At 64.1% G+C, this 57671-nt stretch carries 43 protein-coding genes (2 of these 43 only partly in view); 24 read left to right on the top strand and 19 right to left on the bottom strand.

What is annotated here, in order from left to right:
- From AC1RBA_RS05360 to AC1RBA_RS05320, 9 genes are all read left to right on the top strand, one after another.
- Positions 1-2310, top strand: partial view of a nitrate reductase subunit alpha gene (locus tag AC1RBA_RS05360; protein ID WP_492417041.1) — the 3' portion only. 1389 nt of this gene lie to the left of the window's left edge; only the last 2310 of its 3699 coding nucleotides appear in the window; its start codon lies beyond the left edge, outside the window; its stop codon occupies positions 2308-2310.
- 1 nt (position 2311) lies between these two features.
- Complete coding sequence (narH, locus tag AC1RBA_RS05355) at positions 2312-3862, top strand: nitrate reductase subunit beta (protein ID WP_121669280.1); 1551 nt, start codon at positions 2312-2314, stop codon at positions 3860-3862.
- Between the two features lie 21 nt (positions 3863-3883).
- The gene (gene narJ / locus AC1RBA_RS05350; RefSeq protein ID WP_083287560.1) at positions 3884-4528 is read left to right on the top strand and encodes a nitrate reductase molybdenum cofactor assembly chaperone; all 645 of its coding nucleotides are present in this window, start codon (positions 3884-3886) and stop codon (positions 4526-4528) included.
- Positions 4529-4555: 27 nt separating this feature from the next.
- Entirely contained in the window at positions 4556-5242 is a 687-nt protein-coding gene (gene narI / locus AC1RBA_RS05345; protein WP_121669281.1) for a respiratory nitrate reductase subunit gamma, read from the top strand.
- Positions 5243-5267: 25 nt separating this feature from the next.
- Positions 5268-6014 carry a peptidylprolyl isomerase gene (locus AC1RBA_RS05340; RefSeq protein WP_492417040.1) on the top strand — a complete coding sequence of 249 codons (747 nt, stop codon included), beginning with the start codon at positions 5268-5270 and terminating at the stop codon, positions 6012-6014.
- Between the two features lie 102 nt (positions 6015-6116).
- Complete coding sequence (gene moaA, locus AC1RBA_RS05335) at positions 6117-7103, top strand: GTP 3',8-cyclase MoaA (RefSeq protein ID WP_070313637.1); 987 nt, start codon at positions 6117-6119, stop codon at positions 7101-7103.
- Positions 7104-7147: 44 nt separating this feature from the next.
- Positions 7148-9034, top strand: coding sequence for a type IV pili methyl-accepting chemotaxis transducer N-terminal domain-containing protein (locus AC1RBA_RS05330; protein ID WP_492417038.1), 1887 nt, complete (start codon positions 7148-7150; stop codon positions 9032-9034).
- Positions 9035-9058: 24 nt separating this feature from the next.
- The gene (locus tag AC1RBA_RS05325) at positions 9059-9721 is read left to right on the top strand and encodes a response regulator (RefSeq protein WP_034781594.1); all 663 of its coding nucleotides are present in this window, start codon (positions 9059-9061) and stop codon (positions 9719-9721) included.
- 133 nt (positions 9722-9854) lie between these two features.
- Positions 9855-11066 carry an NnrS family protein gene (locus AC1RBA_RS05320; protein ID WP_492417036.1) on the top strand — a complete coding sequence of 404 codons (1212 nt, stop codon included), beginning with the start codon at positions 9855-9857 and terminating at the stop codon, positions 11064-11066.
- A gap of 7 nt (positions 11067-11073) precedes the next feature.
- Here the strand turns inward: AC1RBA_RS05320 and AC1RBA_RS05315 are convergent, their stop codons facing one another.
- The 9 genes from AC1RBA_RS05315 to AC1RBA_RS05275 all read right to left on the bottom strand — a co-directional run bounded on the left by AC1RBA_RS05315 (position 11074) and on the right by AC1RBA_RS05275 (position 23333).
- Positions 11074-11199 (bottom strand): hypothetical protein, encoded by a 126-nt coding sequence (locus tag AC1RBA_RS05315; protein ID WP_268994148.1) that lies wholly within the window; start codon positions 11197-11199, stop codon positions 11074-11076.
- A gap of 33 nt (positions 11200-11232) precedes the next feature.
- Positions 11233-14670 (bottom strand): response regulator, encoded by a 3438-nt coding sequence (locus tag AC1RBA_RS05310; protein WP_492417033.1) that lies wholly within the window; start codon positions 14668-14670, stop codon positions 11233-11235.
- A gap of 48 nt (positions 14671-14718) precedes the next feature.
- Positions 14719-16416, bottom strand: a complete 1698-nt coding sequence (locus AC1RBA_RS05305) for a sensor histidine kinase (RefSeq protein ID WP_492417032.1) — start codon at positions 16414-16416, stop codon at positions 14719-14721.
- Between the two features lie 288 nt (positions 16417-16704).
- Entirely contained in the window at positions 16705-18954 is a 2250-nt protein-coding gene (locus AC1RBA_RS05300; RefSeq protein ID WP_492417031.1) for a hybrid sensor histidine kinase/response regulator, read from the bottom strand.
- The gene (locus AC1RBA_RS05295; RefSeq protein ID WP_070223602.1) at positions 18951-19313 is read right to left on the bottom strand and encodes an Hpt domain-containing protein; all 363 of its coding nucleotides are present in this window, start codon (positions 19311-19313) and stop codon (positions 18951-18953) included. Before AC1RBA_RS05295 ends, AC1RBA_RS05300 begins: the two co-directional genes overlap by 4 nt.
- Positions 19314-19358: 45 nt before the next feature.
- Entirely contained in the window at positions 19359-19985 is a 627-nt protein-coding gene (locus tag AC1RBA_RS05290) for a response regulator (RefSeq protein WP_070288176.1), read from the bottom strand.
- 74 nt (positions 19986-20059) lie between these two features.
- The gene (locus AC1RBA_RS05285) at positions 20060-20974 is read right to left on the bottom strand and encodes an HDOD domain-containing protein (RefSeq protein WP_492417029.1); all 915 of its coding nucleotides are present in this window, start codon (positions 20972-20974) and stop codon (positions 20060-20062) included.
- Positions 20971-21600, bottom strand: coding sequence for a hypothetical protein (locus AC1RBA_RS05280; protein WP_492417028.1), 630 nt, complete (start codon positions 21598-21600; stop codon positions 20971-20973). Before AC1RBA_RS05280 ends, AC1RBA_RS05285 begins: the two co-directional genes overlap by 4 nt.
- 53 nt (positions 21601-21653) lie before the next feature.
- Positions 21654-23333, bottom strand: coding sequence for a methyl-accepting chemotaxis protein (locus AC1RBA_RS05275; RefSeq protein ID WP_492417027.1), 1680 nt, complete (start codon positions 23331-23333; stop codon positions 21654-21656).
- Positions 23334-23644: 311 nt separating this feature from the next.
- Between AC1RBA_RS05275 and AC1RBA_RS05270 the strand changes: the two genes are divergently transcribed.
- On the top strand, positions 23645-26095 hold the full coding sequence (locus tag AC1RBA_RS05270) for a membrane-bound PQQ-dependent dehydrogenase, glucose/quinate/shikimate family (RefSeq protein ID WP_492417025.1): 2451 nt from the start codon (positions 23645-23647) through the stop codon (positions 26093-26095).
- 81 nt (positions 26096-26176) lie between these two features.
- Here the strand turns inward: AC1RBA_RS05270 and AC1RBA_RS05265 are convergent, their stop codons facing one another.
- On the bottom strand, positions 26177-27268 hold the full coding sequence (locus tag AC1RBA_RS05265; RefSeq protein WP_492417024.1) for a hypothetical protein: 1092 nt from the start codon (positions 27266-27268) through the stop codon (positions 26177-26179).
- 21 nt (positions 27269-27289) lie between these two features.
- Positions 27290-30748, bottom strand: a complete 3459-nt coding sequence (locus AC1RBA_RS05260) for a DUF748 domain-containing protein (protein ID WP_492417023.1) — start codon at positions 30746-30748, stop codon at positions 27290-27292.
- Positions 30749-30994: 246 nt separating this feature from the next.
- Between AC1RBA_RS05260 and AC1RBA_RS05255 the strand changes: the two genes are divergently transcribed.
- The 4 genes from AC1RBA_RS05255 to AC1RBA_RS05240 all read left to right on the top strand — a co-directional run bounded on the left by AC1RBA_RS05255 (position 30995) and on the right by AC1RBA_RS05240 (position 36343).
- Positions 30995-33130, top strand: coding sequence for a TonB-dependent siderophore receptor (locus AC1RBA_RS05255; RefSeq protein ID WP_492417021.1), 2136 nt, complete (start codon positions 30995-30997; stop codon positions 33128-33130).
- A 180-nt stretch (positions 33131-33310) separates the two neighbouring features.
- Positions 33311-33709: a DUF2946 domain-containing protein gene (locus AC1RBA_RS05250; RefSeq protein WP_492417019.1), complete on the top strand. Its 399-nt coding sequence runs from the start codon at positions 33311-33313 to the stop codon at positions 33707-33709.
- A gap of 98 nt (positions 33710-33807) precedes the next feature.
- On the top strand, positions 33808-35895 hold the full coding sequence (locus tag AC1RBA_RS05245; protein WP_492417018.1) for a TonB-dependent receptor: 2088 nt from the start codon (positions 33808-33810) through the stop codon (positions 35893-35895).
- 226 nt (positions 35896-36121) lie between these two features.
- Positions 36122-36343: a hypothetical protein gene (locus tag AC1RBA_RS05240; RefSeq protein WP_139142896.1), complete on the top strand. Its 222-nt coding sequence runs from the start codon at positions 36122-36124 to the stop codon at positions 36341-36343.
- A 43-nt stretch (positions 36344-36386) separates the two neighbouring features.
- Here AC1RBA_RS05240 and AC1RBA_RS05235 read toward each other — a convergent pair whose 3' ends face one another.
- Positions 36387-36575 (bottom strand): hypothetical protein, encoded by a 189-nt coding sequence (locus AC1RBA_RS05235; RefSeq protein WP_139142897.1) that lies wholly within the window; start codon positions 36573-36575, stop codon positions 36387-36389.
- A 288-nt stretch (positions 36576-36863) separates the two neighbouring features.
- On the opposite strand from AC1RBA_RS05235, the gene dsdA reads away from it, so the two are divergent.
- Genes dsdA through AC1RBA_RS05220 form a run of 3 tightly spaced genes read left to right on the top strand, consistent with a single transcriptional unit; the run spans position 36864 to position 39966 of the window.
- Positions 36864-38183 carry a D-serine ammonia-lyase gene (gene dsdA, locus AC1RBA_RS05230; RefSeq protein WP_492417016.1) on the top strand — a complete coding sequence of 440 codons (1320 nt, stop codon included), beginning with the start codon at positions 36864-36866 and terminating at the stop codon, positions 38181-38183.
- A gap of 20 nt (positions 38184-38203) precedes the next feature.
- Positions 38204-39103, top strand: a complete 900-nt coding sequence (gene dsdC / locus AC1RBA_RS05225; protein ID WP_492417014.1) for a DNA-binding transcriptional regulator DsdC — start codon at positions 38204-38206, stop codon at positions 39101-39103.
- A 41-nt stretch (positions 39104-39144) separates the two neighbouring features.
- Complete coding sequence (locus AC1RBA_RS05220) at positions 39145-39966, top strand: ferritin-like domain-containing protein (RefSeq protein ID WP_492417012.1); 822 nt, start codon at positions 39145-39147, stop codon at positions 39964-39966.
- Positions 39967-39972: 6 nt separating this feature from the next.
- Here AC1RBA_RS05220 and AC1RBA_RS05215 read toward each other — a convergent pair whose 3' ends face one another.
- Positions 39973-43347: a hypothetical protein gene (locus AC1RBA_RS05215; RefSeq protein WP_492417011.1), complete on the bottom strand. Its 3375-nt coding sequence runs from the start codon at positions 43345-43347 to the stop codon at positions 39973-39975.
- 228 nt (positions 43348-43575) lie between these two features.
- Here AC1RBA_RS05215 and AC1RBA_RS05210 point away from each other — a divergent pair, with 228 nt between their 5' ends.
- A complete protein-coding gene (locus tag AC1RBA_RS05210) occupies positions 43576-43842 on the top strand; it encodes a hypothetical protein (protein ID WP_492401596.1) in 267 nt (88 codons plus the stop codon).
- Here the strand turns inward: AC1RBA_RS05210 and AC1RBA_RS05205 are convergent.
- Positions 43796-44893, bottom strand: a complete 1098-nt coding sequence (locus tag AC1RBA_RS05205; RefSeq protein WP_492417009.1) for a DNA topoisomerase IB — start codon at positions 44891-44893, stop codon at positions 43796-43798. The two genes, AC1RBA_RS05210 and AC1RBA_RS05205, sit on opposite strands and share 47 nt — an antisense overlap.
- Positions 44894-44985: 92 nt before the next feature.
- On the opposite strand from AC1RBA_RS05205, the gene AC1RBA_RS05200 reads away from it, so the two are divergent.
- Positions 44986-45369 carry a YkvA family protein gene (locus AC1RBA_RS05200; protein ID WP_046685558.1) on the top strand — a complete coding sequence of 128 codons (384 nt, stop codon included), beginning with the start codon at positions 44986-44988 and terminating at the stop codon, positions 45367-45369.
- Here AC1RBA_RS05200 and AC1RBA_RS05195 read toward each other — a convergent pair.
- From AC1RBA_RS05195 to AC1RBA_RS05180, 4 genes are all read right to left on the bottom strand, one after another.
- Positions 45366-45536: a hypothetical protein gene (locus AC1RBA_RS05195; RefSeq protein WP_230506023.1), complete on the bottom strand. Its 171-nt coding sequence runs from the start codon at positions 45534-45536 to the stop codon at positions 45366-45368. The genes AC1RBA_RS05200 and AC1RBA_RS05195 overlap by 4 nt on opposite strands.
- 91 nt (positions 45537-45627) lie before the next feature.
- Positions 45628-46809, bottom strand: coding sequence for a serine hydrolase domain-containing protein (locus AC1RBA_RS05190; protein WP_492417006.1), 1182 nt, complete (start codon positions 46807-46809; stop codon positions 45628-45630).
- A 120-nt stretch (positions 46810-46929) separates the two neighbouring features.
- Positions 46930-48225: a cation:proton antiporter domain-containing protein gene (locus AC1RBA_RS05185; RefSeq protein WP_492417004.1), complete on the bottom strand. Its 1296-nt coding sequence runs from the start codon at positions 48223-48225 to the stop codon at positions 46930-46932.
- A gap of 49 nt (positions 48226-48274) precedes the next feature.
- Positions 48275-49390 carry a mechanosensitive ion channel family protein gene (locus AC1RBA_RS05180; protein ID WP_492417002.1) on the bottom strand — a complete coding sequence of 372 codons (1116 nt, stop codon included), beginning with the start codon at positions 49388-49390 and terminating at the stop codon, positions 48275-48277.
- Between the two features lie 260 nt (positions 49391-49650).
- On the opposite strand from AC1RBA_RS05180, the gene AC1RBA_RS05175 reads away from it, so the two are divergent.
- The 5 genes from AC1RBA_RS05175 (at position 49651) to AC1RBA_RS05155 (ending at position 57090) form a co-directional block, all read left to right on the top strand.
- A complete protein-coding gene (locus AC1RBA_RS05175) occupies positions 49651-51927 on the top strand; it encodes an alpha,alpha-trehalose-phosphate synthase (UDP-forming) (RefSeq protein WP_492417001.1) in 2277 nt (758 codons plus the stop codon).
- Positions 51927-52691 carry a trehalose-phosphatase gene (gene otsB / locus AC1RBA_RS05170; protein ID WP_492416999.1) on the top strand — a complete coding sequence of 255 codons (765 nt, stop codon included), beginning with the start codon at positions 51927-51929 and terminating at the stop codon, positions 52689-52691. The genes AC1RBA_RS05175 and otsB overlap by 1 nt, the downstream gene beginning before the upstream one ends.
- Before the next feature lie 3 nt (positions 52692-52694).
- Positions 52695-54536, top strand: a complete 1842-nt coding sequence (locus AC1RBA_RS05165; RefSeq protein ID WP_492416997.1) for a glycoside hydrolase family 15 protein — start codon at positions 52695-52697, stop codon at positions 54534-54536.
- A gap of 552 nt (positions 54537-55088) precedes the next feature.
- Complete coding sequence (locus tag AC1RBA_RS05160) at positions 55089-56345, top strand: P-loop NTPase family protein (RefSeq protein ID WP_139142901.1); 1257 nt, start codon at positions 55089-55091, stop codon at positions 56343-56345.
- 22 nt (positions 56346-56367) lie between these two features.
- Positions 56368-57090 (top strand): HNH endonuclease, encoded by a 723-nt coding sequence (locus AC1RBA_RS05155; protein ID WP_492416996.1) that lies wholly within the window; start codon positions 56368-56370, stop codon positions 57088-57090.
- 366 nt (positions 57091-57456) lie between these two features.
- On the opposite strand, the gene AC1RBA_RS05150 is transcribed toward AC1RBA_RS05155, so the two are convergent.
- Positions 57457-57671 carry the end of a LysR family transcriptional regulator gene (locus AC1RBA_RS05150; protein ID WP_070288192.1) on the bottom strand. 703 nt of this gene lie beyond the right edge of the window, so 215 of the gene's 918 nt are visible here — the last part of the coding sequence; its start codon lies off the right edge, out of view — the gene reads right to left on this strand; its stop codon occupies positions 57457-57459.

Raw genomic sequence — 57671 nt, 5'->3', positions numbered from 1 at the left:
ACCACCGTATTCGACCTGACCCTGGCCAACTACGGCATCGACCGTGGCTTGGGCGGCGAGAACGTGGCCGAGAGCTATGACGACGACGTGCCGTACACCCCCGCGTGGCAAGAGAAGCACACGGGCGTGAAACGCGCCGACGTCATCACCGTGGCGCGCCAGTTCGCGGAAAACGCGGACCAGACGCGCGGCAAGAGCATGGTCATCGTGGGCGCTGGCCTGAATCACTGGTACCACATGGACATGACCTACCGCGGCATCATCAATATGCTGATGATGTGCGGCTGTATCGGCCAGTCGGGCGGCGGCTGGGCCCATTACGTGGGCCAGGAAAAACTGCGTCCGCAAACGGGCTGGACGCCTTTGGCCTTCGCCCAGGACTGGGTGCGCCCGATGCGCCAGATGAACGGCACCTCGTTCTTCTATGCCCACACGAGCCAGTGGCGCCATGAAAAGCTGGAAACGGGCGACATCGCCTCGCCATCGGCGGCCGGCGGCACGGGCGACCTGACCCTGCTCGATTACAACGCCAAGGCCGAGCGCATGGGCTGGCTGCCATCGGCGCCGCAGCTGCAGACCAATCCGCTGGAGGTGGCCAAGGCCGCCAAGGCGGCAGGGCAGGCGCCGGCCGCGTATGCGCTCGACCAGATCAAGGCGGGCCAGCTGCAGTTCTCGTGCGACGATCCGGACAATCCGGCCAACTTCCCGCGCAATATGTTTGTCTGGCGCTCGAACATCCTCGGCAGCTCGGGCAAGGGCCACGAGTACTTCCTGAAATACCTGCTGGGCACGCAGAACGGCTTGCTCAGCGACGAAGACGACTGCATCACGCCGAAACAGGTGAAGGTGCGCCCGGCCGCCGAAGGCAAGCTCGATCTGCTGGTGGTGCTCGATTTCCGCATGTCGACCACGTGTTTGTATGGCGATGTGGTGCTGCCGACGGCCACCTGGTATGAAAAAGACGATCTGAATACGTCGGACATGCATCCGTTCATCCATCCGCTGTCCGAAGCCGTGCAGCCGCTGTGGCAATCGAAGTCGGACTGGGAAATCTACAAGGGCATCGCCGAGAAGTTCTCGGAAATCGGCGGCGAACTGCTGGGCACCCAGCAAGACATCATCCTCACCCCGCTGATGCACGATACTCCGGGCGAACTGGGCCAGCCTTTCGATCCCAAGGACTGGCGCGCCGGCGAATGCGATGCGATTCCCGGCAAGACCATGCCGAACATGACGGTGGTCGAGCGCAATTACCGCGACGTCTACAAGAAGTTCACCTCGATCGGACCGCTGCTGGAAACCATCGGCAATGGCGGCAAGGGCATTTCCTGGAAGACGGGCCATGAAGTCGAGGTCCTGCGCGGCATCAACCGCACGGTGCTCGATGAAGGCGTGTCGAAGGGCCAGCCGCGCCTCGATACGGCCATCGATGCGGCCGAAATGATTCTGTCGCTGGCGCCGGAAACGAATGGCCACGTGGCCGTCAAGGCCTGGGCTGCGCTGTCCGCCATCACGGGACGCGAGCACACGCATCTGGCGCTGCCGCGCGAGCATGACAGCATCCGCTTCCGCGACGTGCAGGCGCAGCCGCGCAAGATCATTTCCTCGCCCACCTGGTCGGGCCTGGAAAGCGAGGAAGTCAGCTACACGGCCGGCTATACCAACGTGCATGAACTGATCCCATGGCGCACCCTGACGGGCCGCCAGCAGTTCTACCAGGATCACCTGTGGATGCGCGACTTCGGCGAGGGGCTGTGCGTGTACAAGCCGGCCATCAACACGAAGACGACGGAAGCGCTGCTGGGCACCAAGCCGAACGGCAACAAGGAACTGGCGCTGAACTTTTTGACGCCGCACCAGAAGTGGGGCATCCACTCCACGTATTCGGACAACCTGCGCATGCTGACCCTGTCGCGCGGCGGACCGCACGTGTGGCTGTCGGAGACCGACGCGCAAGCTGCCGGCATCGTCGACAACGACTGGATCGAGGTCTTCAACGTGAACGGCAGCCTGACGGCGCGCGCCATCGTCAGCCAGCGCATCCCGGCCGGCATGACGATGATGTACCACGCCCAGGAAAAGATCATCAACGTGCCCGGCGCGGAGATGACGGGCAAGCGGGGCGGCATCCATAACTCGGTCACGCGCGCCGTGCCCAAGCCGACGCACATGATCGGCGGCTACGCCCAGCTGGCGTACGGCTTCAATTACTACGGCACGGTGGGCTCCAACCGCGATGAATTCGTATTGGTGCGCAAGATGAACAAGGTCGACTGGCTCGAAGGCCCGTTGCAGGAAGAAGGAGCATAGTATGAAAATCAGAGCGCAAATCGGCATGGTGCTGAACCTGGACAAGTGCATCGGCTGCCACACCTGTTCCGTCACCTGCAAGAACGTGTGGACCAGCCGCGACGGCGTCGAGTACGCATGGTTCAACAACGTGGAAACCAAACCCGGCATCGGCTATCCGAAGCAGTGGGAAAACCAGGACAAGTGGAATGGCGGCTGGCGCCGCACGGACTCTGGCAAGATCGAGCCGCGCCAGGGCAGCCGTCTGAAGATCCTGGCCAATATCTTCGCCAATCCGAACCTGCCCGCCATCGACGAGTACTACGAGCCGTTCACCTACGACTACGAGCACCTGCAAAGCGCGCCGCTGTCGCAGACGCCGCCGACGGCCCGTCCGATCTCCGTGCTGACGGGGAAAAAGATGGAAAAAATCGAGTGGGGCCCGAACTGGGAAGATGACCTGGGCGGCGAGTTTGCCCAGCGCAGCAAGGACAAGCTGTTCGACAACATGCAGAAGGAGATGTACGGCACGTTCGAAAACACCTTCATGATGTATCTGCCGCGTCTGTGCGAGCATTGCCTCAACCCGACGTGCGTGGCGTCCTGCCCGTCCGGCTCCGTGTACAAGCGCGAAGACGACGGCATCGTGCTGATCGACCAGGACAAGTGCCGCGGCTGGCGCATGTGCATCTCCGGTTGCCCGTACAAGAAGATTTACTACAATTGGTCGTCCGGCAAGGCGGAGAAGTGCACGTTCTGCTTCCCCCGCATCGAGGCCGGCCAGCCTACCGTGTGCTCGGAAACGTGCGTGGGCCGCATCCGCTACCTGGGCGTGCTGCTGTACGACGCCGACAAGATCGAGGCTGCCGCCTCCGTGCCGCAGGAGCAGGACCTGTACCAGGCGCAATTGGGCCTGTTCCTCGATCCGCACGACCCGGCCATCATCGCCGAGGCGCGCCGCCAGGGCATCCCGGACCTTTGGCTCGATGCTGCCGTCAAGTCGCCCGTCTACAAGATGGCCGTCGAGTGGAAAGTGGCGTTCCCGCTGCATCCCGAATACCGCACCTTGCCGATGGTGTGGTACGTGCCGCCGCTGTCGCCGATCCAGGCAGCCGCCGAATCTGGCAAGCTGGGCGTGAACGGCATGCTGCCCGACACCCAAAGCCTGCGCATTCCCGTGCAGTACCTGGCCAATTTGCTGACGGCCGGCGACCAGCCGCCCATCGTCACGGCGCTGGACCGCATGCTGGCCATGCGTGCCTACATGCGCAGCAAGACGGTCGAGAAGGTGGAGAACCTCACGGTGCTCAAGCAAGTGGGATTGACCCAGGCGCAGGTGGAGGACATGTACCACATCATGGCCATCGCCAATTACGAAGACCGCTTCGTTATCCCCAGCAGCCACAAGGAAATGGCCGAGGACAGCTTCAACGAGAAGGGTTCGTGCGGCTTCAGCTTCGGCAACGGCTGCTCGGACGGCAGCAGCGAACCGACCTTGTTCGGCAAGAAAAAACACGGTTCGGCCATCTTCATGCAGATGCCGAAGTCGCGCAAAACGGCGCCTGGCGCTTAAGGAGACGATATGACACACGCTATGCATCACTATCAAGTCCTCTCGCGCCTGCTGCTGTACCCGGAGCCCGAGCTGATCGCGCACCTGCCGCAACTGGAGGCCGCGCTGGCGGCCGTGCCGGAGCAGCAGGCGCTGTTGCGGCCCTTGCTGGCGCACCTGGAAAGCAGCAGCCTGATCGACCTGCAGCAGCAGTACGTGGCCACCTTCGACCGCAATCCCTCGCACTCGCTGCACCTGTTCGAGCATATTCACGGCGAATCGCGTGACCGGGGCCAGGCCATGGTCGACCTGATGGAGGAATACAAGCGCCACGGCCTGCAGATGGTGGGCGACGACTTGCCCGACTTCGTGCCCCTGTTCCTGGAGTTTTTGGCGCAGCTCGACGAGGCAGTCTCGGCGCCGCTGCTGGGCGACGCCGTCCACGTGCTGGCCCACATCGGCCGCAAGCTGACGGCCAACGGCAGCCCGTATGCGCCCGTCTTCACCGTGCTCGAACGCCTGAGTCCCGTGGCGGCCGAAATGCTGGCCGAACCGCCGGTGCGCGACATGGATGAAGCGCTGGAAACCTTCGGTCCCGGTGCGGATGGCGTCGAGCCCTTGCTGCGTCAAGCCCCGGGCGGCGTCCATCCCGTGCATTTTCACCCGCAGCCGCGCCGCGCCGCTTGAAGCGCGCCCGCATGAGGAGAGTACATCATGAGTAATTATTTGCATCAATTTGTGTATGGCATTTATCCATACATCGCGCTGGCCATCTTTTTTCTCGGCAGCCTGATCCGTTTCGACCGCGAGCAATACACGTGGAAGTCCGATTCCAGCCAGCTGCTGCACCGCGGCAGCCTGCGTTTGGGCAATATCCTGTTCCACATCGGCATCATCGGCCTGCTGTTCGGCCATGCGGCCGGCTTGCTGACCCCGGTCTGGGTGTGGGATACCTTGGGCGTGTCGCATAGCCTGAAGCAGGGCGTGGCCATGGCGGCCGGCGGCGTGATGGGCGGCCTGTGCCTGGCCGGCATCCTGATCCTGCTGGCGCGCCGCTTCGGCAATGCACGGCTGCGCGCCGTCACCACGGCCGGCGACAAGCTGGTGATGGTGTGGATTTTGCTGACCTTGCTGCTGGGCCTGTCCTCGATCTTCGTCTCGGCGTCGCACATGGATGGCCACATGATGGTCTTGCTGATGAACTGGGCGCAGCACATCGTCACCTTGCGCGGCGACGCCGCCAGCTTCATCGTCGATGCGCCGCTGGTGTTCAAGCTGCACCTGTTCATGGGCATGTCGCTGTTCGTCATCTTCCCGTTCACCCGTCTGGTGCACGTGTGGAGCGGCTTTGGCGCCATCGGCTATCTTGGTCGCGCCTATCAGTTAGTTCGCCGCCGCTAAGGTGGTCATTGAAAGGAGAATCATTATGGGAATTTCCGTCAATGGCATCGATATCGACGATGCCGACATCGCGCAGGAATTGCCGCATCACGACGGTGCCGGCAATCCGCTGAAACAGGCCGTGCATGAACTGGTGCTGCGCCGGCTGCTGCACGCCGAGGCGCAGCGCCTCGGCGTGCAGGGCGGCAGTATTGATGACCGCATCGAGGCGCTGTTCGCGCAGGAAGTGCGCGTGCCGCCCGCCGACGATGCGGCTTGCCGCACCTTTTATGCACAGCGCCCGCAGCTGTTTCGCAGCGGGGCGCTGGTCGAGGCGCGCCACATCCTGTTTCAGGTGACGCCGGAGGCGCCTTTGGAGCTGCTGCGCACGACGGCGCAAGCCGTGCTCGATGCCCTGAAACTGGCGCCCGAGCGCTTCGCCGAACTGGCGGCGCAGTATTCGAACTGTCCGTCCGGCGCCCTGGGCGGTAGCCTGGGCCAGCTGTCGCCGGGCCAGAGCGTGCCGGAATTCGACGCCCTCGTGTTCCGCCTGGAGGCAGGCGCGCTGGCCGGCCATTTGCTGGAAACGCGCTTCGGCTACCACATCGTGCAGGTGCAGCGCCGGGTCGAAGGCAAGGCCATCCCGTACGAAGCGGTGCAGGCGCAGATCGCCGACCGCCTGGCGCGGGCGGCGTGGCAGCGCGCCGTGCACCAGTACCTGCACCTGCTCGTGGGGCGGGCGGACATTGCCGGTATCGAGCTCGAAGGCACAGCCAGCCCGCTGGTTCAGTAAGTAGAAATGCGTAGCTAAAAAGGCGTAGGCCGCTAGGCCTTCTGGGGCACAGCCAGATCGTGCCCCAGCCTTTACAATCACGGAAGAATCAGGAGTAGCGTCATGGGTAGCGTCAAGTTGCAGGACCGTTTTGGCCGTTCGATCGATTATGTGCGGCTGTCCGTCACCGACCGCTGCGATTTGCGCTGCGGTTATTGCATGCCCAAGGGTTTTCGCGGCTTCGAGGAGCCGAAGGACTGGCTGACGTTCGACGAAATCGAGCGCCTGCTGGGCATTTTCGTGCGCCTCGGCACGCGCCGCGTGCGGCTGACGGGCGGCGAACCGCTGTTGCGGCGCAATCTGCCGCAGCTGGCGCAAAGGCTGTCCGCGCTGCCCGGTCTGGACGACCTGTCGCTGTCGACCAACGCCACCCAACTGGGCAAGCATGCCGTGGCCTTGCGCGCGGCCGGCGTGGACCGCATCAACGTCAGCCTCGATTCGCTCGACCGCGCCTGCATGCAGCAGATCACGGGGCGCGACAGCCTGCAGCCCATTCTGGATGGCCTGATGGCGGGCAAGGCGGCCGGTTTCGACCCGATCAAGATCAATATGGTGGCCATGCGCGGCGTCAATGACGGCCAGATCGAGGCCATGGCGGCCTTCTGCATCGAGCAGCAGTTCATCCTGCGCCTGATCGAAGCCATGCCGATGGGCAGCACGGGCCGCAATGCCAGCTACATGCCGCTGGGTCCCGTTCGCGAACGCCTGGCGGCCCGCTTCGGCCTGGTGCCGCAGGCGATGGAACTGGGGGGAGGGCCGGCGCGCTACATGGCGACCCCCGACGGACGCTCGAGCATCGGCTTCATTACGCCCATGTCGCAGCATTTTTGCGCCACCTGCAACCGGGTGCGCCTGTCCGTCGATGGTACCCTGTACCTGTGCCTGGGACAGGAAGAGAAATTCGCGTTTGGCCCCATGCTGCGCGGCGGGGCCACGGATGCGCAGATCGAGGCGGCGATCCGCGCCGCCATCGAACTGAAGCCGCAGCAGCACGATTTCAATACGCAGCCCGATAAAATCATCCGGTTCATGGCACAGACGGGCGGCTGAGGCAGTTTGCATTCACATTCAAGGGCGGTATGAAATTCAAGGCGATGTTTTCCTCCTGGCAGAAGCTGTCGACCAAGATCGTCGGCGCGCTGCTGCTCATGCTGGTGCTGGCCTTGAGTGCCATAGGCTGCACCCTGTTTTTGTCGTGGCAGCTCGAAGGCAGTTCGGCCGCCATCAACGAGACGGGCCGGCTGCGCATGCAGACCTACCGCCTGACCCTGCTGCTTGCCAGCGACGCCCGCGAGCAGGCGCGCCAGCAAGTGCTGCTGATCGATGAGACCCTGGCCAAGATCGGCCACGGCGACCCGCAGCGTCCCCTGTTCCTGCCCCCCAGCACGGCCATCAAGTCCGAATTCGACCGCATCGGCGTCGCCTGGCGCAGTGCCTTGCGTCCGGCCGCCCTGGCCGCCGATTCCATTGTGCGCGCGCGCCAGTTCGAGCATGACGCCGACACCTTCGTGGGACAGGTGGACCAGCTGGTGCGCCTGATCGAGCACGACAGCGAACAGCGCACCTTCTGGCTGCGCGCCTCGCAGCTGATCCTCGTCGGCATGGCCGTCATCGGCACGGTCAGCATGATTTACCTGATGTTCATGCTCATCATCGAACCGGTGACGCGGCTGCGCCTGGGCATGCAGCGCATGAAGGAGCGCGACTTCAGCGTGCGCCTGGCCGTCGAGAGCAATGACGAATTCGGCCAGCTGGCCAGCGGCTTCAACCAGATGGCCGACCGCCTGCAGGCGCTGTACGGCAACCTGGAAGAGGGCGTGCGCAGCAAGACGGCCACGCTCGAATACCGCAACCGCGAGCTGGCGCTGCTGTACGAAAGCGCGGCCTTTTTGCAACGCCCTCAGCCGCTGGAAGACATCTGCGGCGGCTTCATGCAGCGCATCGTCGATTATTTCGAGGCCGACGGCTCCACCGTGCGCGTGCTCGACGCCGAGCGGGGCAACCTGCACATGGTGGTGCATACGGGCCTGTCCGAAGAACTGGTGGCGTCCGAGCATTGCCTGAAGGTGGGCGACTGCCTGTGCGGCACGGCCGTCGAGATGAAGGTGGCGAAGGTGCACGACATGCGGCGCATCGACAAGGCGCACGAGCTGCGCTGCCACCGCGAGGGCTTTGCCACCGTCTCCGTTTTCCATATCCACGCGCACGAACAGCACCTGGGCTTTTTCAACCTGCATTTCCGCCATGCGCGCGTGTTTTCCGCGCGCGAACTGGCCTTGCTGGAAACCCTGGGCCAGCTACTGGGCATCGCGCTGGAAAACCTGCGCCTGGCCGCGCGCGAACGCGAGATGGCCATTTCCGAAGAGCGCAACCTGGTGGCGCAGGGTCTGCACGACAGCATCGCGCAAAGCCTCAACTTCCTCAACCTGCAGGTGCAGATGCTCGACGACTCCGTGCGCAATGCGCGTTTCGACGAGGTGGCGGGCATCGTGCCGGCTCTGCACGCGGGCGTGAAGGAAAGCTACGAGGACGTGCGCGAACTGCTGGCCAATTTCCGCAGCCGCCTGATGGAGGATGACCTGATTGGCTCCCTGCGCGCGGCGCTCGACAAATTCCGCCGCCAGACGGGCATCGACGCCGAGCTGCTGGCCGACGTCGACGGCGCGCCATTCCCCCGCGAGCAGCAATTGCAGTTATTATTCATCGTGCAGGAAGCGCTGTCGAACATCCGCAAGCACGCGCAGGCCAGCCACGTCGAGGTGCGTCTCGCCGATCACCAGGATTTTACGCTGACGATCAGCGACAATGGCGTCGGCTTCGACGCTGCCGCCGTGCTGGAAAAGGGCGACAGCCATGTCGGCATCCATATCATGCGCGAGCGCGCGCAGCGCATCGACGCCACGTTCGACGTGCATGCCTGCCCCGGTGGCGGCACGACCGTCGAACTGCATTTGTCGCGCGAGCAGCGCCGCGCCGCCTAAGCCACTATCTGAAAGTATAAAAAAATGGAGACTCCCGATAAACCGATCACCGTCATGCTGGTGGACGACCACGCGCTGTTCCGCAGCGGCATACGCTCGCTGCTGCAGCGCCATACGGACTTTTCCGTCGTGGGCGAGGCGGCCGATGGCGTGGAAGGCATCAAGCGCGCCATCCAGCTGCAGCCCGACGTGGTGCTGCTGGACCTGAACATGGCCGGCATGTCCGGCGTGGAAGCGCTGCAGCTGATGCAGCACGACTGCCCCGATACGGCCATCGTCATGCTGACCGTGTCGGAAGACGCCGAAGACCTGGCCACGGCCCTGCGCGCGGGCGCCTGTGGCTATTTGATCAAGAATATCGACGCCGACTACCTGGTGCGCGCCATCCGCCGCGCGGCGGCCGGCGAAGTCGTCATCGCCGAAGCGATGACGGGCAAGCTGGTGGCGCAGCTGCAGGCGGGCACGCGGCGCGAGGAGCCCGTGTCGGAACTCGACAAGCTCACGCCGCGCGAAAAGGAAATCATCGACTGCCTGTCGCGCGGCGAGAGCAACAAGGGCATCGCCCGCACCCTCGACCTGGCCGAAAGCACGGTCAAGATCCACGTGCAGAACGTGCTGAAAAAACTCAACCTCACGAGCCGCGTGCAGGCGGCCGTGTACGCGGTCGAGCACCGCCAGGGCAAGTAGCCCGAGTCGGGGTCGGACCCGCCGGGTCAGACCCCATGGTGACTTCTCGCTATCTCTCTAGTCCTTTATGCCGATGGCGGCATCTGCGCTTTTAAAGTAGTATATTGAATATATCTTTAAAGGCGACTCCATCATGGCCATCACCCCGATCAGCGAACCTTCTCCACCTTCCACGACAGCAGGCGCCGCTCCCTGGCATGCCGGCCACGCCGTCTGGCAACTGGGCTTCCGCCCGTTCTACCTGCTGGCGGCCGTGTTTGCGGCCATCGCCATTCCCCTGTGGCTGGCCAGCTATGGGGGCCTGCTGCCTGGCGGTCTGCAGGTGGGCCTGGGATGGCACATGCATGAAATGGTGTTCGGCTTCGCGCTGGCCGTCGTCGTCGGTTTCCTCTACACGGCGGGGCGCAACTGGACGGGCTTGCCCACGCCGCACGGCGCTCCGCTGATGGCGCTGGCGGGGCTGTGGCTGGCGGGACGCGTGGCCATGCTGTGCGGTCCCGGCCTGCTGCCGGCGCTGGTTGACTGGCTGTTCCTGCCGCTGGCCGCCTGGCCCCTGTACCAGGTGCTGCGCCGCTCGGGCAATACGCGCAATCTGTTTCTCGTCGGTCTGCTGGCCTTGCTGGCGCTGGCCAATGCCCTGTTCCACGCGGCCGTGCTGGGCTGGCTGCCGCTGTCGCTGTTTGTGCCCGTGCAGGCGGCCATCTTCATCATCGTGCTGATCGAATCGGTGATCGGCGCGCGCGTCATTCCCATGTTTACCCGCAATGGCGCACCTGGCAGCACGCCGGTGGCCAGCCCGAAACGCGCGCTGGTCGCCGTGGCCTGCATGGCGGCGGCCGCGATTGCGTGGCTGGCCGGTGCGCCCGCCTGGCTGACGGCGCCGCTGGCCTTGTGCGCGGCAGGCGTATCGCTGGCCAATCTGCTGGCCTGGCAGCCGCAGCGCACGGTGCGCGTGCCGCTGCTGTGGATTTTGCACCTGTCGTATGCGTGGATCGGCATCGGCTTTGCGCTGCTGGCGGCTGCCAGCCTGGGTCTGCTGCCGGCCAGCGCCGCCTTGCACGCGCTGACGGTGGGATCGATGGCGGGCCTGATCATTGGCATGATGACGCGCACCACCCTGGGCCACACGGGACGTGCGCTCAAGGGCGGCAGGGCGGAAGCGGCGATGTACTGGCTGATCCAGCTGGGCGCGCTGGCGCGCCTGCTGGCTGCCGTCGGTCCCGCCGCGCTGTCCATGCCGCTGCTGCTGGCGGCCGGCGCGTGCTGGTCGCTGGCCTTTGGCCTGTATGCGTGCGTGTATGCGCCTTATTTGTGGCGCGCCAGGGTGGATGGCCGCGAAGGCTAGCCTGGCGTCAGAACGGGCGCCAGGCCAGCAGTTTCTTGATTTCCGGCGCCCAGTAGGACAGCGATTCGCCCACGACGAATAGCAGCATGCCCAGCATGAAGGCTCTCAACAGCAAATCCCTGCACCAGATCATGGTGTCTCCTAAATTTTCATATTGGCAAGTCTATCATTGGCATGCGCTGCCATGTTGTGTTTCTGGCATGGCCGGCTGGCCGGGCGCCGGCGTCTGTGCCGTGAATGCGGCGACGGCATCGATGGCGTGCGCCAGCGCCTGTTCCAGGGCATCGAGCGCGGCTGACGCATCGTCGCCCGCGTGCAGCAGCTGTTCGGCTTGCTGGGCGGCTTGCAGGGTGGCCGGCAGGGCCAGGCTGCCTGCCACGCCGGCCAGCTTGTGCGCCAGCGCGGCGGCGTCGCCGCGTGCGTTGGCCGCCAGCAGCGCGCGCATGGCGCCCACCGTATTGCGGTAAGTGTTGCCGAAGTGCGACAGATGCTGGCGGTAGGGCGCTTCGTCGAGCCACTGCGCCATCCCTTGCGCCAGGTCGATCACGGGCGCCGCGCCGCCTGCCCGCAAGGGCGTCGCCGCTTCGGTCGCTGCCGGCGGCAGGGCCGGCAGCCCTTGCGCATGGCGCCGGTGCGCGCTCGCGATCAGGGCGATGGTCTGCGGCACGTCGAACGGTTTGCTGATGAAATGGTTCACGCCCGCTTCCAGCGCCGCCGTGCGCTGTGTCCGGAACGCCCCGGCCGTCAGGGCCACCACGGGCAAGTCCTGGAACTGCGGCAGCTGGCGCAGCGCGCGCGTCGCCTGCAAGCCATCCATGACGGGCATCTGCACATCCATCAGCACGATGTCGACGTCGGACGGGTGGGCCAGCAGCCAGTCCAGCGCCTGCTGGCCATCGCAGGCGAACGAGGGCAGGGCGCCCTGGTCGCACAGGATATGGTTGACCACGTCGCGGTTGATGTCGCTGTCGTCGACCACCAGCACGCGCACGCCGGCCAGCACGCGTGCCCCCAGCGCTGCGTGGCCCGTGTCCAGGCCGGCCGCTTCAGCACGCCGCTGGCGCGCTTCCATCGTCGCGTTGTACAGGCTGGAAGCCGTCACCGGTTCGTTGAGGATGGCATCGGCCGGATTGGCCGGGTCCGTATGGCGGCGCGCGGGCGCTGTCGCCGGTGCGCCGCTGGCCGCCAGGATCACGATGGGGCAATCCTGCGGCGGCAGGTGCTCGCGCAGGGCGCGCGCCGTGGCTTCCCCGTCCATGTCCGGCATGCGCGCGGCCAGCACGATGACGCCGGGCCGCGCGTCCTCGGCGCAGGCCAGCGCATGCTCGAGCGCCGCCTGGCCGCCGGAGACGGCATGCACGCGCCAGCCCAGGCCCTGCGCGACGGCGGCCACGCCGGCGCGCGAATCGGCCTTGCCGTCGGCCAGCAAGACGCGCAAGCCCTGCATGTCGGGCGAGGACGGGGCGCTGGCGGGCATCAGCTCTAGCGGCACCGTGAAACTGAATGTGCTGCCCTGGCCCATGACGCTTGTCAGGCGCATGGCGCCGCCCATCAGGCGCACCAGCTGGCGGCAGATGGTCAGGCCCAGTCCCGTGCCGCCGAAGCGGCGCGTGGTGGAGCTGTCGGCCTGGGCGAAGGCGGAAAAGATCGCCTCCTGCACCTCGGGCGCGATGCCGATGCCCGTGTCGCGCACGCTGAAACACAGCACCGCGGCGTCGCCGTCGCGGCTCTCCAGCGTGCTCGTCAGCTCGACCGCGCCTTGCGCGGTGAACTTGATGGCGTTGCTGGTCAGGTTGACCAGCACCTGTTCCAGCCGCAGCGCGTCGCCCATCACCTGCTCGACGCCATCGGGCAGCGGCCCGATGCGCACTTCGATCGGCTTGTCATGCGCGGCCACACCCATGCTGGCGGCGATCTTTTCGATCACGTCGGCCAGGCGGAACGGCGCCCGTTCGATGGTCATGTGGCCCGCCTCGATTTTCGATACGTCGAGCACGTCGTTGATGATGCCCAGCAGGGACTGGCCGGCGGCGCGGATCTTGCGCGCCATGAGCAGCGCTTCGCCATCGAGGCCGTCGCGTTCCAGCAGCCAGGCCATGCCGAGGATGGCGTTGAGCGGCGAGCGTATTTCATGGCTCATGTTGGCGAGGAATTCTGCCTTGCTGCGGTTGGCCGATTCGGCCGCGTCGCGCGCCAGCAGCATGGCCTCTTCGGCCTGCTTTTGCGTGGAAATATCCTGGGCAAAGATCAGGGTCGCCGGTCCATCCTTGAGCACCACGCGCGTCGTGGTCTTGTACATGGGCACGGGCAGGCCCTGCTTGCCCAAGCCCACGGCCTCGAACACCTGTTCGCTGGGCGAATCCGCCTCGATCAGCGCTTCATTGGCGGCCAGCGCCGCCAGCGATGGCGCGGAAATCATCGCGGACCAGGGCAGGCCGTTCAGATTGTCATCCGCCGTGTAGCCGTGCAGCCTGCGGTAGCGGGGATTCGAGTAGATGAAGCGGCCGTGGCGCAGGATGGCGATGGCCACGGGCGCGTCTTCGATCAGGGTGCGAAAGCGCGTTTCGCTGTCGGACACGGCTTGCATGGCCTGGCGCTCCGTTTCCTGCTCCGCATGCCAGGCGGCCTGCTGCCGGCGCCGCCGCTGGCTCCAGAACAGCAGGCTGGCCGCGGCCAGCGCCAGCACGGCAAAGGAAAGGACGTAGCCGAGCGCCTGGCGTTGCAGCGGGGCGGCGATGGCCGCTTCTTCGCGGCTCAGGCCGATGATGAGGGCGCGGTCCATGTGCAGGGCCGGCGGGGCGATGGTCGCCATGGACATGACGCGGGGGGCGGTGGGGGCGCCGGCAATGTCGACGCCGCTCAGGACGCCCGCCTGATAGCCGCTGTCGCGAAAGCGCCGCAGGAAGCTGCCGGGGACGTCCATATTGGCGCCATTGGCAGTCCTGGCCGGGTAATTCAGGAACTGCCGGCCGTCGCCATGCAGCACCACGGCCCAGACGTCGGGCGCGTACATGGCGGTGCGGAACTTGGCCGTGAAGTATTCGGGGGCGAAGGTGGCCACCACCACGCCGGCAAAGCGGCCTTGCTTGTCCTGCACCATGCGCGACGCCGTGATGACCAGGTCGCCCTTGAAGGTATGGAAGGGCGCCGAGATGTACAGCATGCGCGCATCGGGGGCGTCGCGCGCCGTCTGGAAGTAGCCGCGGCGCGAAAAATCCTGGTCCGCCAGTTCCGCGATGTTGGTGGCGACCGGCTTGCCTTGCGCATCGATGACCAGCATGGTGCGCACGCCAGGCATGGCGTCGACCAGCGCGGCCAGGCGCCGGGGCAGCGCTTGCCCGGCGTCCGGTGCCGTGCCGGCGGCCAGATAGTCGCGGATCACGCCGCCCAGCACCAGGTTGGTTGCCTCCAGGTCGACTTCGATATTTTTTGCCAGCAGCGCCGTCAGCACGCTCAGGCGCTCGCGTTCGGCCGCGTCATGGCGCGCCGCCTCGGCCAGATGCGCATAGGCGAGGGCGGCAGCGACGATGAGCAGCCCGAGGAGCAAGAACAGCCATTCGATCCATTGTCTGCGCACCGCCGCCGCATCTGTGTGATAGGTCATGTGGCGATGCTATACCCGATATGGATTGAGAACAACTTTTGCGCACAACTATGCATGTGATAGTGTGGCCAATTTGCCCCCAAGGGACAGGGGCAGGTGCAGGCGGAAGACGGCGCCCTGGCCCGGCGCGGATGCCACGCCGATGCTGCCGCCCATCAGCACGGCGAGCTGGCGCGCGATGGCCAGGCCCATGCCTGCGCCGTCATGGGCGCGGCTCGGCGAGTCGTCCGCCTGCGAGAATTTGTCGAAGATGACGCCCTGCTGCGCCTGCGCGATGCCGATACCCGTATCGCGCACTTCGATCTGCAGGTCCGCGCCGCTGTGCATGACGTGCACGTCGACCCGCCCGGCAGCCGTGTAGCGGATGGCGTTATCGAGCAGGATATCGAGCACGCGCACGAGGCGCACGCGGTCGCAATCGATGCTCGGCGGCGTGGCGGGCGCCACGTGCGCGGCCAGCTGCAAGCCCTTGCGGGCCGCGCGCGGCCGGTGCGGCGCCAGCGCCAGTTCCAGCAGCTGGTCCAATGGCGCGGCGCTGGACTGCAGCCTTACCTGGTCTTGTTCGAGCGCGCTCAATTCCATCGCCGCCTCGACCATGGCCAGCAACTGGCGGCCGCTGTCCTGTATCGTTTGCGCGTAGGCGGCCTGTTCCGGCTGGCGCAGCTGCTCCAGCAGCAGCTCGGAAAAGCCGAGGATGCCGTTCAGGGGCGTGCGCAATTCATGCGACATGTTCGACAGGAAGCGCGACTTCGCCTCGCTGGCGGCGATAGCCCTGGCGCGGCTGTCGACCAGGCGGCCGATCAGCAGCACCAGCGCGGCCCACGACAGCACGATCAGCGCGCTCGTGATGGCCGCCATCAGCAAGGCCTGGTCGCGGCGCGAGACGTAGTCGGCCAATACCGTGTCGCGGTCCAGCCCGACCAGCATGTACAGCGGGTAGCCGGCTAGTTTTTCGAACGCGTAAAAGCGCAGGACACCGTCGACGGGACTGCGTTCGGTGAAGCCGCCCCGCGTTTTACCTTGCATCAGAGAAAATACCTTGCTGCCGCCGATATCCTGGCCGATGGTGTCGACGGCGCCGACCCGGCGCGCGCGCACCACGCCGTCGTTGCCGACCAGTTCGGTGGAGCTGTTGTCGCCCAGGTCGACTTCGTCGTACAGGCGGGTAAAGTAATACGGGTCCATCGAGACCACCACCACGCCCTTGAAGCGGCCATCGGCATGGTTGATGCGGCGCGTCATCTGGATCGACCATTTTTTCGACACGCGGCCCAGCACCGGCTTGCTGATATACAGTTCGCCGCTGTCGCGCTGCATGTGTACCCGGATGTGCTCTCGGTCGGCCAGGTTGGTGGGCTGGAAAGGGCGGCTCGACAGCACCATGTCGCCCTGTTCGTCGACGATGGTAAACAGGTTGTACAGGGGGCCGGGATTGAGGCCTTGCCGCAGATCGGTCACGATGTCGAGGCGGCTGCCCAGCGCCTGGTAGCGGCTGCGTAAATACGTGACCGCCTGATCCGCCGCCTCGATCGTGCGGATTGCGTGTTCGTCAAAGACGCGCGCCATGCTGCGCGCATCGCGCCCGGCGCCGGCGACGGCGGCGTCGTAGGCGTGCCGCAGTTGCAGCATGGTGATGCCCCACAAGCCCGCCAGCAGCACGGCCATGAAGAGCGACAGCAGGGTACGCGTATCCCAACGCTCCCAACGCTCCCAGGCCATGGCCTTCCAGTATCTGTGCTGCCGCATGCCGCCTCCGCAAGGTCTGCCAGTTGTGCCGTTGTGCGAGGATGCCCGGCGTCGCTGGCGCGTCGTTTTATCAATTATAGCGAATATAATTGATTTTAACGATTAAAATGATTTATCGAGGAAAAGTGTTGTTTTGTGCGCGGCCCGGGCGGCTAAGTAATCCTCGGGAAATTATTGTGAATTTATGACGAACAGAACCGGATGCTGTGCAAGGCGCCTGCAGTGACGCAGTGCGAGCACTGCTAGCTGCGGGCAACACAGCACAGCGCCGGTTATGGAAGTCAGAAATTACAATAATTTATTGGGGGTTACTTCGCGTATCGCCGCCTGGCGCGTCAGCCAGCGGTCGACCATTTCGCGCAGCTGGGCGGCCGTAAACGGCTTGGACAGATAATCGTCCATGCCGGCCGCCATGCAGCGCTGACGGTCGTCCTCGGTGACGCCGGCCGTGAGGGCGATGACGGGCAGGCGCGGCGCGCCGCTGGCCGCTTCGCGGGCGCGCAGGGCCCGGCACGCCTGGTAGCCGTCCATGACGGGCATCATGCAGTCCATCAGGACCAGGTCGTACTGCTGCTCGGCCAGCGCCCGCAAGCCCAGCTCGCCGTTTTCCGCCGTGTCGATGCGGTAGCCGCGCGCGCCCAGCTGCAGGCACACCAGCTGGCGGTTCAGCGCCGTGTCCTCGACCAGCAGGATGCGCGCGCCCCCTTCCGAGGCTGTGGCGGGCGGGGCGGCCGGTTCCGATGGCGGCACTAGCGCTGGTTCCGGCTCCGGCTCCGGCGCCTGGGCCGGCATGCAGGGGATGCGCACGGTGAAGCGGGAACCGGCGCCGGGCGCGCTGCTGCAGAAAATCTCGCCGCCCAGCAGTGCCACCAGGTGCTTGCAGATGGTCAGGCCCAGCCCCGTGCCGCCATAGGCGCCGCTGATGCTGTCGTCGGCCTGGCAAAACGGCTCGAAGATGCGGCTCAGCTGCTGCCCCGTCATGCCGATGCCCTGGTCGCTGACCATGGCGACGAGGCAGGCGCTGGCGCCGTCCGGCGTGGCCGGTTCCAGGTGCAGGCGCACGGTCACCGTGCCGGAGGGCGTGAACTTGATGGCATTGCTGAGCAGGTTGCCGAGGATTTGCGCGAGGCGCGTGCGGTCCGAGCAGATCAGCGGCGGCACGCTGTTGCCGATTTCGCTGACCAGGAACAGCTGTTTGCTATCGGCCTGCGGGCGGTGCAGCGCCAGCACGTCGTCGAGCAGCAGGCGCGGGTCGAAGTCGCGCAGCTCGATGCCCATCTGGCCTGCCTCGACCTTGGACAGGTCGAGGATATCGTTCAGGATGCGCATCAGGTGCTGCACGCCATCGCCGATGCGCTGCGCATGCTGCCGCTGCGACGCATCGAGCGCGGTGTCCTGCAGCAGCTCGGCCATGCCGGCGATGCCCGCCATCGGCGTGCGGATCTCGTGGCTCATGACGGCCAGGAAGCGCGACTTGGCGGCATTCGCCGCTTCCGCGCGCGTTTGCAGCGCCAGCGCCATGGCCGCGTCGCGCTCCTGGCGCCGCAGCAGGGCCAGGATCAGCGCGATGGCCCCGGCCAGCACGAGCAGGCTGACCACGGCCGCCCCGCCCATGGTGCGCAGCATGCGCCGCCAGCCCGCCAGATACACCGCGTCCGTGACGGTCACGTTGACGGCCAGCGGATAGTCGCGCACCAGCCGGATGCCGGCCAGACGGTCGACCGTGCGTCCCTGTTCGGCCGCGCGCGGCGTGTCCACCTGCAGCACGCCATCGCTCTTGCCCTGTTCCAGCAGGCGGTAGGTGCTGCCCGTCAGGTTGCGCTTGCCCATCATCTCGGGCACGGCCGGCCAGCGGGCCAGCAGCGTGTAGTCGCTGCGGTACAGGGAAAAGGCCGTGTGTTCGCCGATGCTGGTGCTCTGGAAGAATTTGCTGAAGAAGTCGCATGACAGGCCGACCAGCACCACGCCCAGGAAGCGGCCGTCCGGTCCGCTGATGCGCCGGCTGATATAGAAGGTCCAGGCGCCATTGCCCTTGTTTTGCACGGGCGCGCTGACGTGCATGCCGCCGTTCGGGTGGCGCCGGTGATACTCGAAGTAATCGCGCTCGCCGAGGCGGATGGACGGCGCGGGAAAGGCGCGGCTGAAGGCCAGCACGCTGGCGTCGCTGCCGACGATCGATACGACGTCCACTTGCGGCACGCCGCCGATCTTGTGCCGCAGCGTCTGGTGCATGGCCTGGGTACCGACGGCGGCGGCCAGCGCCTGCGCGTCCGCGGGGGCGGCGGCCTCGATCTCGTTGCTGACGCTGTCGAGCACCAACCGGGCCGCCGTCATGCTCTGCGCCGTGTTTTCCGCCAGCAGCAGCGACAGGTTCGACAGGTCCTGTTTCCAGTCATCGACGGCTTCGCGGTGCAGCAGCACGCCGGAGACGGCGATGCGCAGCGCCAGCAGGCCCACCAGCACCAGGCCCACGACGGTCGTCATGGTGCGCGGCCGGTAGCGGTGCACCAGGCGCAGGACGGCCTGGCGCGCGTTCATTCCTGCGCGCCCGTGTATTCAAGCATGCTGCGGCGAACCTCCTGCTCCACCGCGCCGAGCAGCGCCGCCGTTTCGGTCAGCCAGTCCGCTGCCGCCGCACCTTGATGGCGCACCAGCTGCTCGAGTGCCGCCAGGCGCGCCACCAGGGCGCTGGCGCCCAGCAGGGCCACGGTGCCGCGCAAGGTATGGCAGCTATGCACGATGGCTTGCGCCGCGCCGCCGCGCACGGCCTGCTCGACGCGCGCAAACATGGCCGGCGACGTGTCGAGGTAGGTCTGCGACAGGGCGCGGAACATCTCCAGGTCGTGGCCGGTGGCGTGGAACAGCACGGCAGGATCGATGTGGCGATAGGCTGGCATGGCGGCTCCGTAGCGAGGGGAAAGCGGTGGCGGGAAGGTGACGCGCTAGGCGGCCAGGCTGTTGCGCCGCGCATGGCCGGCGCAGCAGGCGCGCAGATAGCCGCGCAGTTCGTCGTAATTGACGGGCTTGGCAAAGAACACCACGCCGGGCGGCACGCCGCCCCGTTCTTCCAGCTCTTCCTGCGTCAGGCTCGACAGCATGGCGATGTGCATGTCCGCCAGCAGCGGGTCGGCCAGGATGGTACGGATCACTTCGTAGCCGTCGATGCCTTCCATGACGATGTCGGCCAGCAGGATGTCGGGCTGGTCGCGGGCGATTTCCATCAGCGCCTGGTAGCCGTTCTCGCAAAAGCGCAAGTCCGCCTGCAAGCCCCATGAACCGATCTGTTTTTCATACAGCGCGCGTTCGATGGGATTGTCCTCGATCACGAGGATGGACGGTGGACGGCCCGATGGCACGGGACGGTTGGCCCGTGCCGCGCGCTGGTCCTGGCCCGGCTGGCCGGGATTGCCCTTGTAGGCTTCGACGGCCGCGAGGGGAATGCGCCGGTGGCCGCCCTTGGTCTTCCAGGCTTCGATCACGCCGGCCTCGACCAGTTGTTGCACCGAGGTGACCGAGATGCCGAGGATTTCAGCGGCCTTTTGGGTAGTGCAAACGTCTGCAGTGTGCATGATGGGCTTTATGGTCGCGGATATAGTTGAAGGGAATGATACGCAATCGGGCTCAAAAAATCAATTTCAACGAATTATATGAATTCACTAAAAACCTCGCGTGCGGAGGGCCGGACTCGCGTGCGCGTGCGGCCGGGGGCAATATGCGTCTGCGGTTCCAGGAGATCGCGCCGTTCGCTGCACTCGGCGCTGCTGTGGCGTAGCAGGGTTTCCATGTCGTTTCTGTCCAGGCCCAGTACCCGCGCGGCGGCCAGGACCGGTCCGCGCGGCCCCGCGCCGTTGCGCAATATCAGGTCGGCGAAGCCGCTGGCCAGCTTCAGCAGCCAGGCCAGGTCCGTCATGCGCCCGGCCCGCCCGAAGCCGGGCGGCGCGGCATGGCAGCGCACGGCGTCGCACAGGATGTCCGGCATGCCCCAGCCCTGCATGAGCATGGCCGACAGCGCCAACTGGTGGCGGCCGAAGCGCTGCGACTCCGCGCACAGCAGCCGGGCCCTGGCGCCATTGCCGTACTGGCCCAGCAGTTCTCCATACTCCTGCGGATGCCAGGTGGCCAGGGCCAGCTGGCCGCAGTTGGCCAGCAAGCCGCAACTGTACAGCTCATCGGCCGGCGCCAGCTGCAGCGCGTCGCCGGCCACGCGGGCGGCGCACGCCATGGCCAGCGCGTGCGACCAGTAGCGCTGCGCGTCGAAGTGCGCGCACGTGGCCGCCGGCAGGGCCGGCGCGGCGAACGCCTGGCGCAGGGCGGGCAAGCCGATGGCGGCCAGCATCGCCGCGCTGACCGCCGCATGCGTGCGCTCGCCCGGCGGTACGCCCGCATTCGCCAGGCCGATGACCTTGCCCGTCAGGGCGGGATCGCAGCCCAGTTGTTCCGCCAGTTCATCGAGCGATACCTGCTGCTCGCACAAGTTTGCCAGCCAGTGGCAACGCCCGGCGGGCGAAGGCAGAATGGCGCCGCCGGGCAGGTGCGCCAGGTCGATATGCGCGCTCATGGCCGGCTCCCGACGCCGCTGCGGTCATCGGCTTGCGCCGCGCCCGCCGTCTGCAGGACCGTGACGGCCTGCGACAGCGCGTCGAGCGCCATCAGCAGTTCCGCATGCAGGCGGCGCAGCGCGCCGATATCGTTGGAAAAGCCCGCGTGCACGGCCTGGCGCGCCAGCGCCTGCAGCGGGAGCAGACCCATGGACTGGCTGCCGTCGAGGATTTCCTGCGCCAGCACGCGCGCCGGCGCGGTCCGTTCGCAGCGCAGCGCATGGGCGATGCCGGCCAGGCGGTCGCGCGTCTCGGCCACGAACAGGGCCAGAATCTCGCCCTGCAGGCGCCGGTCGTAGCCGAACATGGCGTCCAGGCGGGCCGCGTCGAACGGCGGCGTGTCCGGCGCCCTGGGCGCTGGCGGCGGCGGTGTGCTGTCCGCCACCTTGGCCGGCGGGACCATTTTGCGCATCTGCAACAGTGCATGCAGATCGGCCGGTGCCGCGCGGCCGGCCTGACGCCCGCGGGTACGGCGCCAGAGCAGGGCGGCCAGCAGCAACACCAGGCCGGCCAGGGCCAGCGCCGTGCGCATCAGCGACAGGTCTTCGCAGCGAAGGAAGGGGGGGATGGCGAAGAGGGTGTTCATGACTGTGCTCCAATGAATGCTATCTAGGCAAGTGATGCTGCGGGATGGCGGGCCTAAAAGACGTCCCAGTCGCCCGCATCGGCGGTGGCCGGTGCCGCGGCTCTGGCCTGGCCTGCGGGCCGCGTGGCGACCAGCTTGAGCGCCGCCTTGTGCTGTGCGGGCCGCCGCGCGGCTGGCGCTTGCGGCGCCGGGCCGGCCTGTCCTGGCGCCAGCTTGAAGGCGCCCACCACGCCAGCGAGCCTGGCCGCCTGCTCCTGCAGCGATTGCGATGCGGCCGCCGCTTCCTCGACCAGGGCCGCATTCTGCTGCGTGGCTTCATCCATCTGCGTGACGGCGCGGTTGATTTCCTCGATGCCCGTGCTTTGTTCCGCGCTGGCGGCCGAGATTTCGCTGACGATGTCGGTCACGCCGCGTGCCGTGTCGACCACTTCCGTCATGGCCGCGCCGGCCTGCCGCACCAGCTTGCCGCCTTGTTCGACCTGTTCCACGGAATCGCCGATCAGTACCTTGATTTCCTTGGCGGCGGCCGCCGAACGGTGCGCCAGGTTGCGCACTTCCGTGGCCACGACGGCAAAGCCGCGCCCCTGTTCCCCGGCGCGTGCCGCTTCCACGGCCGCATTCAGGGCCAGGATATTGGTCTGGAAGGCGATGCTGTCGATGACGCTGATGATGTCGGCGATCTTGTTGGACGAGCTGTCGATCGCTTCCATGGTGCGTATCACGTCGTCCATGACTGCTCCGCCCCGCTGCGCCTTGTCCGAGGCGCTGACGGCCATTTGCTTGGCCTGGCGGGCGTTGTCCGCGTTTTGCCGCACGGTGGCCGTCAGTTCTTCCATGGCCGAGGCGGTTTCTTCCAGCGAGCCGGCCTGCTGCTCCGTGCGCGCCGACAGGTCCAGGTTGCCGGCCGCGATCTGGCCCGATGCCATGCTGATGCTGTCCGTGCCGGAACGCACTTCGGCCACGATGCGTACCAGGCTCGCGCTCATGTCCGCCATGGCCTTCATCAGCTGGCCCACCTCGTCGTTTGACGCGGTGTTCACTTGCACGCTGAGGTCACCGCCCGCGATGGTGCGGGCCACGTCGATGGCGCCGGCCAGCGAAGCGGCGATGCGCCGCGCCAGCAGCAGACCCATGCCGGCCACCAGCGCCGTCACGGCCAGGGCCAGGCCGATGGAAATCCAGCGCGCGTTGGCGGCGGCGGCGGCGCCATCGGCCGCGCCCTTGGCGGACACGTTTTCGTTGTAGCGGTGGTGGGCGGCGAGGGCGTCGACCAGTTCCTTGATGATGGGCTGGTTTTCCATCAGCAAGTCGCGTGCCGCGTCCACTTCGCCCGCCTTCGACAGCGCCAGCACCTTGTCGCGCACCGTGTCGTAGCGCGCCAGCACGGCACGGTCGGCGGCCAGCAGCGCGCGGTCCTGCTCGTCGGTGACATCGTCTTTTTCATACTGGTCGAGCGCCTTGCCCACCGCCGCGCGCGCTTCCCTGATGCCCGCTTCGAGCTTGTCGCGCCCGGCCGCATCCTTGCTGGCCATGTGCTGCCAGACGGCCGTGCGCATCTGCGCGAACGGCACGAAAGCCTGGTTCAAGGTCAGCAGGCTGGGCACTGTGTTAACGGTGGCATAGCTGGCCGCCGTGTACACGCGGTCCATCTGGTAGATGCCAAAACCCGCCAGAGCGGCCAGTCCGAGGACGACGGAAAGAATCAATGCGTACAGCCGTTTAGCGATGGTCATGATGGGCGCCGCTCCAGTGAAGTGAAATGCAAGAAAAGTGGTTGGTTTCAGTGTTTTTTTCATTCTACGATAAAAATTCGTTTTATTCGAGAAATTTGTTGTTAATTTATTTTATTCAATGATTTTCATCAAAATCGTACTGCTGTGGCTGGCTCGACGGTCAGCCCGTGTATAAAAAGCCACACGGCACGCGGCGCCCGTTCTCGCGTGTGGCACGCTTTGCCGATTAGTGAAAAAATGGGATTTGCTTGATTGCCATCAAATACGGTGCGCAGGCGCGTGCCGCCGACTGACTCTTGTAAAGGAGCATCATGACTGCCTCTGCCCGGCCTGGACCCTTGCTTGTCATCACCGCAGTCATCTTCATCTTGCTGGGCCTGGCGCTTGCCGGCGGCGGCGCCTGGCTCGTCAGCCTCGGCGGTTCCTGGTATTACGTGGTGGCCGGCATCGGCATGCTCGTCGCGGGCGCGCTCGTGTGGAAGGGGCGGCGCAGCGCCCAGCTGTTTCTCGCGCTGCTGCTGTTCGCCACCCTGATCTGGTCCGTCATCGAAGTGAAGTTCGACTGGTGGCAATTGCTGCCGCGCCTCGATATCTGGTTCGCCGCCGCCGTCTGGCTGCTGCTGCCGTTCGTCGACCGCCGCCTCGATCCGCCCTTGACGGCCGGGGCCAAACCGCGCGACGCGGGCAAGAGCGCCCTGACGGCGGCCGTGGTGCTGACGGCCGCCGTGGGCGTGTTCTCGCTGTTCCAGGACTATTACACCTTGCATGGCGAAGTGCCGGCCGAGAACATGGCGGCCGCGCCGCAAGGCGATTTCGCGCCGGGCGTGGCGCCCAACGACTGGGCCGCGTATGGCCGCTCCGGCTATGGCGACCGCTATGCGCCGGCCGCGCAGATCACGCCGGCCAACGCGGCGCAGCTGAAACAGGCGTGGGTGTACCACACGGGCGACTTCAAGGGGCCGAACGACCCGGGCGAGATCGCCAACGAAGTCACGCCCCTGAAAGTGAACGGCATGCTGTACCTGTGCACGCCGCATAACATCGTCATCGCGCTCGATCCGGACACGGGCAAGGAACTGTGGCGCCACGATCCGAAGATCAACCGCGACGCGTCGAGCTACCAGCACATGATCTGCCGCGGCGTGGCCTACTGGGACGTCAACGCGGGCCGCGCCAAGGGCGACCCTGCGCCCGAGGCGGCCGGCATGGAGTGTCCGCGCCGCATCTTCGCGCCGACCATGGATGCGACCCTGATCGCCGTCAATGCCGATACGGGCGCAGCGTGCAAAAGCTTTGGCGAAAACGGCGTGATCGGCCTGTACCACGGCATGGGCATGAAGAAGCGGGGCTTTTTGATGCCGACCTCGCCGCCGGCCGTGGCGCAAAACGTGGTGGTGATGGCCGCCAGCGTGACCGACAATTTTTCCACGGAAGAGCCGTCGGGCGTGATTCGCGGCTACGACCCCGTCACTGGCAAGCTGATGTGGAACTGGGATGCCTCGAACCCCGACGACACGGCGCCGATTGCCGATGGCAAGACCTACACCAACAATTCACCGAATTCCTGGGGCGTCTCCAGCGTCGATGAAAAGCTGGGCATGGTGTACATCCCGATGGGCAATGAAACGCCCGACACGTGGGGCGGTAACCGCAATCCGCATGGCGAGAAATACAATAGCGCCATCGTCGCGCTGGACCTGGCGACAGGCAAGGTGCGCTGGGTCTACCAGACCGTGCACCACGATATCTGGGACATGGATATCGGCGGCCAGCCCACCCTGGTCGACATCGATACGCCGAAAGGCAAGGTGCCGTCCGTGGTCGCCACGACGAAACGGGGCGACATCTATGTGATCGACCGGCGCGACGGCAGCCTGGTCGTGCCGGCGCCGGAAAAACCCGTGCCGACCGCCAACGCGGCCCCTGGCGACAAGCTGTCGCCCACGCAGCCGTTCTCGGCGCTCACGTTCCTGCCCGAGAAGCACATCAGCGAAACGGACATGTGGGGCACGACACCGTTCGACCAGCTGGCGTGCCGCATCATCTTCCGCCAGCACCGCTACGAAGGGCCGTTCACGCCGCAGACGGTGGCCGAAGGCAAGATCAAGGGTGCCATCATTTCGCCCGGCCCGTTGGGCATCTTCGAGTGGGGCGGGGCGGCCGTCGATCCCGTGCGCCAGTTGCTGCTGGTCAATCCCGATTACATGGGCTTTTTGGAGCGCCTGGTGCCGCGCGCACAAGCCAATGCGCCGGGCGGCACGGGCACGGAAATGGGCTTGCAGCCGCAGACGGGCGTGCCGTTTGCCGTGGAAATCAAGCCCTTCCTGTCGCCGCTGGGCTTCCCGTGCCAGGCGCCGCCGTGGGGCTATATCGCCGCCGTCGACCTGCGCACCATGAAAAAAGTGTGGATGCACAAAAACGGCACCACGCGCGACAGCGCCCCCGTGCCCATCGCCTTGCCGCTGGGCGTGCCCAGCCTGGGCGGCATCAGCACGACGGGCGGCGGCGTGGCTTTCCTCAGCAGCACGCTCGACTATTACATCCGCGGCTACGACGTGCGCAACGGCAAAACCGTATGGAAAGCCCGCTTGCCGGCCGGCGGCCAGGCCACGCCGATGAGTTATGTCTCCGACAAGACGGGCAAGCAGTACGTGGTGGTGATGGCCGGCGGCCACGGTTCGCTGGGCACGAAGATGGGCGACAGCCTGGTGGCGTTTGCCTTGCCGGATGAGGCGGTGAAGGAGGCGGGGAAAGCGAAGTAAGAGGATAAGTAAGTGAAGCGCATCGGCGGCATGGTCTGGCCATGCCGCCGATGCGCCGCCATTGAGGTGCCCGACGCGACGCTATGGCAAGCGGCGATTCAAGACGATGAGTTCGGCATTCTCCGCTGTATCGTCGGCCATCGAGTAGAACACGACCGCATAAGCATGCTCCGTGGTCTTGTTGATGCTGGAAATGATCAATTTGTCACGGGGTATGGGCAAAAGCGCGTTTGTCAGCAAGTTCCGGTAGCCTTGCTCGCCTTTGCTATAGAATATTTCCAATAACTCATCATTTTTCGTGGTCAGCCAGCCGTTTCCAAACTCGGTATTGAAACGCGTGACAAAAGTGTCGTCAGCGATGTCGACTGGTTGCCATGTATTGAACAGTGGATCGGCAAAGTCCACCAATGCAATGATTTCGCTTGCCCCAGCCGCATCTATTTTTTCGAGAATGATTTTATCGTTGTCTTGCGCCAGCAGATAAGAATCCTTGTCGAACGATGAGCTCAGTATCTGTAAAACATCGATATCGTTCGCGTCCATTTCCCGCGAGCGCAGGACGTTGCCTTTTTCATCGATCTCCCGGTGCAGGAGAATGCTGCCGTCATTGGCCAGCAAATGAATCGTCTTGTCGCAAATGGCGATGCGGTTATTTGCGGGCAGGGGGATTTTGGCATTGTGTTTCTTCTTCAGTTTTCCATTGATAAACTCGATGGCAAGGATTTTGTCCGGCTTGTTATCTTCAAAAGGCACATCGTGAAATATCGAATACGAGTCCGTCGTTCCAATGAAGTTTCCTGTAAATGGACGGTTACCCTTTGGTAATTCCACACCGTCACGATGAAAGACGGGAATGCTGATTTCCAGTTCTTTATCAGGATGATAGGGGATGACGGAGACATAATTTTCCTGATCCGGACTCAGGAACAGTGTCGGCAAAATGCCGTCATCCTCGGCGTAGTTTTCAATACTGCCATCCATCGCGACAGTCGTATATATCAGCTTGTAGGTGCCATTTTTTTTGTAGACGTAATTAGCCAGCAGCGTCTTGTCAGCAAAGGAGATGCTGTCTTTGGCCGATATTGCTGTTTCAGCAAGTAACGTTGTCATTGTGCCCCAGTCGCCTTGCGCGACAGACGATGTATAGGGTGCTACCTTGTCGAGGTTTTTCATGCGTCAGATGGTTTCCATATCTTATTGTGCCGCCAATCCCAGCTTCAAGCCCACCAGCTTGCCCGGCGCCGCCTCCGTTTTTTCCGGCGCGCCCGCGCTGACCCTGGCCGCCGGCGTGCCGTCCTGCTGCAGGGCGGCCACAATCGCCGCGCTGCGCTGGGCACCCAGTTTAATCAAGGCATCGGCAGGCAGGGGCTGCTTGGCTTCCAGCTGTTCGCGCAAGCCGGTATAGAAAGCGCCCGTGTCGGCCACTTGCGGCTCGCCCTCGATCAGCTTGCCCAGGCGTTGCAGGACGGGAATCTTGGCCGCCGCCGGCGCGGAGGCGCTGGCGGAGGCCGCCGCTGGGGCAGGCGCAGTTGATTCCGCCGCCTTTTTCTGCTTGTCCAGCTCGGCCTTGCCGAAGCGCTCGCCATACAGGTCGCGCAGGGCGCCACGGATCTTGCGTTCGCCCAGGTTCAACGGCCCCGGTTCTTCGCCCGCTTCGAGCTTGATGCCGGCCTTGGCGGCGACGGCGCGGCGCACGGCCTGGGCGCGCAGGGCGGCTCCGTCCGTGTCACTGTACTGGCCCGGCACGGCCAGCTTCAGCTGTTCGCGCTTGGCGAGGATCTGCGCCAACTGCTTGAGTTTTTCCCGCTCGGGCGGCAGCAGCACGGCGCTGCCCGCATCGAAGTCGATCGATTCCAGCTTGTCGGCGCTGATGCCCAGCAAGTTGCCCAGCGCGCGGAACGGCGCCGTGACGATCTTGGTCAGCACATTGCCCACGGCTTTCCAGATCAGCGCGCCATAGCTGAATTGCGGGTCGTTCATGTCGCCCGACACGGGCAGGCCCAGGTCGATGCGCCCGTCGCTATCCTTGAGGATGGCCAGCGCCAATTCCAGCGGCAGCTTCAGGGCGTCCGGACTGTCGATGCGTTCGCCCAGGGTCAGCTTGTCGAGCACGATCTGGTTGGTGCCGTCGAGCTGGCGGTTGCGCACCTTGTATTGCAAGTCCAGCGAAATCTTGCCTTCCGCCACTTTATAGCCGGCGAATTTCATCGTGTACGGCGAGGCGGATACCATGTCGACGTTCTTGAAGACCACGTTCAAGTCCGTGTTGTCGGTCGGGGCGAAGGGATTTAATTGTCCGCGCACGCGCGCCAGGCCGAATTCGTCGATGCGGCCGTCCAGCTCGATCTGGCTGCGCGCATCGCGCTTCGTCGACAGGCCCGTGACGACGCCGTTCAATTCATAGATTTTCGCCGCAAACTGTGGCCGCAGGCTCAGGTCGGCAAAGTCCAGCTTGGCATTCTGCAGGCGCACGCGGCGTACGCGTACGGGGAAGGCGGCGTCGGCGGGCGCGCTGGCGGTAGCAGGAGCGGGTGCCGTGGCCGGCTCGGGCGCCTTCACCAGCAGGCGCTGGGCATTGAGGCTGCGGTCGTTTTCGATGATCAGCTGCGCATTCGGTTCGACCACGCGCAGCTCGGGTATGTCGACAAAATCGGGACCCACGCTGGCAGTCAGCTTGTCGGCACGCACGCTTTTCCATGACGCAAAACGCTTGCCATCCGTTTCATTGAGCACGAGGCCGGCGATATCCACGCCGCCCTCATAGCGTACTTTCGGCGCTTTCGGCGCGCCGCCGCCCGTCGTCAGGCGGCCGCTGCCGGAGAGGGTGCCGCCCGCCAGCTTCAGCTTTACATGCTGCGCCAGCAGCGGTTGCACGGGTGCCAGGGTCAGCTGTTTCAAATTCAGTTGCGCATCGACGGCGCCCGTGCCCGGCACGAACTTGCCGTTGGCCGTGAGCAAGCCGCCTTCGCGCAGGCCCACGCCCAGCTCGAACGGCAGCGCCTGCTTCATGTCGTTGCTGACCTTGTGCAGCGACAGGCTGGCATCCTGCAGCGTGCCCTTGATGCCCGTGCCCGCATCATCGAAACGGGCGCCGAACTTGCTCAGTTCCACCTTGTCTACCGTCGTGGACCACGGCGCGGAAGGGGTTTCCTTGCCTGCGTCGGCCTTGCCGGAGGCAAACACGGGCAGTTTTTGCGCAATCGCAAACTCTCCCTGGCGGTTGCGCGCCAGGTCGATCTGCGCACCGCTGGCCGTCACGGCGCCCAGGTGCACGCTATGCGCCGCCAGGTCGATCTTGCCTTCCGTAAAGCCCAGCTGGGCCAGCTTGAACGGCGTTTGCGCGCCCCGTTGCATGGCCAGGTCGGCCAGGCTGAAATTGGCGCCGTCGATCACGGTGGCCATGCCCGCTGGCCCTTGTTGCAAGCCCAGCTTCAGTTGCAGTTGCAACTGTCTGGCGCTCAATTGCAGGGCTGGCGAGACGGTTTCATCGATGGCGGAGACGTCCACATTGGCCAGGGCCAGCTGTTTTAAATCCACCTTCCACTTGCCAGGTTTGGCTGGCGCGGCGGCCGGTGCTGCAGGTGCGGGATTGCCCGGCAGCATCAGGTTTGCCACGTCGATCTCGCCCTTGCTGTCGCGCCGCACGGCCACCTTGCCGCCGTACAGATTGACCTTGTCGATCGTGACGCTCTGCCGCGCCAGATCCACGTTCACGCCGGCGATGCCCAGGGTGTCCAGCGATGTAAATGGCGCGCCCTTGCCGTCTTGCACCAGTGCCAGGTCGCGCAAGGCCAGGCCCGCGCCCTTGACGGTCGCTTCCAGCTTGCCGTCGGCATAGGAAAAAGCGTAGGGCAGGCGCGCCGACAGCTTGCCGCTGCTCACCGTCGCCCGCGTGTACGCCTTCAAATACGCGGCCAGGCCGGGCAGGGAAGCGTCGTTCAGTATCAACTCGCCTTCTCCACGAATCGGGCTCAGCGAGGCCGTGCCGCGCCAGTGCAGCTTGCCGCCGCGCGCCGCGTCGGCGCTGAGGCTGTAGCTGCCGTTGGCGTCGGGCAAGGTGGAGATATTGTCGAGTGTAAAGTTGATCGGCGTGAAGTTGTCCGCATAACCGGCCTTCTGGTCTTGCCAGTCCACTTTGCCTTGCTCCAGCGCAAAGTGGCCGATGACGAGGCGCGGCATGCCGCCGTCGCTCTTGTCCGGATGGTTGCGTTGCCAGGTGGCCAGCACTTCGGCCAGGTTGAACTTGCCGTCCGGCGTGATGGTCAACTGCGCCTGCGGCGCCGTGATGCGGATTTCCGCCAGGCTCCAGGCGCGGCGCACGATGGATTTCCATTCCAGCTGCACGGCCAGCGCGCCGATGGACAGCAGCGGCGCGCCGCTCTGGCCATCCGCGCCGGCCGCTTCCTTGAAGGCGATCTGGTCCGCTTCCAGGCGCAAGGTGAACGGGTTGAAGCGTACGGAGCTTATGCTGGCCTGGCGCGCCAGTTCTTTTTCTGCAAATTTGGGCAACTGATTCTTGATGACGTAGGGCACCAGCCAGAAGCCGGCCGCGCTGTAGGCGGCGAGGACGCAGCCGGTGCCGACGGCCCAGCGCTGCCAGCGTTTCCAGCGAAATGTTTTCGTCTGCACGCTTTTGTTGTCGATTGTGTTCACGAACTTACCTTTTGATCTTGTTGGGGCGGCACATCCTGCGCGCCGTGACTGTCAGTATGCCTCTTTGCGGCCTCGTCTGCAAAATCCAAACGTGTTCAAGTGATAACAGGCGCCACGGTGGCCTTGTTTCTTCTGTAAAACTCACACAAACCCACTCTTACTTGATAATGATTCTCATTATCGGTATCATGCGCGCTAACCGTAAGTTTCCATCCGTACATATTTTCTCATTGAAAGCCCGATGTCATGTCTGTCGTCTCTCCCCGCACCCGCTTACTTCCAGTCGCCGCGGCCCTGTCGCTGGCCTTCGCTTCCCATGCGGCCCATGCCGCCAGCGGCCAGGACGATCTGACGGCTGGCGATGAGAAAGTCATGCAAGCCGTGCAAGTGACGGGCACCCGCGCGCAAGGCCTGGTGCCCGTCACGACGGAGGCGGGCAGCTTTCGCGGCGCCAACATCATGGACGTGCCGTCGACCGTCAACGTGATCACGCGCGAATTGCTGGAGCAGCAAGCCGTGTCCGGCCTGTACGACGCCGTGCGCAATACGGCGGGCGTGACGCGCCAGCAAAATGGCGGCGAAACGTGGGATCAGCTGGTGATACGCGGCATCGCCGTGGAAAACCGCACGAATTACCGCCTCAATGGCTCCATGCCCATCATGAACTTCTCGCAAGTGCCCATGGAAAACAAGGAGCGCGTGGAAGTGCTGAAGGGCGCCTCGGCCCTGTACTACGGTTTTACGTCGCCGGCCGGCGTCGTCAACTTCGTCACCAAGCGGGCTGGCAGCCAGCCCGTCACCAGCATGGGCCTGAGCCTCGATGACCGGGGCAGTGCCGTGGCGAATGTCGACGTGGGCCGCCGTTTTGGCGCGCAGCAGGAATTCGGCGTGCGCATCAATGCGGCCGGCGGCACCCTGGGTTCCTACCTCGATCATGTCGGCAATGGCAACCGCAGCTTTCTCTCCACGGCGCTGGACTGGCGGGTGACTAATAAACTGCTGTTGAAGGCCGACCTGGAATACGACCGCCGCAAGGTGACGGAGCAGGCGGGCGTGGCCTTGCCCACCGCCGTGAAGGGCGTGATCAGCTTGCCGCGCGCCGTCGACCCGCGCCAGCTGATCGGCCCGGACTGGTCGAACTTCGAGGCGCAGACGAAAAACGCGCAATTGCGCGCCGACTACGCCATCACGGATGGCTGGGCCTTGACGGTGGAAGCGGGCCACTCGGAAACGGCGCGCGACCGCCGCCTGGCGATCTTCCGCCTGAATAACGCGGCGGCGCTGGCCACGGGCGCGGGCCGCATCACGGGCAATATCCAGCACAGCGTGACGGCGTCGGACTTGCTGCGCGCGGAACTGGCCGGCAACTTCAATACGGGTTTGATTGCCCATGAACTGACCCTGGGCGCCTCGCGCACGGACAAGTCGCAAGATCCTATCTACCAGAGCAACTACACGATCGCTTCGCAAAACCTGTACAAGCCCGTGCCCGTGACGAATGTCGTGTTCGGTCCCAAGCCGACGGCGCCGACGACGGCCGCGCTCGAGACGCGCGACACGGGCTTGTACGCGCTCGACCGCATGGTCTTCAGCCCGCAGTGGCAAAGCGTCATCGGCGTGCGCCGCAGCAGTTATCAGAGCGACCAGGGCGCCAGCCACTACGACGTCAGCAAGACGACGCCGATGGCCTCGCTAATTTACAAGGCCACGCCCGAACTGTCGTTTTACGCGTCCACGGCGCGGGGCCTGGAAGAGGGTGAAACGGGCCCGACAGGCACCGTGAACCAGGGCGTCAAGATGGCGCCTGGCGTGAGCAAACAGAAGGAACTCGGTGCGCGCTGGCTGACGCCGGGCGGCACCTTGCTGTCCGCCGCGCTGTTCGACATCACGCGCCCCGGCTATTACACGAATAGCAGCAACGTCTTCACGTCGGATGGCGAACAGCGCTACCGCGGCCTGGAACTCTCGACCCAGGGCAAGCTGACGCGCCAGCTGTCGTGGCAGACGTCGGCCCAGCTGCTCGCCCCGCGCTTTGCGCACATCAACGCCGACTACAATGGCAAGGCGCCGGAAAACGCGTCGAAACGCACGGCCAGCGCCTTCTTGGCTTATGCCTTCGACGCCGTGCCGGGCTTGTCTGTCAACGGCGGCGCGTATTACTACAGCGCCCGTCCCGTCAACGACCTGAACCAGGCCTTCCTCGGCGGCGTGAGCCTGTTCAGCGCGGGCGCCCGCTATGCGAGCCGCGTGATGGACAAGGCCGTCGTGTGGCAGCTGAACGTGGAAAACACGGCCGACAAGCGCTACTGGGCCGGCGCGGGCACGCGGCTGGCGTCGGGCGCACCGCGCGCTATCAAGCTGTCGATGAAGGTGGATTTGTAAGAACGCCTATCAAAACCTACTGCGCGTCGTGATCTGCGGCCTGCGATGCTCACTGTGCTCAAGCACAGTTCCGCTTCTCAGCCACAGCTCCCTTCCGCTCGCTACGGTTTTGTTAGGCGTTGTAAGCAAGGTTTGACTTGCGCCCTGTGCGCAGGGGCCTTGCCCTGATACAATGTTGCCATGTTCATCAGCAAAGGCAAGGCCGGCATCGTCCTGTGGATCGCGTGTATCGCCATCTTCCTGGCCACGCTCGCCCCTACGGTGTCGCGCGCGCTGACGGTCGCCAGCGGCCTGGCCGTGCCCAGCCTGGAAATCTGCTCGGTGGCGGGCGGCATGCAAGCCATGCCCGCCCGCTACGATGCGCAGGAACCCTCCGCGCCTGAAAAATCGGGCATGCGCATGGGCGATTGCCCGTGCTGCAGCATGCATGCGGACACCTTGTCGATTCCGCCCACCACCCTCGTGCTCGCTTCCGGCGAGCTCCTCACGGGCTTGTTGCCCGAGCTGTTCTACCAGTCCGCCACGCCCCTGTTCGCCTGGACACCTGTCCAGCCCCGCGGGCCTCCCACCGCTTTCTGATCTGTCCCTTTCCCTGAACTGCCTTGCGCCGCGCGGCCATGTGCTGTGTTGCGCTTGCGCCTGTTCATCTTACCTATACAGCATCTGAAAGCAGCACCATGAAACATTTACCGTTCTTGATTTCCCTCGCCATCGCCATGCCCGCCGTGGCGCAAACCCACAATGAAGCAGGCACCACCGTTTTGCCGGAAATGAAAGTCATCGTCACGGCCATAGGCGACGGCTACCGTCCTGCCGCCGACTCGGCGCTCATGCTATCCAGCACGCCCGGCTACAGCGTGGCGGCCGGCGGCGGCGTGTCCGGCTTGCCAGTGGTTAATGGCTTTGCCGATGACCGCCTCAAGATTCGCATCGACGGCATGGAACTGACGTCCGCCTGCGCCAATCATATGAATGCGCCGTTGTCGTACATTGATCCGCAACAAGTGCAGCGCATCCGCCTGATCGCGGGTGTGACCCCCGTCAGCGCGGGCGGCGACAGCATCGGCGGCACCATCGAGGTGCAATCGAACGCGCCCGTCTTCGCCCGGCCGGGCGCGGGCCTGCTCACGCAAGGCAGCTTTGCCGTGTCGGGGCGCAGCGTCAACAACAGCGTGGCGACCAGCGTGCACGCCACGGCCGCCAGCGACGTGCTCAGCATCGGCTACAGCGGCGCCTATACGCGCGGCCACAGCTATGAAGATGGCCACGGCAATACCGTGCTGGCCAGCATGTTTGAAAGCATCAACCAGGCCATCGTGCTGGCGGCGAAGGGCGATGGTCAGCAGCTGACCTTGCGCGCCGGCGTGCAGCACATCCCGTACCAGGGTTTTCCCAACCAGTACATGGACATGACGGACAACCATGGCCAGTTCGCCAATCTCGCTTACCAGGGTACATTTGCCTGGGGCGTGCTGGACGCGCGCGCCTACTGGCAGCAGACGGACCACGAGATGGGCTTTTTCACGCCCGAGCGCAAGGGCACGATGCCGATGATTACGCATGGCCGCAACACCGGTTATGCGCTGATGGCCAGCCTGCCGATGGCGGCGGGCGAGTTGCGCCTGGGCCAGGAGTGGCACGGCTTCCGCCTCGACGACTACTGGCCGGCCGTGCCCGGTTCCATGATGATGGGACCGCGCACCTACCTGAACATCAATGACGGCAAGCGCGACCGCACCGTGCTGTTCGGCGAACTGGAAACGCGCCACGATGCGCGCTGGACGAGCGTGCTGGGCGTGCGCGGCGAATCCGTGCGCATGGAGTCGGGCGACGTGCAATCGTACGGCACCAATATGATGAACATGCCCGACGTGATGGCCGCCAAGGCCTTCAATGCGCGCAGCCGCAGCCAGCGCGACACGAATATCGATGCCTCCGCGCAAGCGACATTCACGCCCGATGCGGCCAGCAGCTATGCATTCGCGCTGGCGCGCAAGGTGCGCTCGCCCAACCTGTACGAGCGCTACTCGTGGGGCCGCGGCTCGATGGCCATGACCATGACCAACTGGTTTGGCGACGGCAACGGCTATGTGGGCGATATCGACCTGAAACCGGAGACGGCGTACACGGCGGCGTTCACGGCCGACTGGCATGGCGGCGGCGAGGAGGGCTGGTTCCTGCGCGTCAATCCCTATTACAGCAAGGTCGACAATTACATCGACGTCGACGTGCTGGCGCCTTTCCACCCGTACATGAAAATGGGCGCGAACGGTAACTTGCTGCGCTTTGCCAACCACGACGCCAAATTGTACGGCGCGAATCTGGCCTGGCAGCTGCCGCTGGCCAGCAGCGCCCGCTGGGGCCGCTTCATGGCGACGGGCAATGCGGCTTACACGCGGGGCAAGCGCAGCGATGGCGGCGACCTGTACCGCATGATGCCGTTCAACGCCTTGCTGGCCGTCGAGCACAAGCTGGGCGCCTGGAGCAACCGCATCGAAACGAAGATCGTGGCCCGCAAGGACAGGGTCGATGCCCGCCGCTTCGAACCGGAAACGGGCGGCTATGCGCTCGTCAACCTGCGCAGCAGCGTGGCATTGAACAAGATGGCCAGCCTGAGCGCCGGCGTGAGCAACCTGTTCAACCGCGCGTATGCGGACCCGCTCGGCGGCGTGTATCTGTCTGGACTGAAAGCGAACGGCGGGGCGCTGCAAGCCTTGCTGGCCGAGGGACGGTCGATTGACCTGGGGCTGCAGCTGAAGTTCTAAGCCTGCTATCAACGTGCGTCTTCCTGCCGCCGATGCGGGGGGAAGGCGCACGCTGGCAACGCCGCATCGGCGAGCGCCATGTGGTCGTGACAATGTGCGCATGTTTCTCGACGGTAATTTGTTATGCTCTCTGGCGCCTGCTTCAGGCGTTTGGCGCACATGGGTGCGATAGCGGAGGCTGAAGGCTTTATCTGCTCAAATGAAGCTGACTGAATAAAAGGTGTCCATGATCGCATTTAAAGATTTTCGTTCGACCACTGCGGGCAGTCCGCTTTCCGATGGCATGGACCGGTCGCTGGTATTGGCCAATGAATGGCTGTTAAAAACCGGCGTTCGTCCGGTCAACATCGAAACCATCACGGAAACGCGAGGCTGGACGGCGTTAGCCAAGGTTGAGCGAGGGATACGGGTTTGGTATGAAGTGGCGCCTCCTCCCTTGAAGTCCTGAGCTGTTCAGGCAGACCATTCCCCGCTCACCGGCCGCAGAGCCATCAACTTCCGCCTCCGCTCTTTTTTCGCCGTGAGCCCGTCAGCACGCGCAGCGCGGTGGCGATCGGCACCTTGTTCTTGGCCAGGTAGGCGGCGGCCGTGGCGGTATCGAGCATTTCCTGGAAAATAATGCCGACCTCGACCTTTTGAGCCGTCAAATCGTCCTGCCTTGCGCAGTCGAGGATATCCATATTCGTAGCAGTAACTTTGTCATTCTTGGAGCGCATTTTTGCCTCGGTAGAAAAGAGAAAAAATGTCTCCTTTATTTGCCTTTAAGATAACTTATTTTTGTGACTTTGTGGAAATTTTTCTTTAATCGATAGTGCCTTCAAGAATTAAATTTAGCTATGGGCCAAGGTTAGTGCCTGGGGATGAATGCGGGATAGATGACATTCCCTCATGCATTGCCTGATCAACCATCGTTTGCCAGCGGCGCCCGGATGCGCTCTAATCATGGCTTGTTCCTACACGAGGTTGCCATGCTGCCCACTCCCGCCATCGCCGCGCTGCGCGAAAAATTTCCCCTGATTACAGAACTGATGGCCTTGCAGCCCTTGAGCTGGTTCAATCCCCGCATCGCCCCGGCGGCCGAGGGTTTGAAGGACGTGGGCTTGACGGCGGACGATGTGGCCGATGCCAGCGCGCGCCTGGCGCGCTTCGCGCCGTACCTGGCCAAGGCGTTTCCGGAAACGCAGGCCAGCGGCGGCGTCATCGAGTCGCCCGTCGTGCCGCTGCCCGCCATGCAGGCGGCCTTAGACATGACGAGCGGTCAGCTGTGGCTCAAGCAGGACAGTCATTTGCCCATTTCCGGCTCGATCAAGGCGCGTGGCGGCATCTATGAAGTGTTGAAACATGCGGAAATGCTGGCGCTGGACGCGGGCTTGCTGAAGGAGGGCGATGACTACAGCCTGCTGGCCAGCGACGCCGTGCGCGCCTTCTTTGGCCAGTATGCGATCGCCGTCGGCTCCACGGGCAACCTGGGTTTGTCGATCGGCATCATGAGCGCGCGTCTGGGCTTTCGCGCCACCGTGCACATGTCAGCCGATGCGCGGCAATGGAAGAAGGATAAATTGCGCAGCCACGGCGTCACCGTCGTCGAGTACGCGACCGACTACAGCGTGGCCGTGGAAGCGGGGCGCCAGCAGGCGGAGAACGACCCCACCTGCCACTTCGTCGATGATGAAAATTCGCACGATCTGTTCCTCGGCTATGCGGTGGCGGGCCAGCGCCTGCAAGCCCAGTTCCAAGCGGCCGGCGTCGCGGTCGATGCGCATCACCCCCTGTTCGTCTACCTGCCGTGCGGCGTGGGCGGCGGTCCCGGCGGCGTGGCCTTCGGCTTGAAGCTGGCCTTTGGCGATTTTGTTCACTGCGTCTTCGTCGAGCCGACCCACTCGCCGTGCATGCTGCTGGGCGTGCACACGGGCTTGCACGAGGGAATCAGTGTGCAGGAAATCGGCATCGACAACCTGACGGCCGCCGATGGACTGGCCGTGGGACGCCCGTCCGGCTTCGTCGGGCGCGCCATGCAGCGGCTGATCGACGGCTACGCCACCGTCACCGATGAAGAACTGTATCGCTTGCTGGCGACGCTGGAACAAACGCAAGGCTTGCGCCTGGAACCGTCCGCCGTGGCCGGTTTCGCGGGCATCCCTGCCGTGCTGGCCGCGCCGCAATACCAGGCGCAGCTGGAAACGGCCACCCACCTTGTGTGGGGTACGGGCGGCAGCATGGTGCCCGAGCAGGAAATGGCTGCCTACGTGGCGCGCGGCCGCGCCTTGCTGGCGGCCGGATCCGCGTGATGCCGCCCGGCATGCCGCGCATGTCCACGCTGACGGCCAGCCAGTTCGCCAACCTGCACACCTTTCTCGTGGCGGCGCGCCATGCCAGCTTCGCGCTGGCCGCGCAGGAACTGGCGCTCACGCCCAGCGCCGTCAGCCACCGCATCGCGCGGCTGGAAAGCAGCCTGGGCTTGCGGCTGTTCCAGCGCCTGACGCGGCAGGTCAAACTGACGGCCGACGGCGAGCGCATCTTTGCCGCCCTGCAAATCGGCTGGGATGGCTTGCAGGCGGCGCTGGCCGGCGGCGATGCGCTGGCGGGCAGCATCACCGTGCATGCGCGCCCGTCCATCGCCCAGTGCTGGCTGGTGCCGCGCCTGGCAGGCTTCGCTGCACAGTATCCGGACGTGTCGATCGACTTGCGCGTGGGCAATGAAAGCGTGGACTTTCGCGCCGGCCAGGTCGACCTGGCCTTGCACTATGGCGACGGCCACTTTCCCGGCCTGGCCGCGCGCAAGCTGATGGAGGAATGGCTGGCGCCCGTGTGCAGCCCGCACTATGCGCGCGAACACGGCTTGTTTGACGCGCCGCATCAGCTGTCCAGCGCGACGCTGCTGCACGACACCCTGGCCTGGCCCGCCTGCGCGCCCGACGCCGAGTGGCGGTTGTGGCTGGACGGGCAGGCGCCGGAGGTGACCTTGCCGGCGCGCAGCCTGCGTTTCGACCGCGCCGACCTGTGCGCGCAGGCGGCCATCCACCATGCGGGCGTGGCCATGGGCCGGCGCCAGCTGGTGCAGCCGTGGCTGGCCAGCGGTCAGCTGGTCTTGCCGTTCGGCCCTTTCAACTTGCCCAGCCCGCAGGCGTATTACCTCGTGCATGCCGCTCGGCCGCTGCCGGCGAGGGTGCAGGCCTTGTTCGATTGGCTGCTGGGGCAGGCAATTTGATACACTGCGCCCCTCATTGAAACGCGCACGAAAGTATGCCCATGCAGCCAACCCCATCGACTTCGACCGCGCCGGCGCAATTGCGCGAGTTACGCAGCACTGCGCTGGCCTGCCTGCTGGAACCGGACCCGGCAACCAAGGTGGCGATGGTGGCGGCCATGGCCGAGGCGCCGCTGGCACTCGATGCGCAGGCGGACTTGGCGCCCACGGGCGCCGTGCCGGGCCGGCCCGAGCGTCCGGAACTGGTGCCGCCGCGCCTGGTGGGGCGGCGTTCGATGATCACGCCGGAAGGGCGCGCCATGCTGGTGCACGCGCTCGCGCATATCGAATTCAACGCGATGAATTTGGCGCTCGATGCCCTGTGGCGCTTCCCGGACCTGCCGGCCGAATACTATACGGACTGGCTGCGCGTGGCGAAGGAGGAAGCGACGCACTTTGCCATGCTGCAGGCGCACCTGCAGGTCTTGGGCCACACGTATGGCGACTTCCCCGGCCACGACAGCCTGTGGGAAATGGTCGACAAGACGCGCGGCGACGTGCTGGCGCGCATGGCGCTGGTGCCGCGCACCCTGGAAGCGCGGGGCCTCGATGCGATTCCGCCGCTGCGCGCCAAGCTGGCGCAGGCGGGCGACATGGCCGCCGCAGCCATCCTCGACATCATCTTGCGCGACGAAGTGGGGCACGTCGAGATCGGCAACCGCTGGTACGGCTACCTGTGCGGGCAGCGCGGCCTGGAGCTGCGCGCGACGTATGCCGAGCTGGCGCTGCGCTACGAGGCGCCCACCCTGCGCGGCCCGTTCAACCTGGAAGCGCGGCGGCGGGCGGGGTTTTCGGAGCTGGAATTGTCCGATCTGCCCGCCTGACCTTGCCTACGGATGGGCCGTGAGGCTGATGTGCCAGTGGCTCAGGTGTCCCGTCTCGATGTGCACTTTTGCCGGCTTGGTCCAGGCGCCCGCGCCGGGGATCTTGTCGGCCGGCGCGGCGGAAAAGCGCCCGTCGACGAGGGCCAGCTTGATGAAGCTGGGGCCGATGTAGATGATGCGCGTGCTGGCCGGCGCCGCTTCCTGGGCCAGCATGGCCCGGTTCGCCGCGATCCACGCCTGCAGCGCCGCCAGTTTCGGCTTTTGCGCGGGGTTGGCCACCACTTCCGCTTTTGCGTCGTTGATCAGCTGGTGAATGGCGGCGCCGTCGTTCTGGCCGCCCAGCGCGTCCGTATAGCCGCCGGCGCCGTCCGCGTAGCGCAGGTCGATCTGCTGGCCGTCGCTGTGGCCGCTGTGGCCGAGGATGGACCGGCCCGTTGCCGTCTGCGTCACGTGCTGGCCGCTGATGTCGTCGAAACGGTAAGCCTTGCCCGCCAGCCAGGCGATGGCCAGGCGCGTGGCCCACGAATCGCCGCCAGGATCGCGCGTGCCGTAGCGCCGCGCCGCCAGCGCCGCCTCGTCGTTGGCCAGGTACAGGGGGATATAGGCCGTGTCGCCCTTGAACGCCACTTGTCCCCCTTCGGCCGGGTCGGAGCTGGCATCGGTATTGTCGATGCGGCCCTTCAGGCGCACCGTGACGACGGCCTTCTTGTCGAGCTTGGTGCCGGCAAAGGCGGGCAGCAGCAGGCTGGGAAATTTCACGGTGCCGGCCGTCTTGGTATTGGTCTGGGACAATAAATTCTGCGTGCTGAAGGCGGGGTCGCCGCCGCCGGACGCAATGCCGATGTTCACTTCCGTAATCGTCGCCGCCGCCGGCGTGTAGTGCAATTCCAGCGGCAAGGTGTGCGTGGCCGTGGCGTTTCCTTGCGACACGGATACATACGGTCCCGCCAGATTGCCCGTCAACTTGATCGGCTGCAACACGGGGTGGGCATCCTTGTTGGGCGAAAGGAATTTTGCCAGCGTCACCTTCAAGCCCTTGCACGCGAGGCTCAGTTCCACCGTCGTCACGGTGGCCAGAGCGCTGTCGCCGATATTCGTGGCGCTGACATTGCCGCCCAGGGTCAATGCCCCATCCCTGGTTTGCTTGCTGACATCGACGCACTCGGTCCTGACGATGGTGCCCTGCGTAAAGTGGCTCTGGTTGACGGCGCCTGCGGCGGCCAGGTTGACCCCGGGCAGCCCCGTCACGGAATAGGACCAGGTATCGTTGTACTGGCTTTGCGCCGTCGTGTAGACGGGATACTCGGCCGTGCTGACGGTGATTTTCACGCCCACGTTTTTCGTGTCCTTGGGCACCGTGAAGGCGATGGGCGAGCTGATGGTCTGGTTTTGCGCGGCGGCCGTGGCCGTGAAGGTCTTGCTGTCCGCGTCATCCTGCGGCGTGACGTCGCCCGCGGCGCGATGGCTGGCGGGCACCTCGCGCGCGGGCGGCGCGGCGCCATCCTGCGTGACGCTGCCGGCGGTATAGGTCTTCGCCTCGGCGCGCAAGGCCGGGCTCGCCGCATACGGGTAGACGATGTCAACATTGACGTTGCTGCTGCTGTTGAAGACGACGGCGCTGACGCTGATCACGTTCGGATGGACGAGGTCGTTCAAGGTCAGCTGGTAGGTGTCGGGCAGCACGCCATCGAAGTGGAAGGCGCCCGTGGCGTCGACCACGGCCACCTGGCGCTGGCGGTTGTTGTAGCCGGCCAATAACATTTTCTTGCCGGCCAGTCCCGTGGCATTGCCGCCTGCGGGCGTGCGCAGCTGTCCTTGCAGCACGATGCCGGACTTGATGACGATCAAGGCATAGCTGGCCGTGAACTCGCCATCCTGCGAGACGAAATTGAGGTTCAGGTCGTAGCTGCCGTTGGGCAAGGATGCCAGCAGTTGCTGCATGGCCGTGGCGCCGATGGCGAAGGTGCCGCTGGCCGTATCGAACGTCCAGTAGCTCTTGAGGCTGATGGCCGCGCCGTCCGGCATCGACAGCAGGCCGTCGCTGTCGTCCTGCAGGGCCAGCGGCGGCGCGCCCACGAGGCGGAACGCCATGCCGCCCGGCTGCAGGCGGTTGTTCGGCCCCAGCCCAGTGATGGCCAGCACGGGCGCCGCGGCGGGCACGCTGCCGTCGTCGTTCGGCTCCACATAGGTTTCCACGGCCGTCGGCAGTTCGGTCTGGATCAGCAGATCCAGGATGGTGACCTTGCCGCCCTTGCTGAGGGAAAATTGCGCATGCTGGTCGACGCCCGTGTCGCCCGGCGTGGAAAAGCGCAGGCTGCCTTCCTGCAGCAGCACGTCCGTGACGGCGCCGCTGGCCTTGACGCTGTCGGCGCCGTCGGGAAAGCCCAGCCCGGACAGCGGCAGCACGACCACTTGCGCGGGCCGCACGGGGTCGAGGGCGATGCCGGTGCTGGTGCTGAAAGTCCAGGTCAGGCCGGCGCTCTGGAAGGCGATGCTGCGCTCGATGCGCAGGGTGATGGTGTCAGCGGGCGTGACGGTGGCGCCCGCGCCGATGCTGCCGGCCTGCACGTCGCCATCGATGATGGTGCTGCCTTCTGGCGCGCTGGCCAGCACGGCTTGCACATTGCCGGCCGCCTCGCTGCCATTGTTGCGGATGTGCACGCGGTAGGTGTAGTCCCAGACCGTGCGGCTGACGCGCTGTTCAGCCACTTTATCGAGCATCGTCACTTCAAAGTCGCCGGCGGCCTGGACGGTGGCTGCCGCTGCCGCCAGCATGACCTTCGGCGCGGGCGACTGCGTGGGATCGTTGGGGCCGCCGCAGGCGCACAGGCCGAGCGCCAGGCCTGTGGCCAGCGCGGCGCCGGCCAGCTGCCGGCGCCGCAGGCACGCCAAGCCCAGCACGCCGGCCAGCAGCAGCCATGGTGTAGAGGGCAGGGGCACGGCGGCCGGCTGCGTGATGCCCGTGTCGAGTTCGATGAAGGAGACGGGGTCGAGGATGCTAAACGGCTGGGCGCCGGGGCTGCCCGCGCCCAGGTAATCGAAGGTGACGGAAAAGCCCGTGGCCGTGGCGCCGGGGACGATGCCGCCGGCCAGCGCCAGCGCGTCGAGGTAGCCGCTGGCGGGAATGGCGGGATCGGGCTGCACCAGCAGCACGTCCCAGCCCGGCGCCGTGGAGACGCTCTGCAGGTTGGCGTAGGTGCCCACGCTGAAGAACAAGGTGAATTCCTCGATGGGCACGGCCAAGGTGGTATTGCTGACCGTGTAGTCGTAGCGCCACTGCGTGCCGCCCAGCGACGTTGCCGTGTAGCCGATGCTGGTGGCGTGCGCGGCCGACATTGCGCATAGCAGCAGCGCCAGCAGCACTTGTTTGATAAAGCTCATGATCGTTCCCCCGTTGACTGGCGCCAAGCGTGCCCAGGCGAGAGGTCAAGCAGGAAACGTTCCTGTCTGGATTATGCTGCAAAAACAAGGGCTAGTCTGGGACGGGCCGGAGCAGGTGTCAAATCTGCCGACATCGGCATTTATGGCTGAGTCTGTCAGCGCTGTCCTACCCATCTTGTCGAAACCGTCTGATTGTATGCCTTGTGGAAACACGCGATGATCGTGTCCATGCTGCAACAGCCAACCAGTCCGACGGAGTATGCGATGCAAAAGCCAGGCCAGTCCCTTCACGTGAACAAGCCATTCCTGCTGATCTGCCTGTTCACCTTTTCGACCCTGGCGGCCACCTGGATGAATGCGGGCGAGGCGCAGAACGGCGATGCCGCGCCGGCCCCCGTGGCGCGCGAAGCGGGGCATGGCACCTTGCCCGTGTGCCGCAGCGATGCCCTCACGCTGTCGGCCCAGTGCCAGCGCCAGCCCGCGCGCCAGGCTTGACCGCACTCTGCAGGCGCTGCTGCAGCAAGGCCAGCACGGCCGCTTCCTCCGGCGCCAGCGCCGGCAGTTCTTCCCGTAATTGCTCCTGCGCCCGCGCGCGCATGCCTTCCAATAAACTGCCCTCCAGATACGATTCCAGCACGGCCGGATGTACATAGCATTTGCGGCAGATCGTCGGCGTATTGCCCAGTTTTTTCGCCACGGACTCGATCGCCTGCACGATGTTTTTCTTCGCTTGCGCATCGGAATCGACCTGCTCGAACGCCTGCAGGGCCAGCGCGGCCAGCAGGGTGCCGGACCAGGTGCGGAAATCCTTGGCCGTGTAGTCTTCGCCCGTCACCTCGCGCAGATAATCGTTGACGTCGCCCGAATCGACGCCGTGGCGAGCGCCATCGTCATCGATGTATTGAAACAGTTCCTGGCCCGGCAACTCGCGCATGCGCCGCAGCACCGTGGCCAGCTTGCGGTCGCTCAGGCGGATATCGTGGCGCACGCCGCTCTTGCCCTTGAAGTGAAAGGCCACGGCGCTGCCGTCGACCTGCACGTGGCGCGTGCGCAGGGTGGTCAGGCCGAACGATTTGTTCGCGCGCGCATATTCTTCGTTGCCGATGCGCATCATCGTCAATTCCAGCAGGTGCACGATGGTGGCCAGCACTTTTTCACGTGGCAAGCCCGGCAGCTGCATGCCGCGCGCGACGGCCGCGCGGATGGCGGGCAGGGCGCGGCCAAAGCTGAGCATGCGCTCATATTTCACTTCGTCTCGCACCTGGCGCCAGCGCGCATGGTAGCGGTACTGCTTGCGGCCCCGCGCGTCGCGGCCCGTCGCCTGCAAATGGCCATTCGCGTGCGGGCAGATCCACACGTCCGTCCAGGCGGGCGGAATGGCCAGCGCCTTGATGCGCGTCAAGGCGGCGCTATCGCGCACGATCTGGCCGTCCTCGTCGCGGTAGCGGAACTTGCCGGGCTTGCCCGATCGGGCGATGCCGTTCTGATGGTCGCCCGTGTAGCGCAGGCCGGCGGTGCGGGCCGTGGTGGTGGCAGATATTTCCATGACGATAGCTGACCTTGCAGGCCGCCCACCCGGCGCGCCATTATGCTAAGGTGCGCATTCGTAACGCCGTGCGCGGCAGACAGGAGCAGCAGATGTTTGGCAGAAAAAAGAATCTGGAAGAAGACCACGCCCCCCAGGCCGACAAGCAGTATGAAAAGAAATACACGGATGACAGCTTCTGGGACAAGGTCGTCAAGTTCGCCAAGACGGCGGGGCGCGAAGTCATCGAAAAAGCCCTGTGGCTGTACTACGCGGCCCAGCAGCCGAACACCCCGCTGTGGGCCAAGACGGCCATTTACGGCGCGCTCGGCTATTTCATTTCACCCATCGATGCGATTCCCGACATCACGCCCGTGGTCGGCTATGCGGATGACCTGGCCGTGCTGGCGGCGGCCGTCGCCACCGTCGCCACCTACATCACGGCCGAGGTCAAGGAACGTGCCGCCGAGAAACTGCGCGGCTGGTTCGGCGCCTAACTGCCGGCAGCGGGCAGACCCGGCTGGCCTTTGACGGCGTTGCGGTACCTGGCCCTGGCCTCGGCCTTCTTCACCGCCTCGGCGGCGATGTTCTGCGCCTTGATGCGGGCTTTTTCACTCTTGCTGCGCTGCTGCGCCACGTCCTTGTTGCCGATGCGGTTCGTCATGCTGGTCTCCTCGTTGATGGTCAAGTTCGACCAGTACAGCATACGTTCTTGCCCAGGCGCTACCGTGCGCCCGTTCACACAAGCGCCATGCCTACCTCGCTGGCGCGCCGCCGGCCCCGTGCGCGAGCAGGCGCAGCACGACTTCTTTCTGGAATGAACGAAACTCCTTGTCGGCGCTGACGTTGGCGAAGGCCAGCACGGCCGTCTTGCGGGCCCGGTCGACGCAGACGACGGACGCGGCCCCCGGGTCGCCGCCGCTGTGCGTGGCCAGCGCCCGGCCGTCGACGTCGCGCAGCAGCCACACCAGCGCTTGCTGCACGGATGAATCGGCGGGCACGACGGGGGCCGCTTGCGGGGCGAAAAACAGTTGCAGGGTGGCATCTTGCAGGTAGCGGTGGCCATCGACCCGGCCGCCATTGCTGTAGATGGCCAGGAAACGGGCGAAGTCCTGCGCCGAGCTGCGCAGCAGGCCGGCCGGCCAGTCCGGGTAGCCGACGGGCGGCAGGACTTGCAGGCCCGGCTCCTTGTGCGCGTACGGCTGGGCGACGACGGCGCGCCGCGGCAAGCCGGCCAGGTTCCAGGCCGTGCTGTCCATGCCCAGCGGTTCGAACAGGTGCTCGCGCGTGTAGGCGTCGAGCCCATCGGGGTTCAAACGGCCGACCAGATAGCCGAGCAGGGCGATGCCGACATTGCTGTAGCGCCATTCCGTGCCGGGCCGGGCGGCAAACGACACATCCGCGTCATACCAGGCGCCGCCGCGCGACAGATAGCCCTTGACGAAGTCGCGCAGGGGCAATCGCGGGTCGCCCTGGACGGCAAACGCCGTCGTCTTGTCGTACACGGCGTCGGAAATGCCCGAGGTGTGGCTGAGCAAATGGCGAAAGGTGATGGGCACGTCGGGAAACTTCGGATGCATGAGCGGAAAGTCCAGGTAGGCCGCCACCTTGTCGTCGAGCTGGAAGGCGCCCTGTTCCAGCAGCATCATGACGGCCGTGGCCGTGACGAGTTTGCTGACGGAGGCGACATGGAACACCGTGTTCGCATCCGCCTTCTTGCCGGCCTGGATGTCGGCCCAGCCATAGCCGCGCGCGAAGATGGTTTGTTCGCCGCGCACCACGGCCACGCTCATGCCCGGCGTTTCCGTGCGGGCCAGGCCATCGCGCATGAAGCCGTCAAATTCCGTTTCCCACGCCAGCCTGGCCGGATCGGTGGCGCAGCCCGTTTGCAGCAGGGCCAGTGAGACGCCCAGTCCCAGCATGCTTCGTCGTTTCATTGATTCTCTCTTTTGCCATTTTTAATTATCTTAACAATATTTCCGTCCGCCATAGGGGCAATTGACAAATCATTGCTTTGCAGCAATGACAAAGGGAGCGGCGGGTGCTTGTTTGGCCAGTTACTTGCGCCAGTAGCGTTCCAGCAAAGGCTTGACCGTCAGACCGTGCACGACGATGGAGAGGATGACGACGACGAGGGTGATGTCGGCCAGTTCGCGCGCCAGGCCGCGCGGCAAGCCATGCGCGATGGCATAGCTGAGGTAGTACAGCGAGCCGATGCCGCGCACGCCGAACCAGGCGGCCAGCCCCCGCAGCCGCACGCTGGTGCCGGAAGCCAGCAAGCCGAGCATCACGCTGGCCGGACGCGCCACCAGCAACAGGAACAGCGCCACGCTCCACGCCCGCCAGCTCCAGGCGGCGGCCGTGACGGCGCCGCCCAGCAACAGCACCAGGGTCAGTTCGGACAGGCGTTCCAGATGTTCCTTGAAGACGAGGGCTTCGCCGCTGACGGTCAGCGTCACTTCGCTGTCGTGCGGTTTGGCGGCGGACACGGCATGGGTTTCCTCCGCCTGCAGCAAGCCTTGCCGGTCTTTCGGCGCGCCGGCCAGCCGCAGTTCCGTCTGGCGCAAGGCCACGCCGGCAAAGAAGACGGCCAGGAAGCCCCACGCGTGCAGCCAGGTGGAGACGCCGTAGACGAGGGCGATCAGACCCAGGGCCGCCAGGTCATCGAGCACTTCATGCTTCGGCTCCTTGGCGCGCAGCTGCCAGCCCAGCCAGGCCAGCAGCGCGCCGCCGGCCGCGCCCAGGGCGATGGCGCCCGCGCTGGCCCAGAGTAAATCGCGCCACAGCCAGGTGCCGCCATGCGGCCCCAGTTCATGCAAGCCCAGCAAGCCCAGGCCCAGCATGACGAAAGGAAAACCGCTGCCATCGTTCATGCCCGCCTCGCTGGTCAGCATGAAGCGCAATTGCTCGCTGTCGCCCGCATGGCGCAGCTGCACGTCGGTGGCCAGCACAGGGTCGGTGGGCGCGAGGATGGCGCCCAGCAGGATGCCCGCGCCCAACGGCAGGTCCAGCACCAGGCAGGCAAAGGCCGCCACGAGGGCCACGGAAATGGTCATCGACAGCCACGCCAGGCGCAGCGAGGGCAGCCAGCGTGCCAGGCTGAAGGGCACGGGCATTTTGACGCCGGCGGAAAACAGGGAGATGAGGACGGCGATTTCCGTCAGGGTTTCCAGCAGGGGCGCCTGTTGCACCAGGTCGAACGAGAACAGGCCGAGGAACAGGGGGCCCAGCAGCAGGCCCACGCCCAGGTAAGCCATGGCCGAGGTCAATGGCAGGCGCGCGATGCCGTCGGCGCCCAGGCCACGCGCCAGCATCAGGCAACCGATCAGGATGAACCAGGCGGTGGTGCTCATGCTCCTATTCTAGCGGCGCATGGGCCCGGGCAGCGCGCCGCAGGTTTTGTTATGCCTTGTACAACTGCACCGTATCGTTCTGCGCCTGCATGGCGTGCAGCTCGATCGGGTCGAGCGTGGAGCGCAAGCGGGGCAGGCTGTGCGGATAATTGGTCGTGATAAAGGCCAGCATCTGCTCGCGCACGAGGCAGCGCAATTCAAACGCCGTGCCTGAATCCACCGCGCTGATCAGGAAACGCACGCGCACGGCCCGCTCGTTCGAATCCGTCGCCTGCACGGTGCAGACGCGGCCGTCCCATTGCTTGGCGGATGCGCAGATGCGCGTCAGTTCCGTCCGCAGGGGCTCGATCGGGATGCTGAAATCGAGCCACAGGAACACCGTGCCGAGGATGTCGGAGGAGGTATGCGTCCAGTTCTCGAACGGATTTTCGATGAACCATTGCAACGGCACGATCAGCCGGCGTTCATCCCACACGCGCACGACCACGTAGGTGCCCTTGATTTCCTCCACCGTGCCCCACTCGCCATTGACGATCAGCACGTCATCGATGCGGATCGGTTGCGAAAACGCAATTTGCAGCCCTGCAATGAAATTGCCGAGCACGGGCCGGGCGGCAATACCTGCCACCAGGCCAGCCACGCCGGCCGAGGCCAGCAGGCTGGCGCCGATCTGCCGCGCGCCGGGCAAGGTCAGCAGCACGAAGGACACGCCCAGCAGGACGACGATGGCATGCGCGCTGCGCGTGAGCACGCGGGCCTGGGTGATCCGGCGCCGCGCGCGCAGGTTGTCGGCCGCGTCGACGGGATTGATCTGGGAAATCGTGATGCTGAGCGACTCGATGCATTGCATGGCCAGCCAGGTCAGCGCGATGATCAGCGCCACGCTGGCCAGGTGCGACATGGCGACGAGGCCCGGCGTGTCGTCGGGCGCGCTGGCCAGCACCATGCGCAGGCCGAAGACGATCAGGCACAGCTGGCTGGCGCGGAAGGCCACGCGCGCCACGTTGCTGGCCAGCGCGTGGCCATGGGCCAGTCTTCTCAGCAAGCCGATGCCGGCCCGGTGCACGCCGATGGCGACGAGGGTGACGAGCAGGGCGGAAACGAGCACGGTCAGCGCCGAGCGCAGCGGGCCTCCCATCAGCGAGTGAAACGTGCTGAGATCCATAGGCGAAAACTCCTTATTGATAAGTGAAATGGATGTCGGAAGCGGCTATTTTACGGGCAGATGACGTCGCGGGGGCGTGCGTTGCCGTACGGATAAGACTTCGGTCAAGGCGGATACTGGAAGAAATTGCTGCGCTGCGCCATGCCACGTTGACGTTTCAGTACGGAAAACAAGCGGGCGTCGCCGCATTGGAAACATAGTCATACTTGCCATGCTTTTTGTTTTTGCAAAGGAAACCGATGATAGTACGATCACTCCGCATGTCCTTGCGCTTCATTCTGCCGCTTGCCCTCGTGCTGGGACTGTTTGCTTATATCGTGGTACCCCTGTTGGACAATATTACCCTGCGCTGGTATGTGCGCGACCTCGACAGCCGGGCTGAATTGCTCGCTGGAACCCTCCGCCCCTCGCTCACCGAATACCTGCCTGCGCAAGACGCCGCGCGCATCGGCGAACTGTTCCAGGGCGCCACGCGCGATGAACGCCTGATCGCCATCGGCTTTTGCGACAACGGGGGGCACTTGCTGTACCAGTCCGCGCAATACCCAACTTCCATTGGCTGCTGGAGCACGCCATCGACGGGCGGCCTGTACAAATCCCTGGCGCAATTGCCGCAAGGGCAAGTCCACCTGAGCGAAACCCCCGTCATGCAGGACGCATCGCAACTGGGCCGCCTGGTGCTGGTGCAGGACATGAGCTTTGTCGAGCGCCGCAATACCGATACCAAGCGTTTCATCTTTGCCTTCCTGGCCGTGCTGGCCGTGCTCATTTCCCTGATGACCGTGTTCGTCGCCCACCTGAGCTGGCGCGGCTGGCTGTCGGCCGTGAAGGATATCTTGCGGGGCGAGTTGCTGCCGAAAAGCAATGGTGCAGTGGCCGCCGCCACGGCGCCCGCCGCCGCGCCCGCGCCGCCGCCGGAAATGCAGCCGCTGATCGGCGACTTGCGCGAATTGCTGCAGGAATACCATCTGGAACGCCAGGGCGATAACGGCTGGTCGTCCGACTGGACGCCGGACAAGCTGCGCGCCTTGCTGGAGGCGGACCTGCAGGGCGACCAGGTGCTCGTCGTGTCGAACCGCGAACCGTATATCCACACGAAAGCCGATGACGGCAGCGGTGATATCCGCGTGCAGCGCCCGGCCAGCGGCCTGGTGACGGCCGTGGAAGCCGTGATGCGCGCGTGCTCCGGCACATGGATCGCGCATGGCGCCGGTTCCGCCGACCGCGAGACGGTCGATAAGCTCGACCACGTGCCCGTGCCGCCCGATAATCCCAGCTATACCTTGCGCCGCGTGTGGCTGACGGAAGAGGAAGAGCAGGGCTATTATTATGGTTTCGCCAATGAGGGCATGTGGCCGCTGTGCCATATCGCCCACGTGCGCCCCGTGTTCCGCTCGTCTGACTGGGAGCAGTATGTCAAGGTCAACCGCCGCTTCGCCGACGCCGTGATCGCCGAGGCGAAGACGGACAATCCCGTCGTGCTGGTGCAGGATTACCACTTTGCCTTGCTGCCGCGCATGGTGCGCGAAGCCTTGCCGAAGGCGACGATTATCACCTTCTGGCATATCCCCTGGCCGAACTCGGAATCGTTCGGCATTTGCCCATGGCGCGAGGAAATCCTCGACGGCTTGCTGGGCAGCACGATCCTGGGCTTCCACACGCCGTTCCACCGCAAGAATTTCCTCGAAACGGTGGACCGCTACCTGGAAACCCGCATCGAGCCGGAAGCGTCGACCATTTCGTATGGCGGCGAGATGACGCAGGTCGAGGATTACCCGATCTCGATCGCCTGGCCCGAGGATGACCCGGCGCAGCCCGACGTGGCCGCGTGCCGCGCACAGATTCGTGCCGAACTGGGCGTGGCGCCTGACCACTTGCTGGGCATCGGCGTGGACCGCCTTGACTATACGAAAGGCATCGTCGAGCGCTTCCAGGCCGTCGAGCGCATGCTGGAGCAGCAGCCCGGCATGGTGGGCAATTTTACGTTCGTGCAGATCGCCGCCCCCAGCCGCGCTTCGCTTGACGAATATCAAAGTTTCGATGCGCGCGTGCGCAAGATGGTCGAGCGCATCAACCGCCGCTTCGGCAGCGGCGACTATGTGCCCATCGTGCTGAAAGCGGAGCACCATGGCCAGGACGATCTGCAGCGCTATTTCCGCGCCTCGGAAGTGTGCATGGTGACAAGCTTGCATGACGGCATGAACCTGGTGGCCAAGGAATTCATCGCCGCGCGCGACGATGAGCTGGGCGTGCTGGTGCTGTCGCAATTCACGGGCGCCGCGCGCGAGCTGCACGAAGCGCTGATCATCAACCCGTATCACATCGAGCAGGGCGCCGACGCCCTGTACCGCGCCCTCGTGATGCCGCCCGTGGAACAGCGCGAGCGCATGAAGAGCATGCGGGCGAGAGTCAAACATTTCAATGTCTACCGCTGGGCCGGGCGCATGCTGCTGGACGCGGCCCGCTTGCGCCAGCGCGACAAGGTCATGACCAAGATCGACGCCCACAGCCGCATCAAGCGGCGCAAGGGGATGTGATGGCCGATATCCCTGACGATAGCGCGGCCCTGTTGCAGCTGCTGAGTGCGCGCGGAACAGCCGTCTTCCTCGACTTCGACGGCACCCTGGTCGACCTGGCGCCCACGCCCGACGGCGTGCGCGTGGCGCCCGGCGTCATCGAAGCGCTGGTGCTGCTGTCCGAGCGCCATGGCGGCGCGCTGGCCCTCATTTCCGGCCGTCCCGTGGCGCAGATCGACGCCATGCTGGCGCCCCTGGTCTTGCCGGTTGCCGGCGTGCACGGCGTGGAGCGGCGCGGTGCCGATGGCGCGCTGCACGTGGCCGCCACGCCGGATGTGGCGCCCGTGCTGGCGCGCGCGCAGGCGCTGGCGGCGATTCACCCCGGTTTGCTGGTGGAACGGAAGCGGGGCGCCGTGGCCCTGCATTACCGCCTGGCACCACACCTTGAGCAATTGTGCCTGAAGGAAATGACGGCCGCCGTGCAAGCGTGCCCGGGGGTATTGCTGTTGCATGGCAAAATGGTCCTGGAAGCCAAGCCGGCCGCCACCGACAAGGGCGGCGCCATCGCCGCCTTCATGCAGGAAAGCCCCTTCGCCGGCCGCCGGCCCGTGTTCGCGGGCGACGACACCACCGACGAGGCAGGCTTTGCCTTTGTACAACAAGCAGGCGGACAGGGCGTCAAAGTGGGCAGCGGCCCCAGCGCCGCCACCCTGCGCCTGGCCAGCCCCGGCGCCTTGCGCACTGCGCTGCTGGCCGCTGCCGTATCCCCGACATCGAAGGAGTAGCCCATGACGACATCGTATGACACCCCCAGCGGCGCGAACGCGTCCGCTGCCAGCACGCCGCCCGCGCCAGCATCGCTGAACTGCGGCGTGGTGGGCAATTGCGCCTTCAACGCCCTGATTGACCAGGCGGGGCAGGTCGTCTGGTCCTGCCTGCCCCGTTTCGACGGCGATCCCGTCTTCAACCGCTTGCTGGACGACACGGAAAACGGCAGCGTGTGGGCCATCGACATCGAGAACTTTGCGCGCAGCGAGCAATTCTACGAGCCAAACACGGCCGTGCTGCGCACGCGGCTGTACGACACGCAGGGGCGCGGCGTGGAGATCACGGATTTCGCCCCCCGTTTCCTCAGCCGCGACCGCATGTTCCGCCCGCTGATGCTGATCCGCCGCGTCCGGCCGCTCGACCACGCCGTGCGCATCCGCGTACGGCTGCGCCCCCGCTACGACTGGGGCCGGCTGGCGCCGCAGATCACGCAGGGCAGCCACCACATCCGCTATGTGGGGCCGGAACAGACCTTGCGCCTGAACACCGATGTTTCGCTCAATTATGTGCTGAGCGAAACGTATTTCGTGCTGGGTGGCACGGCCAACTTCCTGCTGGGCCCTGATGAAACGCTGGCTGGCGGCATCGACGAGACGGCGCGCATCTTCGAAAAGGAAACGATCAACTATTGGCGCACCTACACGCGCCGCCTGGCCGTGCCGCTGGAATGGCAGGACGTGGTCATCCGCGCCGCCATCACCTTGAAACTGTCTTTATATGAAGACACGGGCGCCATCATCGCCGCCATGACCACCAGCATCCCCGAAGCGCCGGGCAGCAGCCGCAACTGGGATTACCGTTACTGCTGGCTGCGCGATGCCTTCTTCGTCGTGCGGGCATTGAACAGCCTGTCCGAGGTGGGCACGATGGAAGAGTATCTGCGCTGGCTGACGAATATCGTCGCCCGCTCGAAAGGTGGCCACATCCAGCCCCTGTACGGCATCGGCCTGGAAGAGCAGCTGCCCGAATCGATACTCGACCACTTGCCCGGCTATCGGGGCAACGGCCCCGTACGCGTGGGCAACCAGGCGCAGGAACACTTCCAGCACGACGTCTACGGCAACATTGTATTAGGTGCGGCGCAGGCCTTCCTGGACCACCGATTGTTCCACCGGGCCGGCAAGGCCGAGTTTGCCGCGCTGGAAGCCGTGGGCGACCAGGCGTTCCGGCTGCATGCGGAACCGGACGCGGGCATGTGGGAGCTGCGTACGCGGGCCCGCGTCCACACCTCGTCCATGCTGATGAGCTGGGCCGCCTGCGACCGCCTGGCCAAGGTCGCCCATAAACTGGGCTTGTCGGACCGCGCCGACCACTGGAACAGCCGCGCCGTGCTGATCCGCGAGAGATTACTGCGCGAAGCGTGGAGCGAGGAACGCCAGGCGTTTGCCGAAAGCCTGGGCGGGCGCGACCTCGACGCCTCCGTCCTGCTGATGGCGGAAGTCAACTTCATCGACCCCATGGACCCGCGTTTCATCGCCACCGTCGACGCGCTCGAAGCATCGCTGTGCGACGGCCCCTACATGCGCCGCTACGAAGCGCCCGACGACTTCGGCAAGCCGGAAACAGCCTTCAACATCTGCACCTTCTGGCGCATCGACGCCCTGGCGCGCATCGGCAGGAAAGACGAGGCGCGCAAGATCTTCGAAACCATGCTGCTGGCGCGCAACCACCTGGGCCTGCTGTCGGAAGACACGCACCCGGTGACGGGAGAGATGTGGGGGAACTTTCCGCAAACGTATTCGATGGTGGGCTTGATTAACTGTGCCGTGCGGTTGTCGGCGCCTTGGGATAGTGCGGTGTGATCGTGTGACTGATATCAGCGAGAAAGTTTTCTTTATCGGCTTAACACGGAAAGCCCTCTGAAGGATAGTGCCGTTCAGGTGAGCCTGCACGGCATTTTTTTAGGAAATTCCATTTAAAAGAGCCTGCTAGCTAGTCTGACGAGATTAGTTGTGAATGCAGTTTCGAATCCTTTCATCAAGGATTCCACTCGTCCCCCAGATCCGTGCCAAGGTCGTGTTTTACACAGGTGCGTGTCGTCGCGCTGTATGTCGCTACTATTGAAAAACAAACGCATTGTACCAAAGCAGTTGATCGAACAAGGATTACAATAGACCTTCCCACACTACCTAAATTACGAAGTTGAGATCGAACTATAAGGCCATGCCGCAGCGTTACTCTGACCGAGTCTTGGCACTACACATTAACCGAGCGACATGAACATGTCCCACAGGCCATTGCTATGAAAGTGTCCAATTCGTGCTATCAATCTTCTCTTGTTCAACTAATCATTGCAAATTTCTTATCTAGCAAATATAGTATTTAAAACTAATATGCTAAATAGGAAGAGCAAGATGGCCAGAAAAATCGAGACGGATGCAACGGAGGCATCGGATAAGTTGGTTCAAGACTTATTGGGCCGGATTCAATTGGCAACTAAGTATATGCGCGAAGGTAAAGTAACCTATCTAATCGGTAATAATGGAACTGGAAAAAGCAGCATCTTAGGTAAATTGGCAGAGCAACTTGAACACACACGTCCTCTACGTCCGGTGGCTTGCATCGCTAATTCCATTTATGATAAATTTAAATTCAGAACTGTAAATGTTGGTAACGTCCGTTATCTGGGGGCGAAAAATGCACCCAATGCAGTATTTCATTCTGCGATTGATCGACAATTAAGTCGATTAATTCTTCAGGCTATGTTGCGTGATCGAAACCTTCTTAAGAAACTGTCTAATACTGTAAAAATGGATTTCTCCTTCTCGCTTGGGAAAGATTTAAAAAGAGAAGTTGAGGAGCGTATTGATGTAAAAACTACGCGTGGCAAGGCACGTGCAGACTTGCTAACATCCACATCCTTATCTATGCTTGATCGAATTTCCAAGGGTGGGGGGCGATTCGAACGCCTGACGGTTCCTCAAATAAGAGTATTTTTACGGTATCTGGAACTCAATATTGATTTTGATCTCTATGTTCGACTACCAAGTGAACAACTGCTTCTCTTTGGATTTCTCAGTACAGGAGAACAGAACCGAACATTGTTATTCGCAAAAATATTAAGCGTGATGGAAGAAGGTGTAGTTTTTCTCATCGATGAACCAGAGATTAGCCTGCATCTTCATTGGCAGATGGGATTTCACGGCACTTTGATGTCGTTGCTTTCCGGACTTAAACGTTTTCACGCAGTGATTGCAACACATGCGCCGATCGTAATAAGTGAGGCTGCTAGGTATGATCCTCAAAGTCAGCTTAATAAAGTTGCTGTCATGCGTCATATAAGGGCTGAAGGCAAAGTCCCTGGTGAAGAAGGCCCTGGTGCAGCTCCTGTGACATGTGAATTCCATACATTCGCTGAGGTTGCCAGTCATGATCAACTTGTACTTCGTTACTTTCAGACAGCTCCATATCACGCACGCGAGGTCAGCTTGGAAATTGCCGACGCCGTTCTGAGCGCCACAGAAGATTTTGGAGGTGAAAATGAGCGAAAAGCCAAGAAAATTTTACTCGACCTTCGAGAGGCAGTTGGTCTATCCGATCAAGTCAAAAAGCAAATAGATATGGCATTAGAACTTATTGAGCATGGACTTATGATGTCTCTAAAAGGTTAAGATAAATATGAAATCTTTATGTGTGGATTCGATCCAACTTGGACATCTCGCTAAGTTGGTGATGCTTATTCGATCGGGTTCAATAAATGGTACCCAAGCATGGTCGGCCTTCTCATCACCGGAAAACTCTAAAATATTGAAGCTGCGTGATGGTACATCGCAAACATTTAAGTTTTCCTTGGCAGAAAGAAAAACATATGATTTCATTCGCGAAGTTGCGCAGAAGAAGATCTATGAAAAATATGGGCGAATATGTTCTTACTGCCGACGTCCTGTTGGGCACTATGGCTACAGCTGGCATATTGAACACGTATTACCTAAAAGTATTTATCCATCTCTTACGTTTAAACTCGCTAATCTTATACCGGCATGTGTCGATTGCAATAGATGGAAAGGAGTAAGGGTTGATAAGTATGTAAAAAATAAGAAGTTATCAATCATAAATCCGTTAGATTCTGGATTTAAATATTCCAGTCATCTTCGTTACCTTCAAATAGGTACGGAAGATATTAGTTTCGCAAAATATATCCCCAATCCTGGATCCGCTGAAGGAATGGCGACGTATAAAAATTTAAGTTTTTCAGAAATTGAAATGGCGCACGCGATAGATAGACTTGATCCCATAACATCGGCACTTCATGAAAGGTTGATACGTGCGATGTCCATTGGGCTTGCAGCTAAAGATGCTAAAAATTTCTTAAATCTACTAGGTGAGATTAAGTCCGCCATTTACAGTCGGCCGTAATTGATAAATTTTAAGTTATTTTTTGAAATTTTAACTAATTTTATGTGATGTTAAATAGATTCGTTTAGAGGTCGAGCAACCATGCGGACAGGTGTTGCATAGAGGGTGTGTCTTGCAACAATAGCGCATAAGGAGGGGCGAATGCTATTGGCGACAGCGTCAGCTCCGGTATTCTGACACGACCTCGGCTGTAACTATACCGAATAAGTTGCTCATTCACTGCGCGATCCTCCCGGCTGCGAGGTGGACGGCAACTGCCATGCTTGCTTCGCTTGGGGGCTAAGGTGCGCGCCTAAGTATGCAGATGAAATTATGGTGTATGCAGTTCCAAAACCCTTCACCCGTGATTTGACCTCGCTCTGCCACTCACTTGGCTGGCTCCCTGCGCCCATACAACCTGCACTCCGCCGCCAGCGCCAGCAAATTGGGATCACGCTCGCGGCTGCTCTGCATCAACAGGGTGATTTGCTGGTGCGAGCCGTAGCGCGCGTCGAGGGGCAGCAGTTCGATGCGCGAGCTGAAGGCGCGCACTCTGCCTGGCAGCAGGCTGTAGCCGATGCCGCCGCTCACCAGGTTGATCA

This window comes from Janthinobacterium sp. GW823-FHT03B06 (assembly GCF_058796955.1).
Note: the sequence above shows the minus strand (reverse complement) of the source record. Positions and strands in the feature narration are given on the sequence as shown.

Coding starts and splice junctions, on each gene's coding strand:
- AC1RBA_RS05215 (WP_492417011.1), bottom strand. CDS start 43,347: ATGAGCTTTATCAAACAAGTGCTGCTGGCGCTGCTGCTATGCGCAATG.
- AC1RBA_RS05330 (WP_492417038.1), top strand. CDS start 7,148: ATGTTTTCCTCCTGGCAGAAGCTGTCGACCAAGATCGTCGGCGCGCTG.
- dsdA (WP_492417016.1), top strand. CDS start 36,864: ATGCTGCCCACTCCCGCCATCGCCGCGCTGCGCGAAAAATTTCCCCTG.
- AC1RBA_RS05300 (WP_492417031.1), bottom strand. CDS start 18,954: ATGAACGCGCGCCAGGCCGTCCTGCGCCTGGTGCACCGCTACCGGCCG.
- AC1RBA_RS05305 (WP_492417032.1), bottom strand. CDS start 16,416: ATGCGGCAGCACAGATACTGGAAGGCCATGGCCTGGGAGCGTTGGGAG.
- AC1RBA_RS05290 (WP_070288176.1), bottom strand. CDS start 19,985: ATGCACACTGCAGACGTTTGCACTACCCAAAAGGCCGCTGAAATCCTC.
- moaA (WP_070313637.1), top strand. CDS start 6,117: ATGGGTAGCGTCAAGTTGCAGGACCGTTTTGGCCGTTCGATCGATTAT.
- otsB (WP_492416999.1), top strand. CDS start 51,927: ATGGCCGATATCCCTGACGATAGCGCGGCCCTGTTGCAGCTGCTGAGT.
- AC1RBA_RS05175 (WP_492417001.1), top strand. CDS start 49,651: ATGTCCTTGCGCTTCATTCTGCCGCTTGCCCTCGTGCTGGGACTGTTT.
- AC1RBA_RS05255 (WP_492417021.1), top strand. CDS start 30,995: ATGTCTGTCGTCTCTCCCCGCACCCGCTTACTTCCAGTCGCCGCGGCC.
- narI (WP_121669281.1), top strand. CDS start 4,556: ATGAGTAATTATTTGCATCAATTTGTGTATGGCATTTATCCATACATC.
- narH (WP_121669280.1), top strand. CDS start 2,312: ATGAAAATCAGAGCGCAAATCGGCATGGTGCTGAACCTGGACAAGTGC.
- AC1RBA_RS05310 (WP_492417033.1), bottom strand. CDS start 14,670: ATGACCTATCACACAGATGCGGCGGCGGTGCGCAGACAATGGATCGAA.
- AC1RBA_RS05220 (WP_492417012.1), top strand. CDS start 39,145: ATGCAGCCAACCCCATCGACTTCGACCGCGCCGGCGCAATTGCGCGAG.
- AC1RBA_RS05180 (WP_492417002.1), bottom strand. CDS start 49,390: ATGGATCTCAGCACGTTTCACTCGCTGATGGGAGGCCCGCTGCGCTCG.
- AC1RBA_RS05235 (WP_139142897.1), bottom strand. CDS start 36,575: ATGGATATCCTCGACTGCGCAAGGCAGGACGATTTGACGGCTCAAAAG.
- AC1RBA_RS05275 (WP_492417027.1), bottom strand. CDS start 23,333: ATGACCATCGCTAAACGGCTGTACGCATTGATTCTTTCCGTCGTCCTC.
- AC1RBA_RS05325 (WP_034781594.1), top strand. CDS start 9,059: ATGGAGACTCCCGATAAACCGATCACCGTCATGCTGGTGGACGACCAC.
- AC1RBA_RS05240 (WP_139142896.1), top strand. CDS start 36,122: ATGATCGCATTTAAAGATTTTCGTTCGACCACTGCGGGCAGTCCGCTT.
- AC1RBA_RS05185 (WP_492417004.1), bottom strand. CDS start 48,225: ATGAGCACCACCGCCTGGTTCATCCTGATCGGTTGCCTGATGCTGGCG.
- AC1RBA_RS05340 (WP_492417040.1), top strand. CDS start 5,268: ATGGGAATTTCCGTCAATGGCATCGATATCGACGATGCCGACATCGCG.
- AC1RBA_RS05315 (WP_268994148.1), bottom strand. CDS start 11,199: ATGATCTGGTGCAGGGATTTGCTGTTGAGAGCCTTCATGCTGGGCATG.
- dsdC (WP_492417014.1), top strand. CDS start 38,204: ATGTCCACGCTGACGGCCAGCCAGTTCGCCAACCTGCACACCTTTCTC.
- AC1RBA_RS05280 (WP_492417028.1), bottom strand. CDS start 21,600: ATGAACACCCTCTTCGCCATCCCCCCCTTCCTTCGCTGCGAAGACCTG.
- AC1RBA_RS05245 (WP_492417018.1), top strand. CDS start 33,808: ATGAAACATTTACCGTTCTTGATTTCCCTCGCCATCGCCATGCCCGCC.
- AC1RBA_RS05205 (WP_492417009.1), bottom strand. CDS start 44,893: ATGGAAATATCTGCCACCACCACGGCCCGCACCGCCGGCCTGCGCTAC.
- narJ (WP_083287560.1), top strand. CDS start 3,884: ATGCATCACTATCAAGTCCTCTCGCGCCTGCTGCTGTACCCGGAGCCC.
- AC1RBA_RS05295 (WP_070223602.1), bottom strand. CDS start 19,313: ATGCCAGCCTATCGCCACATCGATCCTGCCGTGCTGTTCCACGCCACC.
- AC1RBA_RS05190 (WP_492417006.1), bottom strand. CDS start 46,809: ATGAAACGACGAAGCATGCTGGGACTGGGCGTCTCACTGGCCCTGCTG.
- AC1RBA_RS05285 (WP_492417029.1), bottom strand. CDS start 20,974: ATGAGCGCGCATATCGACCTGGCGCACCTGCCCGGCGGCGCCATTCTG.
- AC1RBA_RS05200 (WP_046685558.1), top strand. CDS start 44,986: ATGTTTGGCAGAAAAAAGAATCTGGAAGAAGACCACGCCCCCCAGGCC.
- AC1RBA_RS05265 (WP_492417024.1), bottom strand. CDS start 27,268: ATGAAAAACCTCGACAAGGTAGCACCCTATACATCGTCTGTCGCGCAA.
- AC1RBA_RS05320 (WP_492417036.1), top strand. CDS start 9,855: ATGGCCATCACCCCGATCAGCGAACCTTCTCCACCTTCCACGACAGCA.
- AC1RBA_RS05165 (WP_492416997.1), top strand. CDS start 52,695: ATGACGACATCGTATGACACCCCCAGCGGCGCGAACGCGTCCGCTGCC.
- AC1RBA_RS05270 (WP_492417025.1), top strand. CDS start 23,645: ATGACTGCCTCTGCCCGGCCTGGACCCTTGCTTGTCATCACCGCAGTC.
- AC1RBA_RS05250 (WP_492417019.1), top strand. CDS start 33,311: ATGTTCATCAGCAAAGGCAAGGCCGGCATCGTCCTGTGGATCGCGTGT.
- AC1RBA_RS05210 (WP_492401596.1), top strand. CDS start 43,576: ATGCTGCAACAGCCAACCAGTCCGACGGAGTATGCGATGCAAAAGCCA.
- AC1RBA_RS05195 (WP_230506023.1), bottom strand. CDS start 45,536: ATGACGAACCGCATCGGCAACAAGGACGTGGCGCAGCAGCGCAGCAAG.
- AC1RBA_RS05160 (WP_139142901.1), top strand. CDS start 55,089: ATGGCCAGAAAAATCGAGACGGATGCAACGGAGGCATCGGATAAGTTG.